General features: G+C 67.0%; 54 protein-coding genes and 4 tRNA genes (2 of these 58 cut by a window edge). 27 read left to right on the top strand and 31 right to left on the bottom strand.

The genetic code is table 11. From position 1 onward, the window contains the following. The 3 genes in view from MRAB57_RS03820 to MRAB57_RS03815 are tightly spaced (at most 55 nt apart) and all read right to left on the bottom strand, a layout consistent with a single transcriptional unit that may run on beyond the window. On the bottom strand, positions 1-533 hold the 5' portion of the coding sequence (locus MRAB57_RS03820) for an RES family NAD+ phosphorylase (protein ID WP_157900553.1). The gene continues 79 nt to the left of window position 1, outside the view; only the first 533 of its 612 coding nucleotides appear in the window; its start codon is at positions 531-533; the stop codon falls past the left edge of the window. Continuing rightward, the gene (locus MRAB57_RS28460) at positions 530-1,039 is read right to left on the bottom strand and encodes a hypothetical protein (RefSeq protein WP_077086374.1); all 510 of its coding nucleotides are present in this window, start codon (positions 1,037-1,039) and stop codon (positions 530-532) included. Before MRAB57_RS28460 ends, MRAB57_RS03820 begins: the two co-directional genes overlap by 4 nt. Positions 1,040-1,094: 55 nt before the next feature. After that, the gene (locus tag MRAB57_RS03815; RefSeq protein WP_077086373.1) at positions 1,095-1,586 is read right to left on the bottom strand and encodes a YajQ family cyclic di-GMP-binding protein; all 492 of its coding nucleotides are present in this window, start codon (positions 1,584-1,586) and stop codon (positions 1,095-1,097) included. Positions 1,587-1,655: 69 nt separating this feature from the next. Between MRAB57_RS03815 and MRAB57_RS03810 the strand changes: the two genes are divergently transcribed. From MRAB57_RS03810 to MRAB57_RS03795, 5 genes are all read left to right on the top strand, one after another. After that, a tRNA-Tyr gene (locus MRAB57_RS03810) sits at positions 1,656-1,741 on the top strand. Between the two features lie 472 nt (positions 1,742-2,213). Next, positions 2,214-2,369 carry a hypothetical protein gene (locus MRAB57_RS28455; protein WP_157900552.1) on the top strand — a complete coding sequence of 52 codons (156 nt, stop codon included), beginning with the start codon at positions 2,214-2,216 and terminating at the stop codon, positions 2,367-2,369. Between the two features lie 73 nt (positions 2,370-2,442). Then, positions 2,443-2,583 carry a DUF2563 family protein gene (locus tag MRAB57_RS29570; protein WP_425436803.1) on the top strand — a complete coding sequence of 47 codons (141 nt, stop codon included), beginning with the start codon at positions 2,443-2,445 and terminating at the stop codon, positions 2,581-2,583. Continuing rightward, a complete protein-coding gene (locus MRAB57_RS03800; RefSeq protein ID WP_077086372.1) occupies positions 2,565-4,403 on the top strand; it encodes a putative alpha/beta hydrolase in 1,839 nt (612 codons plus the stop codon). The genes MRAB57_RS29570 and MRAB57_RS03800 overlap by 19 nt, the downstream gene beginning before the upstream one ends. Before the next feature lie 140 nt (positions 4,404-4,543). Further along, positions 4,544-4,957, top strand: a complete 414-nt coding sequence (locus tag MRAB57_RS03795) for a hypothetical protein (RefSeq protein ID WP_077086371.1) — start codon at positions 4,544-4,546, stop codon at positions 4,955-4,957. A 61-nt stretch (positions 4,958-5,018) separates the two neighbouring features. Here the strand turns inward: MRAB57_RS03795 and MRAB57_RS03790 are convergent, their stop codons facing one another. Beyond that, a complete protein-coding gene (locus MRAB57_RS03790) occupies positions 5,019-5,639 on the bottom strand; it encodes an alpha-ketoglutarate-dependent dioxygenase AlkB (protein ID WP_083743290.1) in 621 nt (206 codons plus the stop codon). 97 nt (positions 5,640-5,736) lie between these two features. Between MRAB57_RS03790 and MRAB57_RS03785 the strand changes: the two genes are divergently transcribed. Together MRAB57_RS03785 and MRAB57_RS03780 are read left to right on the top strand one after the other, a co-directional pair. Further along, positions 5,737-6,774 carry an alpha/beta fold hydrolase gene (locus MRAB57_RS03785; RefSeq protein WP_077086369.1) on the top strand — a complete coding sequence of 346 codons (1,038 nt, stop codon included), beginning with the start codon at positions 5,737-5,739 and terminating at the stop codon, positions 6,772-6,774. 80 nt (positions 6,775-6,854) lie between these two features. Beyond that, a complete protein-coding gene (locus tag MRAB57_RS03780; RefSeq protein ID WP_077086368.1) occupies positions 6,855-7,535 on the top strand; it encodes a class I SAM-dependent methyltransferase in 681 nt (226 codons plus the stop codon). Positions 7,536-8,526: 991 nt separating this feature from the next. On the opposite strand, the gene MRAB57_RS03775 is transcribed toward MRAB57_RS03780, so the two are convergent. The 5 genes from MRAB57_RS03775 to MRAB57_RS03755 all read right to left on the bottom strand — a co-directional run bounded on the left by MRAB57_RS03775 (position 8,527) and on the right by MRAB57_RS03755 (position 17,876). Beyond that, complete coding sequence (locus MRAB57_RS03775; protein ID WP_077086367.1) at positions 8,527-9,861, bottom strand: hypothetical protein; 1,335 nt, start codon at positions 9,859-9,861, stop codon at positions 8,527-8,529. Positions 9,862-9,938: 77 nt separating this feature from the next. Further along, a complete protein-coding gene (locus tag MRAB57_RS03770; protein WP_077086366.1) occupies positions 9,939-13,091 on the bottom strand; it encodes an ATP-binding protein in 3,153 nt (1,050 codons plus the stop codon). A gap of 9 nt (positions 13,092-13,100) precedes the next feature. Then, positions 13,101-14,336 carry a cytochrome P450 gene (locus MRAB57_RS03765; RefSeq protein WP_077086365.1) on the bottom strand — a complete coding sequence of 412 codons (1,236 nt, stop codon included), beginning with the start codon at positions 14,334-14,336 and terminating at the stop codon, positions 13,101-13,103. 10 nt (positions 14,337-14,346) lie between these two features. After that, on the bottom strand, positions 14,347-15,597 hold the full coding sequence (locus MRAB57_RS03760; protein WP_077090371.1) for a cytochrome P450: 1,251 nt from the start codon (positions 15,595-15,597) through the stop codon (positions 14,347-14,349). A gap of 125 nt (positions 15,598-15,722) precedes the next feature. Then, the gene (locus MRAB57_RS03755; RefSeq protein ID WP_077090370.1) at positions 15,723-17,876 is read right to left on the bottom strand and encodes an FUSC family protein; all 2,154 of its coding nucleotides are present in this window, start codon (positions 17,874-17,876) and stop codon (positions 15,723-15,725) included. A 108-nt stretch (positions 17,877-17,984) separates the two neighbouring features. On the opposite strand from MRAB57_RS03755, the gene galT reads away from it, so the two are divergent. From galT to MRAB57_RS03735, 4 genes are read left to right on the top strand one after another with little or no spacing between them, the layout of a single operon-like run. Then, positions 17,985-19,067 carry a galactose-1-phosphate uridylyltransferase gene (gene galT / locus MRAB57_RS03750; RefSeq protein WP_173813890.1) on the top strand — a complete coding sequence of 361 codons (1,083 nt, stop codon included), beginning with the start codon at positions 17,985-17,987 and terminating at the stop codon, positions 19,065-19,067. After that, positions 19,064-20,155, top strand: a complete 1,092-nt coding sequence (locus MRAB57_RS03745; RefSeq protein WP_077086363.1) for a galactokinase — start codon at positions 19,064-19,066, stop codon at positions 20,153-20,155. Before galT ends, MRAB57_RS03745 begins: the two co-directional genes overlap by 4 nt. A gap of 60 nt (positions 20,156-20,215) precedes the next feature. Continuing rightward, positions 20,216-20,554 (top strand): hypothetical protein, encoded by a 339-nt coding sequence (locus MRAB57_RS03740; RefSeq protein WP_077090369.1) that lies wholly within the window; start codon positions 20,216-20,218, stop codon positions 20,552-20,554. Further along, on the top strand, positions 20,539-21,213 hold the full coding sequence (locus MRAB57_RS03735) for a PAS and ANTAR domain-containing protein (protein ID WP_077086362.1): 675 nt from the start codon (positions 20,539-20,541) through the stop codon (positions 21,211-21,213). The genes MRAB57_RS03740 and MRAB57_RS03735 overlap by 16 nt, the downstream gene beginning before the upstream one ends. Before the next feature lies 1 nt (position 21,214). On the opposite strand, the gene MRAB57_RS03730 is transcribed toward MRAB57_RS03735, so the two are convergent. Then, positions 21,215-21,700, bottom strand: a complete 486-nt coding sequence (locus tag MRAB57_RS03730; protein WP_077086361.1) for a hypothetical protein — start codon at positions 21,698-21,700, stop codon at positions 21,215-21,217. 59 nt (positions 21,701-21,759) lie between these two features. Between MRAB57_RS03730 and MRAB57_RS03725 the strand changes: the two genes are divergently transcribed. Further along, positions 21,760-24,378: a GH92 family glycosyl hydrolase gene (locus tag MRAB57_RS03725; RefSeq protein ID WP_077086360.1), complete on the top strand. Its 2,619-nt coding sequence runs from the start codon at positions 21,760-21,762 to the stop codon at positions 24,376-24,378. 8 nt (positions 24,379-24,386) lie between these two features. Here the strand turns inward: MRAB57_RS03725 and MRAB57_RS03720 are convergent, their stop codons facing one another. Further along, positions 24,387-26,774: a lysylphosphatidylglycerol synthase transmembrane domain-containing protein gene (locus tag MRAB57_RS03720; protein ID WP_077086359.1), complete on the bottom strand. Its 2,388-nt coding sequence runs from the start codon at positions 26,772-26,774 to the stop codon at positions 24,387-24,389. 167 nt (positions 26,775-26,941) lie between these two features. Here MRAB57_RS03720 and MRAB57_RS03715 point away from each other — a divergent pair, with 167 nt between their 5' ends. From MRAB57_RS03715 to MRAB57_RS03705, 3 genes are read left to right on the top strand one after another with little or no spacing between them, the layout of a single operon-like run. Continuing rightward, positions 26,942-27,889 (top strand): class I SAM-dependent methyltransferase, encoded by a 948-nt coding sequence (locus MRAB57_RS03715; RefSeq protein WP_077086358.1) that lies wholly within the window; start codon positions 26,942-26,944, stop codon positions 27,887-27,889. A 32-nt stretch (positions 27,890-27,921) separates the two neighbouring features. Continuing rightward, positions 27,922-28,437 (top strand): nitroreductase family protein, encoded by a 516-nt coding sequence (locus tag MRAB57_RS03710; protein ID WP_077086357.1) that lies wholly within the window; start codon positions 27,922-27,924, stop codon positions 28,435-28,437. A gap of 8 nt (positions 28,438-28,445) precedes the next feature. Beyond that, positions 28,446-29,195, top strand: coding sequence for a class I SAM-dependent methyltransferase (locus MRAB57_RS03705; protein ID WP_077090368.1), 750 nt, complete (start codon positions 28,446-28,448; stop codon positions 29,193-29,195). Positions 29,196-29,198: 3 nt separating this feature from the next. Here MRAB57_RS03705 and MRAB57_RS03700 read toward each other — a convergent pair whose 3' ends face one another. From MRAB57_RS03700 to MRAB57_RS03690, 3 genes are read right to left on the bottom strand one after another with little or no spacing between them, the layout of a single operon-like run. Next, positions 29,199-30,491, bottom strand: a complete 1,293-nt coding sequence (locus MRAB57_RS03700) for a cytochrome P450 (protein WP_077086356.1) — start codon at positions 30,489-30,491, stop codon at positions 29,199-29,201. Further along, positions 30,488-31,879, bottom strand: a complete 1,392-nt coding sequence (locus tag MRAB57_RS03695; protein WP_077086355.1) for an NAD(P)/FAD-dependent oxidoreductase — start codon at positions 31,877-31,879, stop codon at positions 30,488-30,490. The genes MRAB57_RS03700 and MRAB57_RS03695 overlap by 4 nt, the downstream gene beginning before the upstream one ends. A gap of 9 nt (positions 31,880-31,888) precedes the next feature. Then, on the bottom strand, positions 31,889-32,089 hold the full coding sequence (locus tag MRAB57_RS03690) for a ferredoxin (RefSeq protein WP_077086354.1): 201 nt from the start codon (positions 32,087-32,089) through the stop codon (positions 31,889-31,891). A 93-nt stretch (positions 32,090-32,182) separates the two neighbouring features. Between MRAB57_RS03690 and MRAB57_RS03685 the strand changes: the two genes are divergently transcribed. After that, on the top strand, positions 32,183-33,178 hold the full coding sequence (locus tag MRAB57_RS03685; RefSeq protein WP_077086353.1) for a patatin-like phospholipase family protein: 996 nt from the start codon (positions 32,183-32,185) through the stop codon (positions 33,176-33,178). Positions 33,179-33,300: 122 nt separating this feature from the next. Here MRAB57_RS03685 and MRAB57_RS03680 read toward each other — a convergent pair whose 3' ends face one another. From MRAB57_RS03680 to MRAB57_RS03660, 5 genes are all read right to left on the bottom strand, one after another. Then, positions 33,301-33,780 carry a hypothetical protein gene (locus tag MRAB57_RS03680; protein ID WP_077086352.1) on the bottom strand — a complete coding sequence of 160 codons (480 nt, stop codon included), beginning with the start codon at positions 33,778-33,780 and terminating at the stop codon, positions 33,301-33,303. Next, positions 33,777-36,221: a molybdopterin oxidoreductase family protein gene (locus MRAB57_RS03675; RefSeq protein WP_077086351.1), complete on the bottom strand. Its 2,445-nt coding sequence runs from the start codon at positions 36,219-36,221 to the stop codon at positions 33,777-33,779. Before MRAB57_RS03675 ends, MRAB57_RS03680 begins: the two co-directional genes overlap by 4 nt. Before the next feature lie 40 nt (positions 36,222-36,261). Then, positions 36,262-36,957, bottom strand: a complete 696-nt coding sequence (locus MRAB57_RS03670; protein WP_077086350.1) for a crotonase/enoyl-CoA hydratase family protein — start codon at positions 36,955-36,957, stop codon at positions 36,262-36,264. A gap of 80 nt (positions 36,958-37,037) precedes the next feature. Further along, positions 37,038-37,871 carry a hypothetical protein gene (locus MRAB57_RS03665; protein ID WP_077086349.1) on the bottom strand — a complete coding sequence of 278 codons (834 nt, stop codon included), beginning with the start codon at positions 37,869-37,871 and terminating at the stop codon, positions 37,038-37,040. 93 nt (positions 37,872-37,964) lie between these two features. Beyond that, complete coding sequence (locus tag MRAB57_RS03660) at positions 37,965-38,687, bottom strand: MBL fold metallo-hydrolase (protein WP_077086348.1); 723 nt, start codon at positions 38,685-38,687, stop codon at positions 37,965-37,967. A 220-nt stretch (positions 38,688-38,907) separates the two neighbouring features. Here MRAB57_RS03660 and MRAB57_RS03655 point away from each other — a divergent pair. The 11 genes from MRAB57_RS03655 to rplA all read left to right on the top strand — a co-directional run bounded on the left by MRAB57_RS03655 (position 38,908) and on the right by rplA (position 43,635). Further along, positions 38,908-38,980, top strand: a tRNA-Thr gene (locus MRAB57_RS03655). Positions 38,981-39,014: 34 nt separating this feature from the next. Next, positions 39,015-39,088: transfer RNA gene (locus tag MRAB57_RS03650), tRNA-Met, on the top strand. A 45-nt stretch (positions 39,089-39,133) separates the two neighbouring features. Continuing rightward, a complete protein-coding gene (gene rpmG, locus MRAB57_RS03645; protein WP_003898538.1) occupies positions 39,134-39,301 on the top strand; it encodes a 50S ribosomal protein L33 in 168 nt (55 codons plus the stop codon). Positions 39,302-39,359: 58 nt separating this feature from the next. Next, positions 39,360-39,839 (top strand): (3R)-hydroxyacyl-ACP dehydratase subunit HadA, encoded by a 480-nt coding sequence (gene hadA, locus MRAB57_RS03640; protein ID WP_077086347.1) that lies wholly within the window; start codon positions 39,360-39,362, stop codon positions 39,837-39,839. Continuing rightward, entirely contained in the window at positions 39,826-40,254 is a 429-nt protein-coding gene (gene hadB / locus MRAB57_RS03635; RefSeq protein WP_077086346.1) for a (3R)-hydroxyacyl-ACP dehydratase subunit HadB, read from the top strand. Before hadA ends, hadB begins: the two co-directional genes overlap by 14 nt. 3 nt (positions 40,255-40,257) lie before the next feature. Continuing rightward, on the top strand, positions 40,258-40,758 hold the full coding sequence (gene hadC, locus MRAB57_RS03630) for a (3R)-hydroxyacyl-ACP dehydratase subunit HadC (protein WP_077086345.1): 501 nt from the start codon (positions 40,258-40,260) through the stop codon (positions 40,756-40,758). Positions 40,759-40,905: 147 nt separating this feature from the next. Further along, a tRNA-Trp gene (locus tag MRAB57_RS03625) sits at positions 40,906-40,978 on the top strand. Between the two features lie 143 nt (positions 40,979-41,121). Further along, positions 41,122-41,565, top strand: a complete 444-nt coding sequence (gene secE / locus MRAB57_RS03620) for a preprotein translocase subunit SecE (RefSeq protein ID WP_077086344.1) — start codon at positions 41,122-41,124, stop codon at positions 41,563-41,565. A gap of 32 nt (positions 41,566-41,597) precedes the next feature. Beyond that, a complete protein-coding gene (nusG, locus tag MRAB57_RS03615; protein ID WP_077086343.1) occupies positions 41,598-42,395 on the top strand; it encodes a transcription termination/antitermination protein NusG in 798 nt (265 codons plus the stop codon). A gap of 28 nt (positions 42,396-42,423) precedes the next feature. Next, the gene (gene rplK, locus MRAB57_RS03610) at positions 42,424-42,852 is read left to right on the top strand and encodes a 50S ribosomal protein L11 (protein WP_077086342.1); all 429 of its coding nucleotides are present in this window, start codon (positions 42,424-42,426) and stop codon (positions 42,850-42,852) included. Between the two features lie 75 nt (positions 42,853-42,927). After that, positions 42,928-43,635, top strand: coding sequence for a 50S ribosomal protein L1 (gene rplA, locus MRAB57_RS03605; RefSeq protein WP_077086341.1), 708 nt, complete (start codon positions 42,928-42,930; stop codon positions 43,633-43,635). Between the two features lie 43 nt (positions 43,636-43,678). Here rplA and MRAB57_RS03600 read toward each other — a convergent pair whose 3' ends face one another. The 12 genes from MRAB57_RS03600 to MRAB57_RS03545 form a co-directional block, all read right to left on the bottom strand. Next, positions 43,679-45,301, bottom strand: coding sequence for a diflavin oxidoreductase (locus tag MRAB57_RS03600; RefSeq protein ID WP_077086340.1), 1,623 nt, complete (start codon positions 45,299-45,301; stop codon positions 43,679-43,681). Positions 45,302-45,419: 118 nt separating this feature from the next. Continuing rightward, positions 45,420-46,652, bottom strand: a complete 1,233-nt coding sequence (locus MRAB57_RS03595) for an RNA polymerase sigma factor (RefSeq protein WP_077086339.1) — start codon at positions 46,650-46,652, stop codon at positions 45,420-45,422. 7 nt (positions 46,653-46,659) lie between these two features. After that, the gene (locus tag MRAB57_RS03590) at positions 46,660-47,358 is read right to left on the bottom strand and encodes a YciI family protein (protein ID WP_077090367.1); all 699 of its coding nucleotides are present in this window, start codon (positions 47,356-47,358) and stop codon (positions 46,660-46,662) included. 92 nt (positions 47,359-47,450) lie between these two features. Then, the gene (gene mmaA4 / locus MRAB57_RS03585; RefSeq protein ID WP_077086337.1) at positions 47,451-48,347 is read right to left on the bottom strand and encodes a hydroxymycolate synthase MmaA4; all 897 of its coding nucleotides are present in this window, start codon (positions 48,345-48,347) and stop codon (positions 47,451-47,453) included. Positions 48,348-48,415: 68 nt separating this feature from the next. Then, positions 48,416-49,291 carry a cyclopropane mycolic acid synthase family methyltransferase gene (locus MRAB57_RS03580; protein WP_077086336.1) on the bottom strand — a complete coding sequence of 292 codons (876 nt, stop codon included), beginning with the start codon at positions 49,289-49,291 and terminating at the stop codon, positions 48,416-48,418. A 157-nt stretch (positions 49,292-49,448) separates the two neighbouring features. Further along, positions 49,449-50,930 carry a flavin-containing monooxygenase gene (locus MRAB57_RS03575; RefSeq protein ID WP_077086334.1) on the bottom strand — a complete coding sequence of 494 codons (1,482 nt, stop codon included), beginning with the start codon at positions 50,928-50,930 and terminating at the stop codon, positions 49,449-49,451. A gap of 167 nt (positions 50,931-51,097) precedes the next feature. Further along, positions 51,098-51,961: a cyclopropane mycolic acid synthase family methyltransferase gene (locus MRAB57_RS03570; RefSeq protein WP_077086333.1), complete on the bottom strand. Its 864-nt coding sequence runs from the start codon at positions 51,959-51,961 to the stop codon at positions 51,098-51,100. Positions 51,962-52,028: 67 nt separating this feature from the next. Further along, complete coding sequence (locus tag MRAB57_RS03565) at positions 52,029-52,889, bottom strand: cyclopropane mycolic acid synthase family methyltransferase (protein WP_077090366.1); 861 nt, start codon at positions 52,887-52,889, stop codon at positions 52,029-52,031. Positions 52,890-52,986: 97 nt separating this feature from the next. Beyond that, on the bottom strand, positions 52,987-53,898 hold the full coding sequence (locus MRAB57_RS03560) for an alpha/beta fold hydrolase (protein ID WP_077086332.1): 912 nt from the start codon (positions 53,896-53,898) through the stop codon (positions 52,987-52,989). Then, complete coding sequence (locus MRAB57_RS03555) at positions 53,898-55,244, bottom strand: ABC1 kinase family protein (protein WP_077086331.1); 1,347 nt, start codon at positions 55,242-55,244, stop codon at positions 53,898-53,900. Before MRAB57_RS03555 ends, MRAB57_RS03560 begins: the two co-directional genes overlap by 1 nt. Before the next feature lie 83 nt (positions 55,245-55,327). Then, entirely contained in the window at positions 55,328-55,894 is a 567-nt protein-coding gene (locus MRAB57_RS03550; RefSeq protein ID WP_077086330.1) for a DinB family protein, read from the bottom strand. Between the two features lie 72 nt (positions 55,895-55,966). Beyond that, a protein-coding gene (locus MRAB57_RS03545; protein WP_077086329.1) for an adenylate/guanylate cyclase domain-containing protein crosses the window boundary here: on the bottom strand, positions 55,967-57,179 show its 3' portion. It continues 869 nt past the right edge of the window; only the last 1,213 of its 2,082 coding nucleotides appear in the window; its start codon lies off the right edge, out of view — the gene reads right to left on this strand; it ends in the stop codon at positions 55,967-55,969.

Below are 57,179 nucleotides of genomic sequence, written 5' to 3'. Positions count from 1 at the left end.
ATGCGCGCGTGGGAGGGGTCCTGGGTGAAGGCGTCCGCACACCGGTCGCCGAAGAAGACGTATGCCTTGGTGTCGTTGCATTGCCGCGACATCCATACCAGTCCGTCCAGCCCGGCGTCGTGGGCCGCGGCCGCCCATCCCACGGTGCTGGCGTAGCCGGACGCCGGGCCCGCGGTGAGCTCGGCGGCGGTCGCCTTGAGGCGGCGCAGGCCGGTGCCGTGCAGCACGCCGACGCGCAGCTGCCGTGTCACCTCGAGCCGGATCAGCACCTTGGTCGCGTATTGGTCGTAGGGGAGCACGCCGCCGGTGGCCGGGATGTCGTGCAGCAGCGTCTCGGCGATGGCGGCGTCCTCGCTCTCCGCGGCATACATCACCGGCACGACGGGTTTGCCGAAGAAGCCGAAGCGGGTGCGGCCGCCGTGCCCGGGGTTGAAGTCGGTGGCGGTGCGGGCGGCCGACAGGACGCGGTAGAGCAGGTGTCCCGCCGGCAGCGTGGCGGTGGCCGGGTCGAAGGGGTTTGGCGGCCGGCTCACCACGAGACGGACATGGCCTCCGTTGCCACCGCGACGACGCGGTCCGGATCCTTGGCGAGGTGATCGACGGGCCGGTCGCCGTCCAGGTAGGTGGTCGGCCCGCACAGCCACTGCACCAAGCCCGGTTCCGACCAGCCGTTGTCGTCGGCGACCTCGAGCAGCCGTCCGATGACGGGCAGCGGTTTCCCGTCCGGCCCGAACTGGAAGCCGGGGTAGGCCAGGTAGTTGCCCTGGCGGACGGCGGCCAGCGTCTTGTTGCGCCGCGCGGTGGTCGCCAGGTTGCGCGGGGCGCTGGACCGCGACCCCATCCGCTTGCCCGCCTCGGTGCTGGTCAGCATGCCGAACTCGGCCTCGATGCGGGCATACAGGTTCAGCTCGGCCTGCACGGCTCGCGCGACGGCGGGCTCGGTGTACACCGTGACCGACGACAGGGCGGCGCCTACCGCGTGCGCGCTGTCGCGCAGCCGCTGGTTGGCGGCGTCCAGCTCGGCGACCGTGGGTGTCATGCCAGCCCCTCTACGTGCGGTTCATGCAACTCCAGGCTACCGCACGAACTGCACGCTAGCGGTAGTTGACGAACTGCAGCGCCACTTCCAGGTCGGCGCCGCGCAGCAGGGCCTGCACGGCCTGTAGGTCGTCACGCTTCTTGCTGCTGACCCGGATCTCGTCGCCCTGGATCTGGGCCTTGACGCCCTTGGGCCCGTCGTCGCGGATGATTTTGGTGATCTTTTTGGCGTTCTCGCTGTCGATGCCCTGCTTGAGGGTGCCGGTGACCTTGAACGTCTTGCCGGACGGCTGCGGCTCGCCGGCGTCAAAGGCCTTCATCGAGATGTCGCGGCGGATCAGTTTCTCCTTGAAGACGTCGATCGCGGCCTTGATGCGCTCCTCGGTGGACGAGGTCAGCTCGACGGATTCCTCGCCCTTCCACGCGATCGTGGTGTCGGTGCCGCGGAAGTCGAAGCGGGTGGACAGCTCCTTGGCCGCCTGGTTGAGCGCGTTGTCGACCTCTTGCCGGTCGAACTTGCTGACGATGTCGAACGATGAGTCCGCCATGCGATGGCCCTTCCTGGTTGGTGCTAGCCGTTTGTGATCTGTCTACCGGTTCGTTGTAACCTGCTAGGCGGCAGGTTGCCCGAGTGGCCAATGGGAGCGGACTGTAAATCCGTCGGCTTACGCCTACACTGGTTCGAATCCAGTACCTGCCACCACAGTTCAGCGGCTATTTCGGGCCGCTGCAGCAGGTTTGAACGTCCCTGCCGGCGTCGAGTCATCAGGGAACAAGTGGCCGTACTTGTCCAGGGTGAGCACCGCCGACTTATGCACCACCGTGACGTGATGGCCAGCGAGGCACCAGTGTGCCGCAGATCGTGAAGGCGAAGCCCGTCGATACCACCGCCGCCGCCTTCGTAAAGGTAGTGATGGCGGGGGGGTAGTTGCGTCGCAAAGTATTCGGACGGCGTGAAATTCCAGCCGCTCTTTTCTTCCTGTACTGATTCGCGGCGTTGAACAATTGTTGTACGGACTCCGCACCTTGTGCGTCGCATCTTCTAAGTATTTGGTCCACGCTGGCTCCGACGACAACGAAAAGGCCGACAGGCCCGAGAACTGGAAAGCCAAGGCCGGTGCGGGCAGTTCTAGGATAAAAGACCTGTTCATCGATTGATTCGGCGGCGCAGGCATGTGCTGCAGCGTGCATTTACGGCGCAATTAATTTTGGGCAAACTGGGCATCGATTTGGCTCTCATTTTAACGCGTCGTACTGCACTGAAGACGCCGGTGAATGTCGCCTACGCTTTCGACTCGGCCACGCAGAACGCCGAGTTCAACGTGAATTGACGCCCATGTCCGCGGCGGTAGGCTAACGGTCGGCACGGGAGGGCGGCGATGTTTGTTGATCCTGGATTGCTTTGTGCACGGGGCAACCAGCTGTCCCGCCACGCCAATCGTCGCCCTTGGCAGCAAGGCCCATCGGGCCGCTTCGGAGTTCACCGACATGGATGAGCGCAACGCCGCGAGACTGCGGACCGTGCGGTGCAACTCAAGTACATAAGCGTCCCGGCGCTGATCGGTGAAGCCGGTGGTGACCCATGGGCCGTAAACCAGAGCCTGCAGGCTGGCCGACCGGCACAGATTTCTGGTCTGGCGGAGGCATTCCATGCTGCGGGCCGGTGTACTACCGAATCGAACAACGCCTTCGAGCAAGCCCGTCAGCGCTTTGAGGCGTCATGGAATCGGCAAGATAGCGGTGAACATCCGGTCAACGACTCCGCGGAAGTGCAAGAGGTGACGAAGTCCCTTGGGGCGCAGTCGCTGCAGCTGCCCAAGATCGGGGTCGATCTGGAAAATATCGCCGCTGCCCTGGCCGAAGCGCAGCGCACCGGCGCCACGGTGATCTCGACCCTGGAAGGCCAACTGCAGCAGCTCGACAACGAGATTGGTCAGGCGGTCGAGTTGGAGAAACAAGGCCATCTCACGGCTGCCGATCAATCCGCGCTCAATGCTCTCATCGATGCCCTGGAACAGGACGCGGTCGACGACACCAAATCGGCGCTGGGTCAGCTTGAGTCGCTGCGTGACGGCTACTCGGATTTCCTGCAGAAGTCTCTGGCCACGCTGCGTGGCGACGGATACGACCCCAAGGCAATCAAGTCGATGGACGCCGAGGGCAAGCCCGAGCAGATCCAAATCCCCCCGCCCGCCACCAAACCCCAAGATGTGAAGAGGTGGTGGGATTCCCTTAGCCAACAGCAACGGGATCAGTTGCTCGCCCAGCACCCGCCCGAGCTGGGAAACCTCAACGGCATCGACACAATCTCACGCGACAAGGTCAACCAGGCCGTCATGAACGATGACATCAACCGCGTCGAAAGTGCTGCCGCCCGCGGCCACGTCCCCGTTGATCAGGTCACCCAACACCCCGAGCTATACGGCCTCACGCCCTCGGCCATCACCCGCTACAACAACGCTGAGCAGACAAAGAACGGCCTCAGCACCGATTCTGACGGCGGGAAGAACCCCGTCTTTCTGCAAACCTATGACCCGGAAGCCTTCGACGGCCGAGGCCGGGAAGCCATCGCGATCAACAATCCCGACAAGGCCAACAACACGACCGTGGTCGTGCCGGGGACAGGAAGCAGCGTCCGCGATGGCTACCTGACCAACCGTGCCGGGCTGAATGTCTTCAACGAAGCCCAGCGCGCCGACCCGGGCAAGACGAACTCGGTATTGGTCTGGATGGGATATCACGCTCCCGACAGCCCGTTCGACCCCCAGATCGGGCAACCAACGCTCGCCAGGAACGGCAGCGGTTTGCTAGCCGCAGACGTCAACGCCCTTGGCGTGACGCACGACCCAGGCTCGTCTCACGTGACGGTGATCGGGCATTCCTACGGCTCGACGACAGTGGCCGACGCTGCAGCCGGATCCGGAATGCACGCCAACGATGTGGTGCTCGTCGGGTGCCCGGGAACAGACCTTGCCCACAGCGCCGCTGACTTCCACCTGGCCGAAGGCGGACACGTGTACGTCGGCGCCGCCTCGACAGACCCGGTCACCCATTTCGGCGGCATTCAGGGCCACGTACCTTTCACCGGAGTCACTATCGGACTGGGTGACGACCCTGCCATCGAGGGCTACGGTTCGACCCGCTTCAAAGCGGAAGCGCCGGGTCTGACCTTCCCGCTAAAGGATCACAGCAGCTACTTCACGCCGGGCAACGAATCGCTGTTCAGCATCGGCGACATCGCCTCCGGTCACGGTGATGCGCTCGCCCACGACAACATGACCGCAGCACACCGCGGCGCCTATTGGCTCCCTGATCAATTCGATCCCGAGAGTCTTCGCCGCCCAACAAGGGAGCACTACCATTGAACCGATCGAGGAATATGTTCAGACGCATCGCTACCGTCATCCGGCGCCGAGCGGTTGTCTGCGTCCTGGCAGGCGCGGTCGCTATCGCACTTCAATCTTGCAGCACGGTAAAGAATTTGAGCGAAGGGGTGCATGACCCGATGACTCCCGACCAGTCCAAAGCGCAAGTCATCAGCGCCGCACGCGATGTCGTGACCACGCTGGCCCTCAAAGGCGCATCCGCCAACTTCTCCCGAGACTCCTGCAACGACCAGGGAGAGGCGCCTTTCCGCGGCAGAGTCGTCATCGCCTACGACCACGCGCCGACCCTCGAAGCTTCCCAAGCCGAGGTTCAACAAATGATCGCGATGCTCAAGCAACACGGCTGGGGAGCTCCCGGCGATTTCCGCACCCACGCCCCCGCCGTCAGTAAACAAGGTGTCACGGCAGTTTTCGACGTCTATTCACCGGTCCAGAACTCCGGAGGATCAATCAGCCTGTATGGAGAGTGCCGCGACGTGACGACCAAACAGAACACGGTTCCCGAGCAAGTACCCGCCGACCAATTGTCTTGATTTCGAAAGACTTTCACTGGCCTGGCCCACACTGATTGTCTCGTCACCGTGCTTCCGGCAACTAGGACTGGGTGACGCTGGAGAAGTTCAGGCTCATCCGCGGCCCCAACGGAGTTTTCTGCTTGGGCACGCAATGCTGCCAGTCGCGCTGACAGCGACCCCGCATGACGATCAGGTCGCCGCCCGCCGGAGTGAACACGGTGCTCGGGCCGCCCCCGCTCGGGCGAACGAGGAAGCGCCGTGGGGCGCCGAGGCTCAGCACGGGCACGATCGCCGTCGGTGCCTGGTGCGCCGGCCGGTCGGCGAGCCAGCCGGTGCCGTCCCGGTGATCTCGATACCAGTTCATCCAGATCCGGTCGTAGGGCACCTCGAATTGCTCACCGAGCGTGGCGGCCAGCTCCGCAAGCAGGGCCGGTGCAACGGCCAGGTCCACGTATTCGCCGGTCAGCCTGGGCTCGTCGACCATGCTGTCGAACATCCAGCGCCGGCGCTGTTCCCACACATCCAGGGTGGCCAGCTCGTCCAGCAGCCGCCAATGGCCGGTGAGCAGGCCGGGCACATGAGTGATCCACGAATGCTCGTCGAGCTGGTGCTCCGTAGCGGCCCCGAAGGCCGCGAGATCGATTGCCGGAGCTTGGTTTTCGTCGTCGTCGAATAGTGTCGGCTGATGAAGATGAGTCACCGATACCTCCTCAGCCCTGCGCACACGCAACCTAATCAACCTCGACGGTCGGCAAAATAATCCGGCACAGCTCTTCAGGTCGCCGTAGGCTCAGGCGATGCTGGACAAGTCCGCGATCCAGTTCCTTCCCCTCGGCGCGCGGCGCATCGCGTACGAGGTGCGCGGGGACGGTCCACCGCTGGTGGCTCCAGCGTGGTGGGTGAGCCACCTCGAACTCGACTGGCAGGACGCGGGCTTCCGGCGCTTCTGGCAAGGCGTCGCGCAGGGCCACACGCTGATCCGCTACGACCGCCTCGGCGTCGGCATGTCCGACCGCACGGTGCGCGAAGCGGATCTCACCCTCGACGGCGAAGTCGCGACGCTGCGCGCGCTGCTGGACGAACTCGGCCTGCGGCGCGTGACGCTGTTCGGCGGCTCGTCGGGCAGCTGCACCGCAATCGCTTTTGCCGCAATGCATCCCGAGCGCGTCGACCGCCTGGTGCTGTACGGGTCGTACGCCGACGGCGCGGCGATCACCGCCCCTGAGGTTGCCGAGGCGATCCTCGCGGCGGTCCGCGCGCACTGGGGCCTCGGTGCGCGCATGCTCAGCAACATGTTTCTCGGCGGCGCCGACGCCGCGTCGCTGGATCGCTTCGCGCGGTTTCAGCGCGAGGCGGCGACGGCCGAGACCGCCGCGGACCTGCTGGCCCTGGTGTATCGCCTCGACGTGCGCGAGTATCTGGCCCGCGTCGAGGTCCCGACGCTGGTCGTGCATCGTCGCGACGACCGCGCCATCCCGTACCGGCTCGGGCGCGAGGTCGCCGCCGGAATCCCGGGTGCGACGTTCGTCCCGTTGCCCGGCAGCGCGCACTTCCCCTGGCACGACGACGTCGACTCCGTCGCCCGCGCCTGCTGCCAAACGCCCGCGGCGCCGCAGCCGCACGATGCGGGCGACGAGCCGCCGGTGCTGCTGTCCGACCGCGAGCGCGAGATCCTCGCCTGCGTTGCGCGCGGCCTGTCCGATCGCGAGATCGCCGAGCAGCTGGTGCTGAGCCCGCACACCGTGCACCGCCACGTCGCGAACATTCGCACCAAGCTGGGCCGCACCACGCGGACGGCCGCCGTCGCCGAGGCCGCGCGGCTGGGCCTGCTGTGAGATAGCCCGATCCGGCCATTTGTCGAAGATGGCCGCGCCGGGGGATGCGCGCGGCGCGCGGCCGCCCGTAGCTTCGCGGCATGACGGACACCGACATCGCCAACGCCGAATTACCGGTCAGCCCGCCGTCCCCGGCGTGGCTGCGGGTGATGGCCCTGGTTTACGACCCGTTCCTCTGGTTCGGCGAACTCGCGGGCATGCGCGGTCGGCGCGGCATGCTGGTGGCGGGCGCGTACGGCCGCGTCGTCGAGATCGGCGCCGGCACCGGACTGAACATCGCGCACTATTCCGATCGGGTCGCCGAGCTCGTGCTCGCCGAACCCGTGCCGTCGATGCGCCGGCGCCTCGCGCGCCGCCTGCGGCGGCACGGCCGAACCGCGCGAATCGTCGACGCGCCCGCCGAGCGCCTGCCGTTCGCCGACGCGTCCGTGGACACCGTCGTGTCCACGCTCGTGCTGTGCACCGTCGATCACCCCGAACGCGCGCTGCGCGAGATCGCCCGGATCCTGCGACCCGACGGACAGTTGCTGTTCATCGAGCACGTCCGCGCGAACTCGCGGTTCCTCGCCGCGCTGCAGGACCGACTGCTGCACCCGTGGCGTCACTTCGGCGGCGGCTGCCGCTGCAACCGCCCGACCGGGGAACTGATGCGTGCCTGCGGGTTTACCGTCACGGCCGACGAGGCCGTCTGGCGCGGCATGCCGTCGATCGTGCATCCGCTCCTGGTGGGGCGGGCGTCCCCGGCGATGGCGATTAGCTAGAACCGGGGGCGGGTACACCGACGGGCGCCGCACGGCGGCGCGGCCTGTGTCCCGCATGCGCGGCATCCCGGACTCTATTTGCTTGGCGGTCAACACAGTTCGCTTTTTTTGCGGTCCGTGAATTTGGCGTTCCCGTCGGCCGCTATGACTCAAGCGGCCGATGCGGGAGCGCCCGATGCGTAGCGTGGCCGGCACGCTACGCAGGCCTACATCGTGATGGCGAACAGCGAAAAGACCGGCGAGCATCCCGACGCCGCAACGGCGGTAAACGCGAGGATGGCCGCGACACTGATTTTCCTGGTAACGCCCGACATAAATGCACTCCATATCGTCCACAGTGACAACCCGGCTCGAGGGGGAACCGGTGGGTGGCGTCGGGAGGGACCAAGAGCTGGCCGCTCCCGACTCCGAACTACTACTAGGGATGAAGGCGCCCACCGTTCGCATCCAGACCCGATTCGGCCGGGGCAGATAACCCGCGAAGAGTGGAGTTTCCTCTACTCCCGGCACGCGCGATTCGCGCAGTTAGCGGGACCCTGTAACGCTGCGGCCCCGCCGTCCGAAGTTAGAACGAGAACATCGAAAAGACAGGTGAACAACCGGTCGCAGTGAACGCGGTGAAGGCGAGAACTGCGGCGATAGTGAGCTTGGTGATGATGCCCGACATAGACGAACTCCATTCGTTCCGATGACGCCCGGCTCAGGTGAAGCCGGGAGATGGCGCCAGGAGGTACGAGAAAACCTCTCCCAACGCCCGAACAAAAAGAGGATGAAGGCGCCCACCGTCGCATCCAGACCCGATTCGGCCGGAGCCAGATTAACCCACCGGCTGAGCACGCATGCTCAAAACCGGAAGATAGGTAAAAGTTCGCCAACCAATACGGTCGGTAGGCATTAATCGGTTAATCAATACGTAGCGTCTCTACGGTTCGGCGCTCATGTGCTACGGCTCTAGGAGCGCTGACCCCACTGCCGTCTGCATCGACGACGGCTAGAACCAGGGGCCCGGATAGTGCCCATCCTGGTCTTGCACCAACACGATCTCCTTGCACTGGCCGCCCGACTGCGGGGCGGTCTCGCCGCGGCACACCAGCGTCCACCCGGATATCCGGGAGAACGGCCGCACCGCCCAGTTCGTCGCGACCGGCTCGGTCGCGGGCAGGGCGAGGACGGCGAACGTCCCTCCCGCGTTGGTGAGGTAGACGTGGTCGCCGAAGAACGCCAGTTTGGCGATCGACGCCTTCTTCGCATCGTCCCGGTTCTTCAGCAGGTCCCACTGCCGGCTCCGCAGGTTCCACACTCCGAAGCCGAACTGCGAATCGCCCGAATTGAGGGCATCGACGAACAGCTTCCCGTCCGACAAGGTCGCGGACAGCCCGCCGCCCGAAACCCGTTCTGAGTCACCGAGTTTGATCAGCGCCTTGGCGTTGAGGTCGAAGAACGACGTCGAGACTTCCTTCGGATCGTGCGGGTCCCGGCGGGTGATCTTCACCAGCTTGTCCGGCCCGTCGGACAATTCGCTGTCGACCGTCCAGATGTCGTTGTCTTGATAGATCGGCTCGCCAGTCGGGCGCCGTAGCTCGGCCCCCGACGTCTTGCCGGCCTCGGTGTTGCGCTGGAAGGACAGCACGTCCAGCCAGACGCGGCCGGGCTGCGGGTCGTTCCAGCTCGCCGAAAGGTCGGCGGCCGACAGGATGACGGTGCGGGGCGGCGATGCCGCGTGCCCGTCGCTGAACGCGTTCAGCCAGGCGACGCCCGAGGAGGTGGCGGCCAGCCCCCACTGGATCGCGTCCGCCAATTTCAGGTCGGGTGTCGGTGGCTGCAATTCCTTGGTGGCCAGCTGCTGGCCGGACTTGAAGTCGAACGCGTAGGCCGTCGCCTTGGTCGCCTGCGGCGCCGGCGTGAGGGTCGTGATGACGTAGACGACTTTGAGGTCGTCGACGGTGCCCGATAGCGCGCACACGCCGCCGGTGACGGTTTCGCCGGCGGGAACCGCGGGCAGGGGCGGCGCCACGTATTGGCCCGTCTTGGTGTCGAAGACTTTGGGCCGGATGTCGTCGAGCGCCGTCTTAGTGAGGGAGAACTTGTCCGGGCAGCCGAAGTAGGCGGTCCCGCCGTAGGTCTTCCAGTCCTTCTCCAGCGGGCCCGTCACAGATGGGGCGGGCGCAGCGGTGCTCGTCGCGGGTTTCGACGTTGCCGTGGTCGTCGAACTGGCCGCGGGCGGGGACACGGTCTCCGAGCACGAGGCGACGGCCAGGCAGAGGGCCGACGCAACGACGACAGCCCTGCCACCTCGGCTTTTTCCGCGGCGGTTGACTCCGCCCATGACCAGACCCCCGTTTACCTCGTGCAACCCACGAGCGTAAGGCCGGTTTGCTGCCTCCGCGACTCCTACGGCCTTCGTCACATCGCGGCGGCCAGCGCCACGTGGCCCGCGAAGCCGAGGTCGGCGGCCTTGCGCCGGTAGCGCTCGCGCAGGTCCCGGTAGGCGGTGTCTTCCTTGCGGGCGCGGGCGAGCAGGGCGCGCATTCGAAGCGACCACACCTCGTGCAGGGTCACCCCGAGATCGGACGTCGTGCTCGTCCACTTCTCGACGACCGCGGCCGCCTCGTCGATGTCGCGGGCCAGGCGGCGGGTCAGCAGGACGTCGACGAGGGCCGCGGTGGCCGGCATGTTCCACATGACGGAGCCCGCGGCGGTGAGATGGTCGACGGCGTGCCGGGCCTCGTCGAGGGCCTCGTCGATGTCACCCCGTCGCGCCTTCTCCCGTGCCGCGTACGCCGCGACGATAGGCAAGACCCCGGAATACGAACGCTGCCAAACGCCTTCGCGGTCGCACACCGACGTCAGCAGTTGCATACCGGCGTCCCGGTCGGCGCCGCCGTTGTGGATCAGGACGATGCCGCGGGCGCTGCGGGCAAGGTCGAGCCCAAGGTGATCACCCGTCTGCTCGGCCAGGGCCAGGGTGTCCGCGGTGTCCCGCAGCATCGCCGCATCGGGACGGGCCACCCCGTAGATCAACGGCGTCAGGTGCGCATACCAGCTCACCCCGGAGAACGAGAAGGCGTCCAGGGTGCGGGCGTGCGTCATGGCCTGGTCGAAATCGGCCTGCCATCCGGGCATCCCCAGGCAGCTGCGGGCCAGGCCCCGGATCGCGATCGCCGTCGGTACCGGAACGGCGAAAATCAGCTTGCCCTGGCCGAGGTCGCCTTCGGCGAGATCGATGACGCGCCGGGCAAACCGCAGGACCGCGGTGACGTCGCCGGCTTCATGCTTGGCGGCGAGCACCGCCGACGACAGCGAGACCGTCAGCGCCGGATCGCCGACCTTGTCGAGCAAGGCGGCCAGCTCCGTGGCGAGATCGGCCGCATCCCATACTCGCGAGCTCATGAAACGCGCCTGAGCCAGCCCGGCCATGCCGATGGCCAGCGAGCGCTGATCGCCCGCTGCGTCGCACAGGTCGCGCAACTCGGCGAAGTCGTCGTCGTTGCCGGCGCCGCCGACACGAAATTCCGTTCCGCACAACAAGGTTCGGGGGGCGATGCGCATGGACAGGCGGTCGCGATCGGTCTCGGGCATCCGGTCGGCCATCTGTTTCGCGCGATGCCAGCGGGCGCGGGCCGCGGTGACGTCGCGGTTGCGCGACCAGGTGGCCGCGCGCATGTGCCACTTGAAGGCCCCGCGCAGCTCCGAGGCGGCCTCCAGGTGCTCGGCGATCAGGGCGGCGTTGTCGTCCTCGGATTCCTGGTTCTGCTCGATCGCCTCGGCCAGGCGCCGGTGCAATTGGGCGCGATCGGATTTCAGCTGCGATTCGTAGGCGACCGCGCGGATCAGCGGGTGGCGGAAGGCGTATTCGGCGTGCGGGCCGAACCGCAACTGATCGACGAGCTCGGTCTCGACGAGTGCGGACAGATCGATGTCGCCGCCCAGCGCGGCGAGCATGTCGGCGTCGAAGCGCAACCCGATCACCGCGGCCGCGTTGAGCGTGCGCTTGGCCGTGGCGTCGAGCCGGTCGATGCGCGCACCGATCGTGGCCTGCAGGGTGGGTGGCACCTGCACGTCCGTGAGTTCTGTGCGCGTTTGGTATCCGCCGCGGCGGCCATGCAGCACACCGCGCTCGGCCAGATCGCGCACGATCTCCTCGGCGAAAAAGGGATTGCCGGCGGCACGGGCCGTCACCTGCGCGGCGACCTCGGTCACCGACCCGTCGGCGCCCAGCAGCTCGGCGGTGAGCGCCGAGGCCTGCGCGCCGCTGAGCGGACGCAGCGCCACCACCTGCGCGCCGGGCAGCCGCCCGAGCGCGCCCCGGTATTCGGGCCGGTAGGTGATCAGCACCAGCGACGGCGTATGTGGCAGCACCGCAAGCAGATTGGCCAGCATCGATTCGCTGGACTCGTCGATCCAGTGGGCGTCTTCGACGACGTAGACCGCGGGTGTGCCGCGGGCCTGCGACGCGGAGTTGATCAGGCTGATCAACCGTCGCCGGCGCGCGTCGGGCGCGACCTCGGGCAGTGGCACCCCGGGATCGCGAATGCCGAGCAGGTCGTCGAGCAGCAGCAGATCCGCGGGCGCGGCGCCCCCGAAGCGCTCGCGTATCCGGGCGCGCGCGATATCGGTTGCCTGCTGGTCGATTTCGAGCGCGGCGCGCAGCAGCTGCGCCAGCGTCCGGAACGGGATGTCGCAGGTGTGCGACTCGCAGTAGGTGCTGAACACCGGGACGCCCCGAGCCGCCGCGAGGGCCGCGGTTTCGCGGGCCAGCCGGCTCTTGCCGATGCCGGCCGGGCCGGTGACGTTGACGATGCATCCCGCACCGTGGATCGCCTCGTCGAGGATGCCACCGAGCGTGTTGAGCTCCCAGGTGCGGCCGACCAGGGCAGTGTCGCTGGGGCGAGCGCTGCGCTGATCGCCCCGCGCCAACAACGGCCGGGCGGGCAGCGGCGCGTCAAAACCCTTGACCCGCACCAGTTCCACGGTGCCGAGCACGACGGAGTCTTCCACCAGGCGGGCCGTCGACTCGCTGAGCATGACGCCCCCGGGTGGGGCGGCGGACTCCATCCGCTGCGCCATGCCGACCTGTTCGCCGACGGCGGTGTAGCTTGCCGTGGAACCGATTTCACCCGCGATCACCTGGCCCGAGTTCAACCCGACGCGCAGCCGCAACTCGAGGCCGTCGCGGTCGGCGACCTGGGCCGCGAGCTCGTCCGTCTGCGCCTGAATGTCGAGCGCTGCCAGGCAGGCCCGCAGGGCGTGGTCCTCCAAAGCCCGCGGCGCGCCGAACACAGCCATGATGCCGTCGCCGGTGAACTTGTCCAGCGTGCCGCCGTAGTGGGTGACCACGTCGCCGGACAGATCGAGCAGCGCGGCCATGATCTCGCGCAGCCGTTCGGATCCGACCGCGGCCGCGATCTGCATGGACCCCGCCACGTCGGCGAACAGCACCGTCACTTGCTTGTACTCGGCCGGCGCTGACGACGTGATCGGTGATCCGCACGCGTGACAGAAGCGGGCGTCACCCGTCAGCGCCGCGGTGCCACAGGCCCCGCACGTTGCTGACACGACCCGATACTAGCGGGCCGTTTCGAAGGCGATGGGCAGGCTCTTCGGTCCGCTCAGCGTCACCATCGGCTTCCACGGCACCGGTCCGTCGATGCGTGGGCTCACCAAGCGCTGGGTGAGGACATTGAGTGCCTCGGCGAGCTCGCGCCTGGCCAGGTTGGCGCCCAGGCAGTAGTGGACTCCGCCGCCGAAGGTCAAAATCGCCGGCGCGCCCTCGCGGGTGATGTCGACACGGTCGGGGTCGTCGTAGACGGCCGGATCACGGTTGGCCGCAAGGGTATTCATCAGCACCGGGGTGCCCGCGGGAAAGAGGTATCCGTCGATCTCGGCGTCTTCGGTCACCATCCGAAGGGTGCCGCACACGATCGGCGAATGGCGCATCGTCTCCTCGACGGCGCGCATCGCCAGCTCGGGCTGCTCGCGCAGGAGCTCCCACTGGTCCGGATGTTCGCACAACACCTGCACCGTGGCGGCCACCTGGTTGCGCGTGGTGTCGGTGCCCGCCAGCAGCAGCCCGCCGGCGAGCATGCGCAGCTCGGCCGTGTTCAGGCGGTCGCCGCCGTCCTCGGCGCGGATCAGGTCGGACAGCAGGTCGTCGGTCAGGCTGTGCCGTCGCCGGGCCACCATCTCGTCGACGTACTCGTCGAGCTCCCACCACGCGCGCATCACGTCGGCCTCGACGTCGCGGACGTCGACGGTGAAGCTGAACGCCTTGAAGACCTCGTCGGCCCACGACGAAAACCGCTGCCAGTCCTCGCGGGGAGCGCCGAGCAGCGCGCAGATGATCGGGACCGGGTAGGGGCGCGCGATGTCGGTGACGACGTCGCAGCGGCCCGCGTCGGCGACGCGGTCGACCAGACCGTCCATCACGTCGGCCATCGTGTCGTGCAGGCGCAGGGTCGCCCGCGGTGTGAAGGCCTTGGAGGTCAGGCTGCGCAGCCGGTGGTGCGCGTCGCCCTCCAGGCACAGCAGGCTGTTGACCACCTTGTCCCACAACGGGCCTTCGGTGATGCCCTGGACGAGCAGGTTCAGGCCGGGCGGAATCTGGAAGCGGCTATCCCGCAGCATCGACCGGACCAAGTGATAGGACAGCACCTCGGGTCCGTATGGTCCCAGCGCGATGGGGGCCTGCTGCTGCGCGGCCCGCAGGCGGGGATAGATCTCGGCCGGTGTCTCCTCGGCCTCGTAGGCGATCGCCGGCAGATCGGCGTCGAAAACACTTGCGGGAGCGGTACCTACGGTCATGAAGGCCTTTCTAGTGGGCCACCGGGCAGCCGCCGGTATAGTCGACCTGCCAGTGTTTGATGCCGTTGATGAAGGCGGACCGCAGCCGCTCGGGCTCGCCGGCGGAATGCAGATCCGGCGTCTGGTCGGCGATCGCGTTGAACATCAGGTCGATCGTCATGCGGGCCAGGTTGGCGCCGATGCAGTAGTGCGCGCCGGTGCCGCCGAAGCCGACGTGCGGGTTGGGGTCGCGCAGGATGTCGAACGTGTGCGGGTCGTCGAAGACCTCTTCGTCGAAGTTGGCCGAGCGATAGAACAACACCACCCGCTGGCCCCGCTTGATGCGCACGCCACCAAGTTCGGTGTCCGCCAAGGCGGTTCGCTGAAACGCGGTGATCGGGGTGGCCCAGCGGATGATCTCGTCGGCCGCGGTCTTGGGCCGCTGCGCCTTGAACAGCTCCCACTGATCCGGGTGGTCGGTGAAGGCCATCATCCCCTGGGTGATCGAGTTGCGCGTCGTCTCGTTGCCCGCGACCGCGAGGGTGACGACGAACATGCCGAACTCGGCCTCCGACAGCCGCTGCCCGTCGGCGTCGCCCTGAATCAGCGTGGAGACGATGTCGTCACCCGGCTCCTCGGTCTTGCGGGCCGCCAATTGCATGGCGTACCACATCAATTCGCCCGCCGACGTCAGCGCGTCGTTATCGGCGAACTCCGGGTCGTCGCTGCCGATCATGTTGTTGGTCCAGTCGAACAGCTTCGCGTAGTCCTCCAGTGGCACGCCGAGCAGACGGGCGATGGCCTGCAGCGGCAATTCGCAGGCCACCTGGCGGACGAAATCGCCATTCTGTTCGCCCGCGGCGTGGGTGGTGATGTGCCGGGCGCGCTCGGCGAGGTCGTCGCGCAGTCGCTCGACCGCGCGCGGCGTGAAGGCGCGCGACACGATCTTGCGTAGCCGGCTGTGTTCGGGGTCGTCCATCATGATCATCGACGTGCGGCCCGCCTCGATCTGGCCCGCCGCCAAGTCTGCCCGGTAGCGCGGCACGATGGACTTCGTCGCCGACGAGAAGACGTCGCTGCGCAGCGAAACATCGCGGATGTCGCGGTGTTTGGTCACCACCCAGTAGCCGCCATCGCCGAACCCGCCCTGATCGAGCGGCTGCTCGTTCCACCAGACGGGGGCCACCCGACGCAGCTCGGCGAACTCCTGGACCGGAAGTCGGTGGGCGTAGATGTCGGGATCGGTGAAGTCGAACCCCGGCGGAAGATTCGGAGCGCTGATGGAGCCTCCTCGTCGACGTTGAGGTGGAGGTGCTGAACAGATGGTAGCTCCGATGCACGCCTGGGCATACACATTGAAGGAAATGTCCGAGCGGCCAGTCGCGGACCAAATCTGTTACGCCGCCGTCAGCTCGCGGTCGGGGCCTCGACTTGCAGGCGGTCGAGGGCGCCGAGATTGATCGCCCCGGTGACGACGGACCGCTCGATCTGGCGCAGCGCGTGCACGGCGCTGAGGAACCGCCGGATGTCGGGGTCCGGTTCGCCCTCGCCTGCGTGATTGCGGGCCCGGCACTCGGCGGCGTCGAGGTCGTCGGTCGCGCAGTACACGGTCATGTCGCTGGCGCCGTCGACCATCGCGATCAACGTGTCGATGTTGCGCCGGGTCTGCGCGGCGGCCGACGTGAAGGCATCCGAGAGGGCTTCCGCCCCAACGGGGTCCCGGTACCGCTCGCTGTTGCGGGCCAGGCTTCGCCCATACCGGTCGCACGCGGTGAAGATCCGCAGGCCGCGCCGGATGCTGCGGCGACCCGCCAGGCCGGCGACCCCGGCCAGCAGCGGCTTGGCGGAGACGCGGAACTGTTGCAGGTTGCGGTCGAGTTGGCGCGCCTGCTCGGTCGGGCTCACCGTCTCGTCGCCACCGAACATCGTCGCGGTGGAGATCTCGATCAGGTCGGACAGGCTGTTCAAGAAGGCCCTGGTGTCCCTGCGGATGGTGGTCTGGGTCGTCGTCGGCAAAACCAGGATCGCCACGGCGATTCCGATCACGGCCCCGATCGCGGTCTCTTCGATCCGCAGCATCAGCACGCCGAACGAGAACTGACCGAGCAGGCCGTACAGCAACGCCAGCATCGTGGTGATCCAGAACGTCATCAGGCTGTAGGTGACCGTCATGAAGTAGAAGGCGCAGAACAGGCAGACGAAAATCGCCACCAGCGAGGCCGTCTTGTCGCCGCCGAACAACGTGGCCACCAGCACGCCGGCCGGCACGCCCAGCATCGTGCCGAGCAGCCGCTGCCACCCCTTGGTGAGGGTCTCGCCCCAGGAGTTGGTACCCGCGAAAACCACGAACGCGGCGATCACCGCCCAGTACCAACGGGCCGGCGCCAGCAGCTCGCCGGTCACGATGGCCAGCGACGCGGCGACGCTCGCCTGGATGGCCTGCCGGGTGGTCTGCCGCAGGCCCTGCTGCGGTGGCTCATCGTCGGGCGGCGGCGGGGTATCGGCGGCCTCGGGCGCCCGCCCGGTCGCGGCGCCCTCGACGATCGCCCGCACCTCGGCGGTCGCGGTGGCCGCGTTGCTGATCGCCAGCGCGAGGCGGCGCACCGCGGCGTTGCCCTCGGCGTCGCCCGCGGCAGGGTCGGGCGCCTCGAGTAGGCGCTGGGCCTGGTCGGCCGCCTCTCGAAGGCCGCCGTCCTCCGGAAAGCGGATCGCTCGCGACAGCATGGCGAGCGCGATGGTCAACTCGTCGCGGGCGGCCACCGGGATCTCCGCGGTGAGCGCCACCGCCCGCCGGCCCGCGGTGGCCACCCATTCGATCGCGAGTTCGGCGTCGAACAGCCACGGCGCCAGTTGTTCGGCGGTGACCCCGCGGTACAGCATCGCCGGGTTGGCCTTGTCCTCGATCTGGCCCTGCACCATCAGGGCGGTCTCGTTGAGCCGGATGGTGCGGGCCCGCATCCGGCGGCGCCGCCGCTCGTCGAGGCGGCCGGTGCGCACCGCGTCCGCGGTGGTGTCGACGACGATGGCCATCCGAGCGCGCAGGGCCCGAATAGTGGAGCGCAGCACCGTTTCTGGGCGGTCGGGCAGCACGTAGGTGGTCATCACGAATGTGCACACCGTGCCCACCGCGACGGCCACGATCAGCCAGGGCAACTCCTTCACGTTGGCCCGCAGATACAGCGTGAAGAAGTAGGACATGAACGCGACCATGCCCAGCGCCTGACCGCGGGCCCCGAACCGGCGGATGTAGACCGCCCCGAACACCACGGCCACGAAGACGACGTCGGCGGCGATGTTGTGCGGAGCCAGCAGCGTGGCCAGCGTGATCGACAGCGCCCCGGGCAGGGGCAGCAGCGCCATGGTGATCCGCTGCTGGCGGGGATCCGGCTCGTTCACCGAGCGGGACGCGATCATGGTGATGACGACCCCTAGCAGCGCGACCGTCAGCGGCTGTCCCGTCGCCTTGGTCAGCAGGAACATCACCACCAGCGAGCAACCCAGCGCGGCCGTCGTCCGGGTCGCCATACGCAGCCGCAACAGACCCGGGTCGGAGCCGATCAACCAGGTTCGGCCCTTGTCGTACAACGCGGCGATGGCTGACCCCCTTAAAGTCGGACACCACATGGTTACCCGAACTGCCGAGCGCGGGCCAAGCTAGTGTTCGACATCGTGACAGCGCCGACCCGGGCGAAGCTGGCCGATGGCCGTGACCTGCTGTTCTTCGCGTTGCCGGGGCACGATCCCGCGCCGGTCGCCGACCGCAGGCCGCTGCCGGAGCGCGACCCCGACCAGTCGGAGCTGCGGTTTGACCGGTCGACCGGGCAGTGGGTGATCGTCGCCGCGCGCCGCCAGGACCGCACCTACAAGCCGCCCACCGACCAGTGCCCACTGTGTCCGGGACCGACCGGGCTGACCAGCGAGGTGCCGGCACCGGATTACGACGTCGTCGTGTTCGAGAACCGATTCCCCAGCCTCGCCGGTGCCGGCCGGCCGGCGGTCGTGCCGGACGGGGACGGCTTCGTGTCCGCGCCCGGGCATGGCCGCACCGAGGTGATCTGCTTTTCCAGCGACCACACCGGGTCGTTCGCGGAGTTGCGACCGGCGCACGCCCGGCTGGTGGTCGAGGCATGGCGGCACCGCACCGCCGACCTGATGGGCGTGCCGGGCGTCGAGCAGGTCTTCTGCTTTGAAAACCGGGGCGAAGAGATCGGCGTGACGCTGGCCCATCCGCACGGCCAGATCTACGGCTATCCCTACCTGACGCCGCGCACCGCCGCGATGCTGGGCCAGGCGCGCGAACACCGAATCCACTACGGCGACAATCTCTTTGCGATGCTGCTCGCGCGCGAGATCGACGACGGAAGTCGCATCGTCGCGCGCAACGAGCTGTTCACGGCGTTCGTGCCGTTCGCGGCGCGCTGGCCGGTCGAGGTGCACATCTATCCGAACAGGTTCGTGCGCAACCTCATTGAGCTCGACGACGACGAGCTGGATGCGTTCGCGCGGCTCTACCTCGACGTGTTGGGCCGGTTCGATCGGATGTATTCGGGCCCGCTGCCCTACATTTCGGCGCTGCATCAGTTCGCCGACACCGAGGCGCAGGCCGAGGGCTACTTCCACGTCGAGCTGATGTCGATCCGGCGCGGCGCCACCAAGCTCAAGTACCTGGCGGCCTCGGAATCGGCGATGGACGCCTTCATCAGCGACGTCACGCCCGAAAGCGTCGCCCAGCGGCTGGCCGCACTCGCGTGACAGTCCGCTACGCCGCGCCGGGACGGATCAACCTGATCGGCGAGCACACCGACTACAACCTCGGGTTCGCGCTGCCGATCGCGCTCCCGCAGCGCACGGTAGTGACTTTCGTTCCCGATGACACCGACGCGATCACCGTGAGCAGCGATCGCGCGGAAACCGCGGTCGCCATCCCGCTTTCCACCACGCCGGGCGAGGTATCCGACTGGGCCGCCTATGTGGCCGGCGTGATGTGGGCGCTGAAGCAGGCCGGATATCCGGTGCCCGGCGGCGCGATGTCGATCACCAGCGACGTGGAAATGGGATCGGGCCTGTCGTCGTCGGCCGCGCTGGAATGCGCGGCGCTAGGCGCGATCACGTCGGCCGCGGGGACCCGCATCGACGCCACAGAGCAGGCGCGGCTGGCCCAGCGCGCCGAGAACGAATATGTCGGCGCGCCAACGGGTTTGCTCGATCAGCTGTCCGCACTGTGCGGACAGCCGTCGACAGCGCTGCTGATCGACTTCCGCGACGTCAGCGTCGAACCGGTGGCCTTCGACCCGGATGCGCGCGGCGTCGCGCTGCTGTTGATCGACTCGCGGGCGCGGCATCGCCACGCCGGCGGCGAGTATGCCGCCCGGCGCGCGTCGTGCGAGCGGGCGTCCGCCGAGCTGGGAGCGACGTCGCTGCGCGAACTCCAGGATCGCGGACCGTGGGTGCTGGACGGTGTCAAAGATCCGGTCGACACCCGCCGGGCGCGGCACGTGCTGACCGAGAACCGTCGCGTGCTCGACTTCGTCGCGGCGCTGCACGAGTCCGATTTCACCGCGGCCGGCCGGATCATGACCGAGTCGCATGCGTCCATGCGCGGCGACTTCGAGATCACCACCGGCCACATCGACCTGCTCGCCGACGCCGCCGTGGGCGCGGGTGCGCTCGGCGCGCGGATGACCGGCGGCGGGTTCGGGGGCTGCGTCATCGCGCTGGTGCCCGCCGACCGGGCCGACCCGGTGGGCGAGGCGGTGCGAACCGCGGCGTCCGACGCCGGATTCGAGCGGCCGGTGGTCACCCGTACCCACGCGGCCGCGGGCGCCGGGCCCGCCACCTGAGCGAACTCCCAGGCGTTACCCTCTTCGGCGTAACGCCTGTACAGCTGTAACGTAATGGCTATGGGGGCTTCCTCGTGCGCCGTCTGCCACGCCGGTTTCTTCGGGCGCACCGACGCGGTCTACTGCTCCTCGGCGTGCCGGCAGAAGGCACACCGCGCCCGAACCGCCCGCCGCATCGCCGTGCTGCGCGAGCGGTCGCGACCGGTCCCGGCAACGGCTCAGACTCAGGTAGAGGTGAGCAGTTCGCTGCGGGCCGCGGCCAGCTCCATGCGGCACTCCCGGGAGCAAATTGATCGCGCCCATGCGCTGTGCCAGATGTCCCAAGAACGCCTGCAGGAGCGTGCAGCGCGCCAGCACGAGGTAGCCGTTACCCGGGGGGTGCCGTGGCCTGGGAACTAGACGGGCAGTCCGTCGCGGTCGAGCAGGCCCTGGCCGGCGGCGCGCCACAGTCCGTGGGCTGGTTTCGGTTCTACTTCGAAGACCAGCGTTGGGAATGGTCCGACCAGGTGCAGCGCATGCACGGCTACACGCCGGGCACGGTGGCGCCGACCACCGAATTGGTGATTGCGCACAAGCATCCCGACGATCGCGACCACGTGACCGCGAACATCAACGACATCCTCAATCGCCGCCGCGCGTTCAGCACGCGACACCGCATCGTCGACACCCGGGGCGCCGTTCGGCACGTCGTCGTGGTGGGCGATCAACTGTGCGACGACCGCGGCGAGGTTATCGGCACCCACGGCTTCTACGTCGACATCACACCACTACGAGCCCGCGATTCCGAGGACGCGATTACCGCGCGGGTCAACGAGATCGCCGAGCGCCGCGGCGTGATCGACCAAACCAAGGGCATGCTGATGCTGGTCTACGGCATCGACGAGGACGCCGCGTTCCGGCTGCTCAAGTCGCTGTCGCAGGTGCACAACATGAAGCTGGCCGTCGTCGCCGAACAGATCGCCAAGGACTTCTCGGAACTCAGCCGGGAGAGCATCGTGTCCCGCTCGTCGTTTGACGCGCTGCTGCTCAGCGTGCACGAGCGGGCGCCCGGCGCCTGACCTACTGGGCCGGGGTGAACCGGACGGCACCCAAATGCATGCGGTCGACGGCCTCGGCGAACTCGTCGAGCGTCGGGATGCGCTGATCGCGGAATTTCAGTCCGATCAACACCTGTGCGCGCCGCAGGCCGTAGGACGTCGCACACCTCAGGTATAGATCCGAGACGGTGGCGCGGTCGCTGATCAGCTCGCCGCGCATCGGCGTTTCCTTGCCGTCGAAGACGACTTTGGCGGGGGCGCCGCCGCGAAAGTTCTGCTTCCATACCGCGCCTGTCAAAGCGTAGAGGTCGTTGTCGATGACGTGGGCGCTCACCGGAATTGTGAACTGGCGCCCCGTCTTTCGGCCGGTGAAACTCAATACCATCAACTGCTTGCGGGACGGGCCGGCGAGCGGGGTGCGCAGCAAGAAGCCCAGTATCGGGTTGATCATCTTGAGCAGGGCTGACGGCGGATGCCCGGCGTCGACCGCGTACGACTGTTCTGCCATGCGACCACCGTACGACCAATCGGGCATGTCCGCGCGGGCGTTCGGTGTTGAATCATCCTGTGCGGTCACGCAAGGTTCTCATCGCGGTGGTGGTGGTGGCGGCGGTCCTCCTGACGGTCCTTGCCGCGGTGCCGCCCGCCGCGTACGACGGCGTGCCCCGCTTCGTCGCCGATCCGGCGGCCTACGTCAACACCCTGATTGGTACCGGCACCGGCGGCGAGACGGTGGGGGAGATCAACGGCTTCCCCGGCGCCACCGTGCCATTCGGGATGGTGCAATATTCGCCGGACACCGTGGGCAACTACGCCGGCTATAGCTACGGCAACCCACGCTCGACCGGGTTCAGCATGACCCACGCCTCGGTGGGCTGCGCCGCCTTCGGCGACATCTCGATGCTGCCGACGACCCGCCCAGTCGGCGCGGAGCCGTGGAACGCCTGGGAGCGCATCGCCCACGACGACACGGAGCACGGCGTCCCGGGCTACTACGCGGCGCGGTTCCCCGACACCGGAGTGACGTCCGAGCTGACCGCCACCACCCGCACGGGCGTCGGCCGGTTCAGCTATCCGCACAACGGTCGCCCGGCCATGTTCCATGTCCGCTCCGGCGCGTCGCTGGCGGGCAACTCCCGCGCGGCCCTGCAGATCGGCGAGGACAACACCACCATCACCGGGTGGGCGGGCAGCGGCAGCTTTTGCGACAAGAAGAACACCTACACGGTGTACTTCGCGATGAAATTCAGCCAGCCGTTCTCCGCGTTCGGCACCTGGGACGGCTACGCCGTGTATCCCGGTGTGCGCGGCGCGGCTTCGCCGTCCAGCGGCGGGTATCTGCAGTTCCCCGCGGGGTCGACGATCGAGGTGCGCACGGCGCTGTCCTACGTCAGCATCGACGCCGCGCGGGCGAACCTGGCGGCCGAGGGCGGGGCGAGCTTCCAAGACGTCCGCGGCGCCGCGCGCTCGGAATGGAAAGCCGCGCTTGCCCGCATCTCGGTGGCCGGGAGAAACGCCGGGGACATCACGACGTTCTATACCTCCCTGTATCGATCGTTGTTGCACCCCAACACATTCAACGACGTGGACGGGCGGTACATCGGATTCGACAACGTCATTCATCAAGTGCCCCAGGGCCATACACAGTACGCGAATTTCTCCGACTGGGATATCTATCGATGTCTGGCCCCCCTGCAGGCGCTGCTTTTCCCGGAGCGTGCCAGCGATATGGCCCAATCGCTGGTGAATGACGCCGAGCAGAGCGGCGCGCTGCCGCGCTGGGCGCTCGCCAATGTCGCGACCAGTGAGATGAGCGGCGATAGCGTGGTACCGCTGATCGTCAACCTTTACACCTATGGGGCAACAGATTTCGATGTCAAGAAGGCGCTGCACTACATGGTTGAGGGGGCGACGAAGGGCGGCCTGGGGCTGGACGGCTACGTGGAGCGGCCGGGCATCGCGACGTACCAGCGCCTGGGCTATGCCCCGAACACGCCGGAATTCGGCACCGCCGATGCCTCGATCACACTGGAATGGTCCGTCGACGACTTCGCCATTTCGCGATTCGCCGATGCGCTCGGCGATACGGCGACGGCCGCCGAATTCCAGAATCGTGCCCAATACTGGCAGAACCTCTTCAATCCGACCACGGGGTACATCTCGCCGCGCAGCCCGTACGGATTGTTCAGGGACGGGCCGGGTTTCTTCCGGTCGCCGGGCTTCGGGCAGAACGGATACGACGAGGGCAACGCCGAGCAGTACGTCTGGTGGGTGCCGCAGAACGTCGCCGGGCTGGTGACGGCCCTGGGGGGTCGCCAGGCGGTGGCCGCGCGGCTGGACGAGTTCACCAAGCAGCTCAACGTGGGTCCCGACGAGCCCTACCTGTGGGCCGGCAACGAGCCGGACTTCGCGGTGCCCTGGCTGTACAACTATGTCGGCCAGCCGTGGAAGGCGCAGCACACCGTCGACCGGGTGCGCGGGCTGTTCGGTCCCACGCCCGACGGCGCGCCCGGCAACGACGACCTCGGCGCGATGGGCAGCTGGTACGTGTGGGCGGCTCTGGGCCTGTACCCGACGACCCCGGGAGTGCCGGTGCTGGCGCTGAGCACACCGATCTTCGATCGCGTCGTAATCACCCTTCCCGCAGGCAAATCCATCCGGATGTTCGCGCCGGGCGCGTCGGGCCCGCAGCCGCTGCGGTATATCAGCGGCCTGCGCATCGACGGCCAGGCCACCGGCCGCACGTGGCTGCCGGAGTCGATCATCCGGAACGGCGCCGACCTCACGTTTTCGCTCGCCGCCTACCCCGACAAGGATTGGGGCACCGCTGAATCCGACGCGCCGCCGTCGTTCGGGGCGCGCAGTTCCGCGGTGACCGTGAACATCGCGGACCCGGTCGTTTCGGCCGCGCCGGGCAGCACCGCGGTCACCGTCGACGCGCAACGGATGATCGATGGCGCCGGCGGCTACACCGTCACCGGCACGTCCGACGACCCCGGGATCACCGTGGCGCCGGTGTCCGGCCAGTTCGGCAGCGACGGAGCGGCTGCCATCCCGGTCGTGATCGCCGTGGCGCCCTCGGTTCCCGCGGGCTACTACCTGGCCTACCTGACCACCACGGTCGGCGAGAGCGCCCGAAAGTCGACAATCCTTGTGAGCGTGGGGGATAGCTCCGGCGATTCCTGACCGCCCGGTCAGACCATCTCGTTCTCGGTGAGCCACCGCATCACCGGCCAGCCGACGAACACGGGCAGCCAGCAGGTGAGCACACGGTACAGCAGCACCGACGGCACGCCGATGGCCGCGGGCACGCCGAAGGCCGCGAGCCCACCGATGAGCGCCGCTTCCACGGCCCCGACGCCACCGGGTGTCGGCGCGGCCGAGGCGAGCGTGCCGCCGACCATCGTCACCACCGTGCAGGTGACGAATGTGGCGCCACCGCCGAACGCCTCGATGCTGGCCCAAAGTGCCAGCGCCGCACCGAGAGTCGTCCCCGTGCAGCCGAGTATGATCAAGCCGAGGCGCTTGGGCTCGCGGGCAACCTCGAGCAGGTCGCCGGCCAGCTCCTTGATCTTCGGGCGCAGATCCGTTGCCAGCCAGCGCCGCAGCGTGGGCACGAACAGAAAGGTGCCGACGATGCCCAGCGCCACACCGGCGATCAGATAGAGCACCGTGGCGTCCGGAACGAAATGCGACAGGTTCATCGACACGCCCGCGACGGCGCTGAACAAGATCAGCAGCGCGAGGTGCATGATCACCTGCACGGATTGCTGCAGCGCCACGGCGGTGGTGGCGCGCATCGCCGACAACCCGCCGCCCTTCTGTAAGTACCGGGTGCTCAGCGCCAGCCCGCCGACGCCTGCTGGTGTGGTGGTCGCGGCAAAGGTGTTGGCCACCTGGGCAATTGACAGCCTCCAGAAGTTCACCGTCTCGTCGGCGGAGGCCCACAGCGCGGCGGCCGCGCCCACGTAGGTCGACGCCGAGATCGTCAAGCCCAGCAGCGCCCACCACCAGTTCGCGGTCCGCAGCTCGGAGAAGAACGTCGGGACCGTGCTGATGAAGGGGTAGGCGACGTAGACCAGGGCGCCGAGCAGGACCAGCTGAATCAGCTGGCCGCGGGTGAACCGGGTGATGGGTTCGGACTTGATCTGATCGGCACCCGTTTGGCGCTTGACCTCGGCGCGCAGATTGGAGATCACCCCGCTCGGATCGGCGACGGATTTCCGGATCCGTTTGGGCACAGCGGATTTCGTGAGCCGCCGCGACGCGGCCAGGATGACGTCCTTGCCGAACGCGTCGATCGCGGCGCTCACCGCGGATTTCGCGTCGTACAGCCCCGACGTCGTCACCAGGAGCTGCGCGATGTCCGACTGCAGTTGCGCGCCGGTGGCGCCGTATTCGGCGCTGCCGAACCCGCCGAACAGCACCTCGTCGCCGTCGACGGTGATCTCGTTGCCACGCAGGTCGCCGTGCGAGATCTGGTCGCCGTGCAGGGTATGCAGCGCCTCCCACACCTTCGCGATCGGCGTGGTCGCCGCACATTCCTCCAGCGGGGTCCCGCGAACGGGCTTGTGCGCGTAGAGCGTCCACCCGCGGTCCAGCGCCGCGAACGCGATCGTCTCGGTGTTGGCGACGCCCGCGTCGCCGATGGCGATGGCCATCAGTGCGCGGTGCTCCACCGCGCGGCGCATCGAGGCCTGCAGCGGCGCGGTCTCGGTGTCGCGCAGCCGCAGCTTGCGCCACAGCTCGCGCAGGGCACCACCACTGCGTTGATGCGGCCCGTACAGCTCGATCTGCCCGGGGCCCGCATCGGCGCCGGAAGCGTCGGGGCCGGTCGAAAGGACCAGCGCCCCGGGCCCGGCGGGGCGGATGACCGTGAGCCGCGATACGACGAATCCGCGCCTGGCCATCGCCCGAACCGCGTCTTCCAGCGGGACCTCGAGGGCGGGGGTGCCGACGACCAGAACCACTAACGCGCCGACGAACCACCCCACCGCCAGGCCCACCAGCGAGCGGGCGGGGACGATGGCGCTGATGGCCAGGTGAATCGGCACGAACGCCAGCAGCAGGGCCCACCACCAGCGACGCCACCGCGCGGGCAGCCACGGCCCGGACACCGTCAGCACCGCCGCCAGCATCGCGATCCACCGCGGATCGTCGAGGAATTGGGCCGGCAGCGTGCTGAGCCGGTCCGTGACATCGAAGTGCCATCGGAATGCGGCGATGCGGTTGCTGCTGATCGACAGCGGCAACACCGCGAGTATTCCGGCCGCGGCATAGGCGCCCAGCGTTTTCCACTGCCGGCCGGCGATCAGGCCGATCAGGATCATGAACGGCAGCGCCAGGATGGCGAAGCCGTACACCAGGTACACCACGTCGGATTGCGTCGGCGTCAGCACACCGACGACCTCGGAGATGGACTTTTCCAGCGCCACCCAGCGGGTGCGGGTGATCACGGTGCTGGTGATGACGGTCGCCAGGAACGCCGTGGCCAGCAGCAGTCGCAGGATGTCGTTGGTCCGCCGCGTCACGGGCTGCAGCAAGCTGCCGGTGACGCTGATGTCGCGCCCGTCAACTCGCATGTCCAGGTCCTTTTCGATCCCGCGGATCGTGCCGCCGTACGCGGCCCGTAGAAAACTTAACCGGATACCTGCGGGCCAGCGCGAATGAACCTCACAGACAGCTTGTTCACATACGACGCGCGTAGGGTCGTTACCTAGGCGTACTAGCGAAGTGAAAGGGCGGCAGCGTGGCGAGAACCGACAACGACAGCTGGGAAATCACCGAGAGTGTGGGGGCCACCGCCCTGGGCGTCGCGGCGTCCCGGGCCGCCGAAACCGAGAGCGAAAATCCGCTGATCCGAGATCCCTTCGCGCGGGTCTTCCTGGACGCCGCCGGCGACGGGGTGTGGAACTGGTTCTCCGCCCCGAAGCTGCCCCCGGAGCTGCTGGAGTCCGAGCCGGATCTGGCGCTGCAGCAGAAGTCGATGGTCAACTACATGGCGTCGCGGACCGCATTTTTCGACTCGTTTTTCCTCGACGCGACGACCGCGGGCGCCCGGCAGGCGGTCATCCTGGCGGCGGGCCTGGATTCCCGGTCGTGGCGGTTGCCGTGGCCGGACGGGACGACGGTCTACGAGCTCGACCAGCCCCGGGTGTTGGACTTCAAGGCGGCCACCCTCGCCGAGCACGGCGCGCAGCCCGCGTGCAACCGGGTCGCGGTGCCGGTGTACCTGCGCCACGACTGGCCCGCGGCCTTGCGGCAGGCGGGTTTTGACCCCGGCGCGCCCAGCGCGTGGTCGGCCGAGGGGCTGATGCCCTACCTGCCGGCCGCATCGCAAGAGCTGCTGTTCGAGCGGGTTCAGGCGCTCACCGCCATCGGCAGCCGGGTGGCCGTCGAGGCGCTGGGGCCGAACTTCCTCGACCCCGAGTTCCGCGCCAAGAGGCGTGCCCGGATGGACCGCGTCCGCGCCCTGCTGGCCGACACCGACCCGCAGCGGGAGGTCCCCAGCACCGACGAGCTGTGGTATTTCGAGGAGCGCGAGGACGTCGGTGACTGGTTCGGCCGCCACGGCTGGGACGTGACGGTCACCCCGTCCCTCGAGCTGATGGCCGGGTACGGCCGCAAGGCCCCCGAGCAGGCCGCCGACCAGGTTCCGGGAAACCTGTTCGTCGCCGCGCAGCGGACCAAGGCTTAACGAAACACCCTGCGGCACAAGAGAGGTGGCACATGGAAACCTGGGACGCAATCTGTGCGCGGCGCAACGTGCGCGAGTACAAGCCCGACCCGGTATCCCAGGACGATCTGAACCGGATCGCCGAGGCGGGCTGGCGGGCGCCGTCGGCGAAGAATCGCCAGCCGTGGGACTTCGTCGTCGTCACCGACAAGGCGCAGCTAAAGGAGCTGTCCACGGTGTGGCGGGGCGCCGGGCACATCGCGAAGGCGCCGGCGGCCATCGCGCTGGTGGTGCCGGTGCCACCGGATGAACGCCGGCTGGTGACCGACAACTACGACGTCGGGCAGGCGACGATGGCGATGATGCTCGCCGCCACCGACCTTGGCATCGGTACCGGGCATTCGTCGGTGGGCGAGCAGGACAAGGCGCGCGCGATCCTGGGCGTGCCCGACGACTATCTGGTGGCGTTCCTGCTCGGCGTCGGGTATCCCGCCGATCGGCCGCTGAAGGTGATCCGCAAACCGAACCGGCGGCCGTTCGACGAGGTCGTCCATCAGGGACGTTGGTGAGCGTCCTGATGCGCGAGCACCAGGGTGACTACGGGTACGACGGGTCTTTCCACACCATCTCGGCCGGGGCGCAGGTCGCCGGGGTCGGGGTCTCGTCGGCGGCGCTGTTCGCCGGCGCCGGCGTCGCGCTGGCGAGGCGAAATCGGCTGGCCGCGGCCATCGCTGCGGCATCAGCCGTGGAAATCCTCGGTACGGCGGCGTCCTACATCTACGCCACGAGGTCGGGGAAGTTCTGGGTGTGGGCGTCGATCCTCGACGAGCTGGGGCTGCGCGGCGACGAGACGCTGCTCGACCTCGGCTGCGGGCGCGGCGCGGTCCTGCTAGCCGCGGCCAAGCGGTTGCCGAAAGGCCGGGCGATCGGCGTCGATCTGTGGCGCGCCGACCAGACCGACAACTCCCAGCAGGCCACGCTGATCAACGCCTCGCTGGAAAACGTCGCCGACCGCATCGAGTTGCACACCGCCGACATGACGGCGCTGCCGCTGCCCGACCGGAGCGTCGACGTGATCGTCAGCAACCTGGCCATCCACAACATCCCCGAGCGCGCCGGTCGCAGGGTGGCGCTGGACGAGGCGGTTCGGGTGCTGCGGCCCGGCGGCCGGCTCGCCATCGCCGACCTGTGGGAGACCCGCCAGCATGCCGAGCGGCTGCGTGGACTCGGCTGGCAGCAGGTTCGGCGGCGCAACCTCGGCTGGCGGATGTGGTACGGGGGCCCGTGGTTTGCCACCCGCCTGGTCACCGCGACCAAGCCGGGCTGATCCCTACGGCTCGATCTCGTCGTAGTCTACGAGCAGATGCTGTGGCCCGCGGAACACCTGGCTGATGCGGTAGGGCGGCGGATCCTGTACCAGCCGTGGGTTTTTCACCCGGCGCAGGAACGCCTCGAACGCGGTGTTGACCTCGAGGCGGGCCAGCGGACCGCCGAAGCAGACGTGGATGCCGCGGCCCCAGCCCACGTGCTCGTTGTCGGCGCGCTGCGGGTCGAACTTGTTCGGCTCGGCGAAGCGCCGGGGATCGCGGTTGGCCGCGCCGTACATGAGATAGATGGGTGCGCCCCTGGGGATGGTGGTGCCGGCGATCTCGATGTCGGCCAGCGCCGACCGGGTCGGGAAGAACTGCACCGACGATTGCAGCCGCAGCACCTCCTCGATGGCGCCGGGGATCAATTCCGGTTTGTCGCAGAGCAATTGGATGGACCACGGGTTGCGCAGCACGGTCAGCACACAATGCGCGATCAGGTTGACCGTCGAGTCGTGGCCGGCGAAGAACAGCAGGATGGTGTTGTTGACGATCGCGCTCGGCGACATCCGACCGTCAGGGCCGTTGTCGTGGACCAGCTGCGAAATCATCCCGGGCCCAGGTGATTTCACGGCCTTTTCGACCAGCCCGACGATGTACTCGTTGAGCTCGGCGTCGGCGGCTTCGCCCTTGGCGCGCCGGGCCCGGCCCTCCTCGGTGTGGATGTCGGGGCCGAGATCGAAGACGCCGGCGGTGATGTCGGCGAGCCACGCGTGAAACTTGGGCTCGTCTTCGATGGGCACGCCCATGATCCGGCAGATGACGTTGACCGGCAGCGGGTAGGCGAACTCGTTGACCACGTCGATGCGGTTCTGGCCCTTGGGTTTTTCCGAGGCCGTGTCGAGCATCTCGTTGACGATCTGCTGGCACAGCGGTTCCTGGCCGGGGATCACGTCAGGCGAATCCGGCGGGCCGAAGAAGTGCATGCACTGACGGCGCGCCCGGTCGTGCTCGGGCGGATCCTGCGCGATGAAGCTCGGCTCCTTGCCGTAGGCGCCGGCGATTTCGGGGGCCAGCTCGACCGTCGACTCGCCGGAGAACCGGCGGCCCATGCCGGCCGGCGGGCGGCTCTTGCGCAGGTCGGAACTCACCCGCGGGTCGTGCGCCAGCGCCATGAGTTCCTCGTATCCGGTGACGGCGTAGATGCCGCCCGACACCCGCGCCACCGGCGTGTTGCGGAGCTCGTCGAAGAACGGGTACGGATTCGCGCGGTTCTCGAACCGCATCGCCGCGTCGAAGGCTTCCTCGGGAGTCATAGGCGCCGCTCCTGTTGTCGGGCACGGAATTCCGCGCGCCGCTCGCTGGGGTCGTGTCCGGTCAGCACCACGTCCGGGGTCTCGGTCGGCACGCCCCGCGCGGGGAAGTCAGCGGGCAGCACGCGCATGTTCTCCGGGAAGTCGAAGCCGGGCGGATGCGGCGGGAACGGTCCCGAGCGCTCGATCTGGTCGCGGTAGTAGTCGATCCACTTCGCGTGGTTGAAGGTGACCGCGCCGACGATGCGGCCGTGCCGGCCGTAGGCAGCCGCGAAGCGGCGCTGCGTGACCGAGCCCTGGGTGAAGACGATCTCGTCGCCGAACGACGGCACGCCAACGGATTTGATGTTGACGCCGAATTGGGCCGACCAGAACTGCGGGACCAGCAGGTGCGCCCAGCGGTCCACCTCGTCGCAGACCATGTTGTGTGCGGCCACCCGCGCACCCAGCACGGCGTTGTCCCAATGTTCCATCGCCAGGAACTCGTAGTCGTAGAGGACGTGCGGGGCCCGGGCGATGTCGCCCGCGACGAAGACGTTGTTGGTGACGACGCCGTTGATGTCGAACGCGCGGCAGCCGGCGTCGCACCCGACGCCCCAGAACCCGGCTGCCAGCCCGGCGCCCTCGAGCCACTCGACATTGCGCACCGACCCCAGCGACGTCACCACCACGTCGACGTCGAGTGTGCTGCCGTCGGAGAGCCGCGCGCGCCGCACTCGCCCGGCCGCGTCGCCCTCCAGCGCGAGCACCGAGACGCCGGTGCGCAGATCCACCCCGGCGTCGCGTTGCATCTCGGCGGCGATCTCGCCGATCACCCCGCCCAGCGGACCGCACAGCGGCGCCGGGCCGCGCTCGGTGACAGTGACCTCCAGCCCGAGTTCGCGGCACACCGACGCGACCTCCGAGCCGATGAACCCGGAACCGATGATCAGCACCCGGCGCGGGCGGCCGGCCAATGCGGCCTGCAGCCGCGCGGCGTCGGCGGTGGTGCGCACGGTGAACACGCCCTGCAGCGCGGCTTCGTCCGGGTTGGGCCATCGCCGCGACCGCACCCCGGTGGCGATCAGCAGGCGGTCGCCGGGCACCTCGCTGCCGTCGGCCAGGCACACCAATCGGTTGGCCCGGTCCAGCGCGGTCGCGGCGACCCCGAGCCGCCACTGCGCATCCACCGCGCGCAGCCGGGGCAGCTTCGTGTGATCCGCCGCCACCCAACCCTTGAGGACCTGCTTGGACAGGGGAGGGCGGTCATACGGCTCGCCCGGCTCGTCGCCGATGATGGTGAGCTGTCCGCGAAATCCCTCGTCCCGCAAGGCTTCCGCGGCACGCAGGCCGGCCAGCGAGGCGCCGACGATCACGATGCGGCCCGTGTCCTTGAAGCCGTCGGAGACCACGGGGACCCGCTACTCGCCGCCGAGCTTGTCGACGATGATCGCCTGCACCGGGCAGGCCGCCGCCGCGCGCAATACCCGCAGGCGCTGCTCGTCATCCGGGTTGGGGTCGTAGCTCAGGGCCTCTTCGCCGTTGAGCTTGAGCACCTCCGGCGCCAGCGGCACGCAGTGGGCGTAGCCCAGGCAGCGGTTCAGGTCGACGACGATGCGCATAGCGACCCCGATCCTCGAAACTGAAGATCCGACGTTGGGAGCGTACCTCTAGATGGCCTGCCGTATCGGACTCGCGGAGGGCATGCTGGGGCGATGAGCAAACCTGTCGATCTCGTGCTCTCCGGCGGCGGAGTCAAGTTCATCGGCCTGGTGGGTGCGATCGTGGCGCTGATGGACGCCGGGTATTCGATCCGAAGGGTGTCCGGCGTTTCGGCCGGCTCGATCGTCGCGGCGGTGTTGGCGGCCGGGACCACCGAGAACCGGCTGACGGGTGAGGAGGTCAAGGAGCTCGCCTTTTCGGTGCCGCTGCACAAGTGGCGCGACGCGGGACCGGTGCCCCTGCTCAGTGCCGCATGGGGACTTGTCCGCGATACCAGCATTTTTCGCGGCGACGTCGCCTACGACTGGATCCGCGGCGAGCTGAAGAACCTGGGCGTGAGCACCTTTGGCGATCTGATCCTCGACGAGGACTATCTACCCGAGGGGCGGCGCTCCAAGCTGGTGGTGACCGTCGCCGACCTGACCGCCGCGCAGCTGGTGCGGTTGCCGTGGGACTACCGGCGGCTCTACGGCCTGGATCCCGACGAGCAGCCGGTCGCCGAGGCCGTGCGCGCGTCGATGGCGATCCCGTTCTTCTACCGCCCGGTCAAGCTGAAGAGCCGCAGCGGGGAGACGGCCACCCTCGTCGACGGCGGGGTGCTGTCGAACTTCCCGATCGACACCTTCGACCGGCCGGACGGAAAATCGCCGCGCTGGCCCACATTTGGGGTCACGGTGTTGCCGCGCCTCACCGAGGGACTCGGGGCGGTGATGCCCGCGCTGAAGCCCCTGCGCTTCTTCGAACAGACGGCATTGCTGGAGAGCCTGGTCACCACGATGCTGACGGGCCACGACCAGACCCATTTGAATCAGCCGTGGGTCGCGTCCCGCGCGATCGCGGTCGAATCGACGAACGTGGGCGTGCTCGATTTCGACATTTCGCGGGGCCGCCTGGAAGAGCTCTACGACAAGGGCTACGAGGCGGCGCAGGACTTCCTGGCGACGTGGGACTGGAAGACGTATCTCAAGCGTTTCCGCTGGACAGGGTGACTTATCGGGGCCGTCCAAAGGTGAAGTGACGACGTGCCGGCGGCGTGCCACACTTCGCAGTGGAGGAGGCGACAAAGGGGGTGAGGCGGTTGCCCGGGCAACCGCGTCGCCTTCTCCGAAGGTCAGTTCATCAGCACTTGGGGTGAGAGCTCCTTGAGCATCCCGTTGGCCCAGCGCATCTGGCGCAGCGTCTGCGGATGGCAGCGCGACGTCAGGTCCAGCAGTTCCTGATCCTTGGCGGCCTGAGCGCCCTGTCCTAACAGCTCCCAGTCCAGAGACACCCCGGCGGCCAGCCGATGGATCCGCCGCAGGTCGGCGAGCAGCATCAGCGAGGGTTCGGGCCGGTGCCGCAGCATGTCGCTCATCCGCGACTGCAGGAAACCGGTGCGCGCGCTCGTGCGCGGTTCGGCGGACAGGCGCAGACCGTAGTGGCGACCGTGCTTGGCCAGCTCGCGCACGTGCTGCTGCGACCAGCCGGCCATGTCCGTGGCCAGGTGACTGACGTCTTGATCGCTGTGGTGGCGCGCGGCCACCACGTGGAATTCGTGGGCCAGCTTGCGTTCGGAGCGGTGCAGCTCGCGGATCGCCATTCTGAGCTTCACGGCCGGCCCCCGGCGGTCACGACTTCGGTGACGGCAGCGGCCGCGCCGCCCACGGTGCCGCGTACCCGCCCGTTCACCGGCGCCGACGCGGTCGTGGTCGGCGCCGACTCGACGCCGTTGCCGTTGCGCCTGCTGCGCTGCAGCCGGGCGGCCGCAGTTTTGTAGATCGGCTGCTTGGACACCGGATCCCAATCGGTGAGCGTCAGCTCGTTGCCGGCCCGGCGATGGGATCTGTCGTCGGTGTCCCAGTAGCCGTAATGGAACGGCACGAACAGCACACCGTCGCGGATGCCGCAGATGCGGACGGGGCAGGTGATGCTGCCGCGCGGCGTGCTGATGTCGACCAGGTCGCCCTCGCCGATGCCAAGGCGGCGCGCGTCGCCCTGCGAGACCTCCACCCATACGTCGGGTGCGGCGTCCTGAAGTTGCTGCGCCCGAGCCGTTTTCGTCCTGGTATGGAAGTGGTAGACGGTGCGGCCGGTGATCAGCGCGAAGGGGTACTTGGAGCTGGGTCGCTCATGGGGCGGAACATATTCGGCCGCCTTGATGATGGCCTTGCCGTCGGGGTTCATCGACCGGTATTCGTCGGGCTGCAGCGGCGCCCCGGTGATCAGGTCCTTGCCGTACGCCTCGCAGTACTCCGGGTGAGCCCAGAACTTCGCATCGGTGTAAAGGCGCTCGGTTCCGTCGGGATACTCTGCGTTGCAGGGCCATTGGATGCCGCTGCCGCCGCGCAGCTTGTCGTAGGTCAGGCCCGTGTAATCACACGGCCGGCCTGCGCTGCATTCCTTCCACGCCTCGAACGCCGATTCCGCGTCGGTCCACGGAGGAAACGGCTGGCCGTCCTTGTCGCGAAAGTCCATGCGGCGCGCGTAGTCCAGGAAGATGTCGAGATCGGGCCGCGCGGAACCCGGTGGCGCGATTGCCTTTTCGGACAGGTGCACGGTGCGGTCGACGTTGGTGAACGCCCCGGTTTTTTCGGCCCAGGCCGCGGCGGGCAGGACGACGTCGGCCAGCGCGGCGGTCTCGGTCATGAAGATGTCCTGCACCACCAGGAACAGCCGCTCCTGGGCGAGGATGTCGCGGATGCGCGCCAGCTCGGGCAGTGACACCGCGGGGTTGGTCGCGGTGACCCACAACATCCGCAGCGTCCCCTCCTCGGCGAACCGGAACATCTGCATGGCGTGTGTCGGCGGGGCGTAGTGCGGAATTTGCAGCGGCTCCAGGTTCCACAATTCGGCGAGCTCGTCGATGTGGTTGTCGTTGGACCAATTCCGGAAACCGGCCAGGTCGCCGTCCGCCCCGCACTCGCGGGTGTTCTCCGCGGTCGGCTGTCCATTCATCTGCAACACGCCGCAGCCGGGTTTGCCGAGCATCCCGCGCAGCAGGTGAATGTTGTTGACCTGCACGGCCGCCGCGGTGGCCTGGTGCGATTGGTAGAAGCCCTGCAGCACGGTGGACAGCAACCGCTCGGCGGTGCCGATGAGTCGCGCGGCACTCCGGACATCGTCGGCATCGACGCCGCAGATCTCGGCGACCCGCTCCGGCGGGAACTCTTCGACCCGGCTGCGTAGCTCGTCGAAACCCACTGTGTGAGAGTCGATGTAGTCCTGATCAATCCAGCCGTGGGCGATGATCTCGTGCAGCAGGCCGTTCATCAAAGCCACGTTCGTACCCGGCACCGGCGCCAGGTGCACGGTGGCCTCCCGAGCGACCGGTGTGAGCCGGGGGTCGACGCAGACGATCGCGGGAGGCGCATCGCCGGCCAGCCGGTCCAACATCCGCGCCCACAGCACCGTTTGTGTTTCGGCAACGTTGTGGCCGAACAGGGCGATCACGTCGGCATGGTCGACGTCGGTGTACGAGCCCGGCTGGCCGTCGCAACCGAACGATTCCTTCAGCGCCTCGGCCGCGGTCGCCGTGCACAACCGGGTGTTGCCGTCGACATGGTTCGTGCCGATCGCGCCGTGCGCGATGGCCCCCTGCGTGTAGTACTCCTCGAGGAACAGCTGCCCGGAGGTGTAGAACCCAATCGAGCTGGGACCGAAGGTGTCGAGCAAATCTTTGCTGCGGGACACGATCCGGCCCATCGCGGTGTCCCAGTCGCACGGCCGCAGTTCGCCTTCGACCCGGATCATCGGGGTGGTGAGCCGGTCTCGGGAAGCGTTGGCCTGCCAGCCGAATAGATCCTTGGGATCGAGCCGGCCGTGGTTGACCCGGTCAACCGCGCGGCCACGCACTCCCACGATCCGGCCGTCCTTGACGGCGATGTCCAGGCCGTCGCCATTGGAATGCAGCACCGCCGCCGACTGCACCCACCGGTCCACCGACTCGGGCGCGACTCCGTCGGCCAGGTAGGTGTCGACCCGCTCGGGCCATCGCGTGCTCGGCCCGTAGGGAGTCCGTGTTCCCCAGGGATTGGCGATGCGGTCAATCGGCACGCCGGTGACGTACCCGGCCGATGGTCGCCGAAACGATTGGCTACAGCCCGAACTCGGCCTCGATGCCGTCGATTCCGGCACGAAGCCCCTTCAACGCGTCGGCACGGGCGCGAAGCTTGGTTGCCACATGCGCGTGCTGGTGCAGCCCGGCGAATTCCCGGGCGGCTTCTTCGGCCCGGCTCAGCACCATCTCGGGCAACACGATCTCGTCGACGAAGCCGGAGGCGACGGCGGTCTCGCCGAAGAACGACTTGGCCAATCCGGTGGCCTGCTGGTACGCCGACTGCGTCAGCCGCAGCTTCAGGATCTCCAGGGCGGCATAGGGGATGGTCATCCCGATCGCCACTTCGTTGGCCTGAATGTTGTAGGCATGCGCGGCCACCCGGTGGTCGCCCGAGGACAGCAGGAACGCCCCCATCGCGATGGCGTGACCGGTGCAGGCCATCACCACCGGCTTCGGGTAGGACAGCAACCGGTAGGCCAACTCGAAACCGCCCCTGAGCATGTCGATGGCGGGCTGCACCTCACCGGAGGTGAGGATCTTCAGGTCGAACCCGCCGCTGAACACCCGCTCGTTGCCCGCGATCACCAGCGCCCCGACGTTGTCGCGGTCGGCCTGGTCGATCGCGTCATTGAGCGCCTGCTGCATCGTGGGGCCCAGCGCGTTGACTTTGCCGTCGTCCATCCGGATCAGCGCGATGGAATCCTCGTGGCTGTAGTTGACCGGGCCGCTCATGGGCACTCCTTTGGAAACGGGCGAAACGATTGAATCAGGTTGACCCCGGCCGAATTTACGCGCCGGCGATCAACCGTTCGTCACGCGGGCTGGCCGGGATGCTGGTTCAGATCGTCTTCGGCGTTGCTCCAGCGCAGCCGGACATCGGTGGGTGCGTCCAGCTGCCGGGTGCGCCACCTGTCCTGAGTTTCGGCCACCGCCTTGTTGATTCGTTCGATCTCGCTGCGGAACACCTCGGGACGGGTTTCCTTGCTGGCGTAGTGGAAGTAGGTCAGCAGGCCGCGCAGTAGCTCCAGCTTCTGCTTCTCCCGCTTCGCCAGGTCGTGCGTTGTCATCAACTCGATGCGCTGCACGGGTGGCAGGGCATCCCAGTCCAGCACCACCTCGGTCTGCAGCGCCGGCCTGCCGCGCTCCCAGAACCGCCAGCCGCGGGGCGCTTCCGGGCGGTCGTAGTAGTTCACCGTGCCGGTGAAGCGGGACTCGATGCCGGTCCCGATTTCCTTGCGGTCGAGCGCCGAATCCCACACCATCCGCCACTCCTGGCCCGGCGCGAGCACCGGCAATTCGCGGGGGAGTTGTAGTTCGGCGACGTCGGCGTAGCCGTCGGTGGAATTTTCGTATTCGGCAACCGTCGGCGGATTCGCAAATGCGAATTGCACGTTGTACGCCGCGGTCCGGCCGAAATTCTTGACCACCAACTCGATCACATGCCAATCCGCGGCATGGGGCTCCATCAGCATGCCGACGTGGGGCCTCGTCTGTTCGGTCGCGGCCCGGCGATTGCGGTTGATCTGGTGATTCGTGAAAACCAGCGTGATGATGGCGAGCGCGATTGCCGCCCACGCGGCCCACGCTATCCAGGTGCCGGACCCGACATCGGTAACTTCGTGCCAGCTACTCTGGACCCACCCCATTGAATCAATCCTCCCGCTTATCTCACAGCGATCTTCGTGCACATTTTGCTGACTGCGGAATAACAATGGCGCAAACGTTGAAACGCCGCTGAGTCAGCCGCCCATCAACATTCGCCACTGGTCAAGGTTAGCGGCTCGATACACGTAATTGGAACGCTTGACCTCCGATAGCGATGCGCTCGGATCCTCGGAATACCAATGGCCGGGAAACACCGTCGGGTCCCCCGGAAGGGTGGCAAGGTGCTGCAGGCTCCGGTACATCTCGTCGGAATCGCCGCCCGGGAAATCGGTGCGCCCGCAGCCGTCCAGGAACAGCGTGTCGCCGGCGACCAGCCGGCCATCGAGCAGAAAGCACTGGCTGCCGGGCGTGTGTCCCGGAGTGTGCAGCAGCTCGATTTCGATATCGCCGATGCTGACCTTGTCGTGATTTTCGTGCGTGGTGAGGTCGCCCGTGCTGACCCCGGTGACCCTCGAAACCCAAAGCGCCTCATGGGTATTCACGTGGACCGGCACGCTGACCCGCTCCAGCAGGTCGGCCAGCCCGTTGAGTGCGAAGCCCATCATCTCGCCGCCCACATGGTCGGGGTGGTGATGGGTCACCAGCACGCCGGACAGGCGCATGCCGTCAGCCTCCAGGGCGTCCACGAGTTCGCCCGCGGCGTACGCCGGGTCGACCACCACGCAATCCTTGGTCTCCCGGTCGCCGATCAGGTAGGCGAAATTGCGCATCTGCGTCGCCATCATGTCGCCGGCGGCGAAATCGCGACCGGAGAGCAGTTGGCGGAAGTAGAGCCGGTCCGCTGACGAATCTGACACGTCGACCAGACTATGACCCGCCCGGGCGACCTCACAGTTCGGGCATGACGAGCGACGCGAAAACGGCCGTCTGGCCGACGTCCTCAGCGCGTGGGAACCTCTCTGCAATGAGGAGACCGTCTGATCCGTCGCCGCTGCGATCGGTGTGGTTTGGTGCCGTTGCGCGCCAGCCTGTACCCTCTTTTAGGCCCGAGCTGTGACTGGTTACGACGGGTGAAAGGCCCCCTTAGCTCAGTCGGTAGAGCGTTTCCATGGTAAGGAAAAGGTCAACGGTTCGATTCCGTTAGGGGGCTCGGCGGACGCCGAGCAGGCTGGCGGAGCACCAGAGGCGATGTAGCTCAGTCGGTTAGAGCGAACGACTCATAATCGTTAGGTCGCCGGTTCGAGTCCGGCCATCGCTACAACTGAAACAACGCGACGTATACGACAGATTTGAGAGAACGGTCATGGCTTCCAGTACCGATGTGCGGCCCAAGATCACCTTGGCATGCGAGGTGTGCAAGCACCGCAACTACATCACCAAGAAAAACCGACGCAACGACCCCGACCGGCTGGAGCTGAAGAAATTCTGCCCCAACTGCGGCAAGCACCAGGCGCATCGCGAGACACGCTAACTACCTGCGATCGTTCAGCCCCCCCTAAACGCAGAGTGAGCAGGTAGGTTCGAGAGCCGTGTCGTTGTCCACAGACCTAGTCGGGATGCACTACCGCTACCCCGACTACTACGTGGTGGAGCGGGAGAAGATCCGCGAGTACGCGGTGGCCGTCCAGAACGACGAAACCTTTTTCTTCGAGGAAGCCGCCGCCGCCGAGCTCGGCTATCCGGGTCTGCTGGGCCCGCTGACATTCATCTGCGTATTCGGGTACAAGGCACAGGCGGCGTTCTTCAAGCACGCGAACATCGCGGTCGAGGACTCCCAGATCGTGCAGGTCGACCAGGTGCTTATCTTCAAAAAGCCGATCGTGGCGGGGGACAAGCTGCATTGCGATGTGACCGTCGATTCGATGCGTGAATCGCACGGCACGCAGATCATCGTCACGAAGAACGTCATCACCAACGAAGCCGGTGAGGTCGTTCAAGAGACCTATACGACCCTGGCGGGCCGTGCCGGCGAGGATGGAGAAAAGGGATTTTCTGATGGCGTTGCGTGAGTTCAGTTCTGTGAAGGTGGGGGACCAGCTCCCGGAGCGGGTCTATCCGTTGACCCGCCAGGATTTGGTCAACTACGCGGGAGTCTCGGGCGACTTGAACCCGATCCATTGGGACGACGAGATCGCCCAGGTCGTCGGGTTGGACACCGCGATCGCGCACGGCATGCTGACCATGGGCATCGGCGGGGGTTACGTCACCTCGTGGGTCGGCGACCCGGGCGCGGTCACCGAGTACAACGTGCGGTTCACCGCCGTGGTGCCGGTACCCAACGACGGCAAGGGCGCCGAGCTCATCTTCACCGGCCGGGTGAAATCGGTGGAACCGGAGAGCAAGACGGTGACCATCGCCATCTCGGCCACCACGGGTGGCAAGAAGATCTTTGGTCGCGCAGTCGCGTCGGCAAAGCTGGCGTAGCCCATGGCGCTCAAAAACGATATTCGCGGGATGAGCTGGGTGTACCCGGACTACTTCGAGATCGGACGCGAGCAGGTGCGCGCCTTCGCGCGGGCATCGAAGTGCGAGCATCCCGCGCACTTCGACGAGGCGGCCGCCGCCGAACTGGGTTACCAAGGCATTGTGGCGCCGCTGACGTACGTGTCGATCCTCGCGAAAATCATCCAGGACGACTTCTTCCGCAACGTCGACCTGGGCATGGAGACCATGCAGATCGTCCAGGTCGACCAGCAGTTCGTCTACCACAAGCCCCTTCTTGTCGGTGACAGACTGTTCGGCCGCATGACCGTCGAGTCCGTGAACGAGCGCTTCGGCGCCGACATCGTCGTCACGAAGAACACGTGCACGGACCAAAACGGCGAGGTCGTTCTGAGCGCCTCTACCACCCTGATGGGACACGAGGGTGACGACTCCATCCAGCTCAGATGGGACAAGGAAACCGGGCAGATCGTCAGAACCGCGTAATTAGTATCTGACTCCTGCACCGATGTACACTCGGACCTCGGGGTTTTCCCATTACAGCGCGCTGTCCGGTTCGGCCATCACCGAACGGGGAGCGCGCGCGTCATGTAGGCCCCGGTAGGTAAGCGCAGGTTGGCCTGCCAACCGCGAAGGGGCGTAGCTCAACTGGCAGAGCAGCGGTCTCCAAAACCGCAGGTTGCAGGTTCAAGTCCTGTCGCCCCTGCAGAAGCGCACGTCCGACGACGATGCAGGCCCCAACCGGCCTGACGAGAAGGCGGACAATGATTACGTGCCATGCTGGACACTGAGGTGCCCGACAGCCCGGCACGGATCGCGGGATAAAGCTAGCGAACAAAGGAGCGTGCGGTGAGCGACGAAGGCGATGTTGCCAACGACGCCGCAAGCGACGGCGGCGACGCCGAGGAAAGCCGCGAGAGCGGTGGTCGTACTGCCGTGGTGACGCGGCCGCAGCGCCCGACGGGCAAGCGGTCTCGGCAGCGCACGGCAGAGGCCGACGACGACGCGTCGGACGACGTGGAGTCCGCCAAGGAGGACAGGGCCAAGAAGGCCCCGACGGCCAAGCGGGCCAAGAAGCCGAAGAAAGCCGGCGACCGTCGGGCGAACCCGTTCGCATTCGTCTTCAACTACATCAAGCAAGTCGTTGCAGAGATGCGGAAGGTGATTTGGCCGAACCGCAAACAGATGCTCACCTACACCTCGGTGGTGCTGGCCTTCCTGGCCTTCATGGTGGCGCTGGTCGGGCTCGCCGATCTGGGCCTGACCAAGCTGGTCCTGTTGGTGTTCGGCTGAGCTTGTGCAAGTAACAGAGAGGACTGAAAACCGTGACTACCTTCGACGGTGAACCGTCCGCGGGTGAGGCGGTCGACGTGGAGGAGGCCGCCGAGGCGGCCGATACCTCAGCAGCGCCCGAGTCGGCCGAAGCCGCCGCAGAGCCGGCCGATGCAGCTGCAGAGCCGACTGAGGCAGCCGCAGAGCCGGCCGAGGAGGCCGAGGAGGAAGACCCCGCCGCCGCGCTGAAGGCCGACCTGCGCAGCAGGCCCGGCGACTGGTACGTCATCCACTCCTATGCGGGATACGAGAACAAGGTCAAGGCCAACCTCGAAACCCGTGTGCAGAACCTGGACGTCGGTGACTACATCTTCCAGGTGGAAGTGCCCACCGAAGAGGTCACCGAGATCAAGAACGGCCAGCGCAAGCTGGTCAATCGCAAGGTGCTGCCCGGTTACATCCTGGTGCGCATGGACTTGACCGACGACTCCTGGTCCGCGGTGCGCAACACCCCGGGCGTCACCGGATTCGTCGGCGCGACCTCGCGCCCGTCCGCGCTTGCGCTCGACGACGTGGTGAAGTTCCTGCTGCCGCCCGCGGCGGCGAAGAAGCCGGCCAAGGGCGCGGCCACCAGCGCGGCCGCCGCCGAAACGGGTGGCGTCGAGCGTCCGGTTATCGACGTCGAGTACGAGGTCGGCGAATCGGTGACGGTCATGGACGGACCGTTCGCCACGCTGCCCGCCACGATCAACGAGATCAACGCCGAGCAGCAGAAGCTCAAGGTGCTGGTGTCGATCTTCGGCCGTGAAACGCCGGTCGAACTGACCTTTACTCAAGTCTCCAAGATTTAGAAAACCCAGGAAGGAACGCACAAATCTCATGGCCCCGAAGAAGAAAGTCGTTGGGCTGATCAAGCTTCAGATCCAGGCGGGGCAGGCCAACCCTGCGCCGCCGGTCGGGCCCGCGCTCGGCCAGCACGGCGTCAACATCATGGAGTTCTGCAAGGCGTACAACGCCGCGACGGAGTCCCAGCGCGGTCAGGTGATCCCGGTGGAGATCACCGTCTACGAGGACCGCAGCTTCACCTTCGCACTCAAGACGCCGCCCGCGGCCAAGCTGCTGCTCAAGGCCGCCGGCGTTGGCAAGGGTTCGGCCGAACCGCACAAGACCAAGGTCGCCAAGGTCACGTGGGATCAGGTCAAGGAGATCGCCGAGACCAAGAAGTCTGACCTCAACGCCAACGACATCGACGCTGCCGCCAAGATCATCGCCGGAACCGCCCGGTCGATGGGCATCACCGTCGAATAGGTACGAATAACCCCAAACCGTGGGAGGGCCAGCTTCGGCCCGCTAACCACGACCCAACACAGATTGGATTAGCAAGTGAGCAAGAACAGCAAGGCATACCGCGCCGCCTCCGAAAAGGTGGACCGCGACAACCTCTACACCCCGCTGGAGGCGGCCAAGCTCGCCAAGGAGACGTCGTCGACCAAGCAGGACGCGACCGTCGAGGTGGCGATCCGGCTGGGCATCGACCCGCGCAAGGCCGACCAGATGGTCCGCGGCACGGTCAACCTGCCGCATGGCACCGGTAAGACCGCCCGCGTCGTGGTGTTCGCCGTCGGCGACAAGGCCGAGCAGGCCACCGCGGCCGGTGCCGACGTCGTCGGCAGTGACGACCTGATCGAGAAGATCCAGGGCGGCTGGCTGGAATTCGACGCCGCGATCGCGACCCCGGACCAGATGGCCAAGGTCGGTCGTATCGCCCGCGTGCTGGGCCCGCGCGGCCTGATGCCGAACCCCAAGACCGGCACCGTCACGCCCGACGTCGCCAAGGCCGTCTCGGACATCAAGGGCGGCAAGATCAACTTCCGCATCGACAAGCAGGCCAACCTGCACTTCGTGATCGGCAAGGCGTCGTTCGACGAGAAGAGCCTCGCGGAGAACTACGGCGCCGCGCTCGACGAGGTGCTGCGGCTCAAGCCGTCGTCGTCGAAGGGTCGCTACCTGAAGAAGATCACCGTGTCGACGACCACGGGCCCGGGCATTCCGGTGGACCCGTCCGTCACGCGGAACTTCGCGGAGGCGTAATCCGCCGGGGGTGCCGTGCTGCGGCGACCCGATCAACCGGCGGCTAGTAGACGTCGCGCACGTAGCGGTGGCTCTTGATGAGTTCGTTGACGTACGCGTGCGCGGCATCCGCATCCATCCCGCCGCGCTCGGCCACCAGGCCGCGCAGGGTGCCATCTACGTCCTTGGCCATGCGCTCGGCGTCGCCGCACACATACACGTGCGCGCCGGCCTCGAGCCAGTCGAACAGCTCCTTCGACCGCTCCCAGATGCGATGCTGCACATACTGTTTCGGGTCGGCGTCGCGGGAGAACGCTAGATCGAGTCGCGTCAGCGCACCCGAACCGAGGAAGCCTTCGAGTTCGTCGGCGTAGAGGAAGCTGCCGGCCCGGCGCCGCTCGCCGAAAAACAGCCATGATCGTCCCGGCGCCGTGGTGGCCTGGCGTTCCTGCAGGAAGCCCCGGAACGGCGCGATGCCGGTCCCCGGGCCGATCATGATGATCGGCACGTCGTCGGCGGGCAGCCGGAAAGAATGGTTGGGCCGCAGGTGCACCCGCACCGCATCGCCGCGGTCCGCCAAAAATGTCGAGGCGACCCCGCCGTGCGAACGGTCGGCGGAGCTGTAGCGCACCGTCGCCACCGTCAGGTGGACGTGGTCGGGGTGCACCAGCGGGCTCGAGGCGATCGAGTAGTCGCGAAACTGCAGCGGTCGCAGGGTGTCGACGACCTCGTCCACGGTCAGCTCGCCGAGCCTGATCAGGTCGAGCACGTCCTTGCCGTACAGCCACGAACCGGGCGCGGCGACGGCCTCGGCGGTGAGCGCGGCGGCCGCGTCCGAGTCGCGCGTGCGCGTCGCCGCCAGCGCCCGCAGCGCCCGCGACGGCGCGCGGATCTCCAGCCGATGCGCGAGCAGGACGCCGAGCGGTTCGTCATGGTCCAGGACGGCATGATCGGGGCCGACACCGAGTTCGGTCAGGATCGCGTCGATCAGGGCGGGGTCGTTGCTGGCATGTACGGCGATGGAATCGCCTGCGCTGTAAGAGATTTCAGCGCCCGTGAGGTCTACCTCGTAGTGGCGAACCTCCTTGTCGGAGCCGGCCGCGGTGAGGATGCGGTTGACGACGATGCGGGCGTCGAACGGGAGATTGCGGTCGCGGCTCGGCGGGTCGGCGTCCGCCGGCGACGTGACGGGCGCGGTCGCGACAACCGTCGGGGAGGGTTTGACGTGCTCGGCCACCACCTTGACGACATCGGTGGTCCAGGCCGCGGCCGCCTGGGTGTAGAGGCCGTCCACGTCGACGCGGTCGGTCAGCCGGGTGGCGCCCAGCGCCTCGAGGCGTTCGTCCAGGAGCCGGCCGGCGTTGCAGAACAGGTCGTAGCTGCTATCGCCGAGGGAGAGCACCGCGAACTTCAAATGCTCGAGGCGATCGGCCGATTCGGCGCTGATCGCCTCCCAGAACACCAGGGCGTTGTCGGGAAATTCGCCCTCGCCGAATGTCGAGGTGACCACCACGAGGTGGGTCGCCGCCTGCAGCTCGGCGAGTTCGACCTGGTTGAGTTCGATCGCCTCGGCCGCAACGCCGAGGGCCTCCTGGCAGGCCTCGGCGAACGTCATCGCGGCGTCTTCGGCGTTGCCCATATCGCTGCCGAAGCCCACGATCAGCGAGAAGTCGGAGTGGGCGGTCATGCTGCTCCCCTCGTCGCGAGACCTCGTCCAATCGACCGAATAATATGGTAAGGCTAACCTAACATACGTGAGCCGGGAGGATGATCCTTCGGCGGTCGAACGGGCGTCCCGGGGTGGGCTATGCGCCGGCGGTGCATTCGTCGATGCGACGCCGCAGGAACGCGCGGCCGGGTTCGGAACCGCCTGCGTCCAACGCTATTTGGTACCAGGCGGCGGCGTCGGCGGGGGGCCCCGCCCGCCGCAGCAGGTCCGCGCGCACGGTGGCGACCAGATTGGAGCGGGCCAACCGCGGGTCACTCGCCACGGTGTCCAGGGCCGCCAGGCCGACCTCCGGGCCGTCGCGCAGGCCCAGCGCCAGCGCGCGGTTGGCGCGCGCCACCGGCGACTTGGTCAGCCCGACCAGCCGGTCGTAGGCCGCACAGATGGTGACCCAGTCGGTCTGCTCCCAGGTCGGCGCGGTCGCGTGCAGCGCGGCGATCACCGCTTGGGGCAGGTAGGGGCCCGGCGACCCCTGCGCCCGGCGCAGCCGGTCCAGCCCGCGGGCTATGCGGCCCCGGTCCCACTTGCCGCGGTCCTGCTCCTCGAGCGGCACCAGCATCCCCGCGTCATCCATCCGCGTCGCCCGTCGCGAATCATGCAGCAGCATCAACGCCGCCAGGGCATGCGCTTCTCGCTCGTCGGGCATCAGCGCGCACAACTCGACGGCCAGCCGAATTCCCTCGTCGCACAGTTCATCACGGATCGCCGACGGGCCCGCCGTCGACCAATAGCCCTCGGTGAAGACCGAGTAGATGCAGCCGAGCACGTGCGGCGTCCGCTCCGCCAACAGCTCGGCGGGGGGCACCCGCAGCGGGATGTTGGCGTGCCGAATCTTGTTCTTGGCGCGCGTGATTCGCTGGCCGATGGCCGCGTCCGCCTGCAGCAGCGCGCGGGCGATCTCGGCGACGGTCAAGCCGGACACCAGCCGCAGTGTGAGCGCCAGTTGCGACGGCCGGTCCAGCGCGGGATGCGCGCAGGTGAACATCATCCGCAGTTCGTCATCGCGCACCGGGTGCGGGTCGGAACGGTCGGTGCGTGCCCTGATGTCGTCCAGATAGCTTTTCAAGGCAGCCAATTCCTTTCCGGGACGGACACTTTCGCGGCGCAGCCGATCGCGGGCGCGGTTACGGGCGACGGTCATCAGCCACCCACCGGGGTTGTCGGGTATGCCGTCGCCCGGCCAGCTGCGCAGCGCCTCGGCGCAGGCCTCCTGGACGGCGTCCTCGGCGACGGTGAGGTCGCCCGACCACCGCGCGAGCGCGGCGACGGTGGGGCCCCATTCCCGACGGAAGACGCCGTCCAGGTTGGTCATCGGGTCGTTAGAGCGCCGAGACTCCGGCCAGCTGGCGAACCTGCACCGTCGAGGCGGGGATCATCGATGCGATCTTGATGGCCTCGTCGCGATCCGCCGCACCGAGCAGATAGATCCCGGTGGCGATCTCGGCGCCTTCGACATACGGCCCGTCGGTGATCAGGACCTCGCCGTCGCGCACCCGCAGGGTCGTCGCCGTGGTCCGGTCGTGCAGCGCGGCGCCGCCGACGATGTGATCGCCTGCGGCCGCGTGCAGCTCCGCGTGCTTCGCGGCGACGGCTTCCCATTCCGGCGTGCCCGGCGTGTGGGCGGTGGCGGGCGGCTCCAGCAGCAGCGCGAGCCAGTCGTTGCCGGTCAGCTTGCGGGACAGCTCAATTGAGTGGACCGCGGGCCACACTTCGACCGCGCCGAACGTGGCGAGCGGGATGTCGCGGGCCAGCGCCAGCGCCTCGTCGAGGTTTTCCGCCTCGAACACGTAGTAGCCGCAGGCCACCTCGGCGGCCTCGGCGAAGGGGCCGTCGGTGACCATCGGCGCATCCGGGCCGCCGGTGATCACTGCGGCGGTGGCGGCCGGTGCCAGCGCGTCGCCGGACTTGATCGCCGGTCCGGCCTTGGCGTGGAAGCTCTCCCATGCGGCCATCGAGGCGGCCGCATCGTCGGGCGTGCGGTCTTGTTCCTTACTGATCAACAACGCGAAGTACTGCATGTTCGTCACCTCCGGTCGTGAGCGAAGCCTCGCGCTCCACTCTCTACCCATTCGACGAACGGCGCAGCCCTAATCCGACACGGGCGTGCAGACTACTTCGAGGCGCCCGGCTTGAGGTAGGTGACGAGGCTGACGTCGAGCATCTCGTCGCTGAAGTAGTGCTCACAGCCGCGCAGGTACTTCATGTAGCGGTCGTAGACCTCTTCAGAGGTGACCTCGATGGCCTTGTCCCGGTTCGACTCGAGCGTGTCGCCCCAGATGTGCAGCGTCTTGATGTAGTGCGGACGCAGCGAAAGCGGTTCGGGCACAGTGAAACCCGCCTTCTCGCCGTGCTCCACCATCATGCCCGTGGTCGGCAACCGGCCGCCCGGGAAGATTTCGGTGACGATGAACTTGATGAACCGCGCCGTTTCGAACGTCAGCTTCTTGCCGCGAGCGGCCATGTCGAACGGGTGGTAGCTGACGCTGCTCTGGACGGTCATCCGACCGTCCTCGGGCATGATGTTGAACGTCCGCTTGAAGAAGTCGTCGTAGTTCTCGTGCCCGAAATGCTCGAATGCCTCGATCGACACGATGCGGTCGACGGGCTCGGTGAAGTCCTCCCAGTTCTGCAGCCGCACCTGACGAGTGCGATCGGTGTCGACGCCGGCCAGCAGCTGCTCGGCCCGGGCGTGCTGGTTCTTGGACAGCGTCAGGCCGATGACGTTGACGTCGTACTTCTCAACGGCGCGCTTCATGGTGGTGCCCCACCCGCACCCGATGTCCAGCAGCGTCATGCCCGGCTTGAGGTCCAGCTGGTCCAGGTTGAGGTCGATCTTGGCGTACTGGGCCTCTTCGAGGGTCAGGTCCGGCGGCTCGAAGTAGGCGCAGCTGTAGATCCGCGACGGGTCCTGGAACAGGCCGAAGAAGTCGTCGGAGACGTCGTAATGCGCCTGGATGTCTTCGGAGCGTGTCCGGATCTTCGTCGAACTGCTCGGTTGCTCACTCATCGTTGACTTGCTCCCCTGAACTGACTGCTGAAAACACCCTAAAGCACCCTACTTCCCCCGACGAAACCTTACTTTTCCAGGGTGAACTGATTGCAGTCGACATACCCCACCCGGAAGCCCTTCGCGCAGCCGGCGAGGAACTTCATGTACCGCTCGTACACCTCTTCTGACTGGATCTCGATGGCTTCGTCTTTGTGTGCCTCGAGGGCTTCGGACCACAGGTCGAGGGTCCTGACGAAGTCGGGCTGCAGCGACTGGATGCGGGTCACGTTGAAACCCGCCTTGGCGCTGTGCTCCTCGACCCTTTCGATCATCGGCACCCGCCCGCCCGGAAAGATCTCGGTGACGAGGAACCTGATGAAGCGGGCCATCTCCATCGTCACCGGTATGCCGCGCTCGATCGCTTGCTTTCCGTGCAGCCCGGTGATCGAGTGCAGCAGCATCACCCCGTCGATGGGCATTGCGGTGTAGGCGAATTTGAAGAAGTCGTCGTAGCGGTGGTAGCCGAAGTGCTCCAGCGCCTCGATGACCACAATGCGGTCGGCCGTATCGGTGAAGTCCGCCCAGTCGCTCAGCAGCACCCGTCGTGAGCGAGCCGATTCGATACCGTCGAGCACCTGCTGGCAATAGGCGTGCTGGTTCTTGGACAGCGTCAGCCCGATGACGTTGACGTCGTACCTCTCGACGGCGCGCTTCATCACCGAGCCCCAGCCACAACCGACATCGAGCAGGGTCATCCCCGGCTCTAGCTTGAGCTTGTCCAGCGACAGATCGATCTTCGCGAGCTGCGCTTCCTGCAGCGTCATGCCCTCGCGCGGAAAGTAGGCGCAGCTGTACGTCCGGCTGGGGTCCACGAACAATGCGAAGAACTCGTTGGACAGGTCGTAATGGGCTCGGACGTCGTCGACGTTGGTTTTCGTGATCTGGGCTGAACTGCTGGACATAATGTCCCCCCGCTAGGTTTGGCACCCTCGCAAGGCAACCATCCCGGCGACCCTACACCGGTCCCGGCTCATCTCCCGTATTTGAGAGCGAGCCCCGCCGTTTTTCTCGATCGGAGACCGGCGGCTATCAGTTGCTGTGCGCCGGCCACTCATCCGGTCAGCGAAACCGGTAATCGCTCAATGGGAATCGTGACCCCTCCCGGATCGCGTTGCGCGTCGACGTGGGCCGCAGCAGCGTCGCCTCGCCGTCGGGGTTGAAGTAGTAAGACCGCGAGTTGGTGCACTCGCCAAGGGTGAAGAGAGACTTCTCGAGGAGCTTGCCCACCCGCTCCTTGAACAGCGCATTCGCTTCCTCGGTCACCTCGAATTCGGTTGCTCCGGTGCGCCGAAGTTCTCCGAACAGTCGGTCTATGTGCCGCATCTGGTACTCGATGCTGTTGAAGTAGGAAAAGCCGGAGAAGTGGTAGGGACCGCACATGGCGATGTAGTTCGGGAAGTACGGAATCGATACGCCCTGGTACGCCTGAAACGTGTTCTCGCGCCACCACTTTCCCAGGTTGCGGCCCTTGCGCCCGATCACTTCGATGGCGGGGAAGTTGGCGTCCCAGAGATCGAAACCGGTGGCCAGCACCAGGGTGTCGATGACGGTCTTGTGCCCGTCGGCGGTGACGATGCCGTCGGGCTCGATCCGTTGGATGCTGTTGGTCTCCAGATGCACATGCGGCTTGGTCAGGGTGGGGTAATAGTTGCTGGACCACGTGGGCCGCTTACAGCCGAAGTCGTAGTCGGGAGTGAGTTTGCGACGCAGTTCCTTGTCGCGGATCGCGATGAAGCGGTTGATCTTGGCGAGGTCGGCCATGGCGATGTCGAGGCGCCGGAGCCCTTTGTGGTGCAGCGCGGTGGCCAACGCCAGCTCGAAAAGGGCGTCGGTCATCAGGCGGAAGAACCGCTGCACCAGGGGTACCTGGGCGAAGATCCATTGCAGCCAGACTGGGATCTTCATGTCGATCTTGGGGATCACATGTGTCGCGGTGCGTTGGTACACGGTCAGGTCGGCCGCCTTGGCGGCCAGTTCGGGGATCAACTGCACGGCGGTCGCACCGGTGCCGATGATTCCGACGCGATGCCCGCTGAGGTCGTGGCTGTGATCCCACGCCATGGTGTAGATGACTTTGCCCGCGAAGCTCTCGAGCCCGGGGATGTCCGGTGCCTTCGGTTGTGACAGCAAGCCGGTCGCGGTGATCAGGAAGCGTGTCTTGAGGCTTTCGCCGTCCGCCAGCGTCACCTGCCACAACCGCTCGTCCTCGTCCCAGCGGGCGCACTCGACCGTCGAGTTGAACCGCATGTAGCGGTGCACGTCGTACTTGTTGGCGACGTTGTCGGCATACCGCTGCAGCTCGGCGCCCGGCGGGAACAGCCGCGACCAGTGCGGATTGGGCTCAAACCAGTACGAATAGGTGGTGGCCGGAATGTCGACGGCCAGCCCGGGGTAGCTGTTGACGTGCCAGGTCCCACCCAGGTCGGCCTCGCGATCGAGAATGACGATCTTTTCGTATCCGAGCCGCTTGAGCTGGATGGCAGCGCCGATGCCACCGAAACCCGCACCTACGATGACGACGTCGAGAGTGTCCATGTCCATGTCCGTACTAGGCGTACTTTCGCGGCGGCTGACCCACTGGCACTCCGGCTGCCCCCACGGCGAATTCGATCAGTTGGCATTTTAGTAAAAACGTCGCCGCGCCGCCCGTCATGGCATGGGCACGGCATGTCGGGCTCGGTCGCGATCCCGAATCAGACGCAGCTGCGCTACTTCTCCAGCGTGAACTGGTTGACGTCGATATATCCGATCCGGAACGCGTTCGCGCAGCCCGTCAGGTACTTCATGTAGCGCTCGTAGACCTCTTCGGATTGGATCGCGATGGCCTCGTCCTTGTTTGCCTCGAGGGCCGCGGCCCACAGGTCCAGGGTCCTGGCGTAATGCGGCTGCAGCGACTGGCGCCGAGTCAGCCGGAAGCCGACCGCCGCCGAGCGCTGGCCGACCATCTCGATCGACGGCAGCCGCCCGCCCGGGAAGATCTCGGTGACGATGAACTTGATGAACCGTGCCATGTCGAACGTGAGCGGGATGCCGCGCTGGATGCACTGCGTCCCTGTCAGCCCGGTGATCGTGTGCAGCAACATCACGCCGTCGGCCGGCAGCACGTGAGAGGCCATCGTGAAGAAGTCGTCGTAGCGATCGTGGCCGAAATGCTCGAAGGCGCCGATCGACACGATCCGGTCGACGGGCTGGTCGAACTGCTCCCAGCCATTCAGCAGAACCTGCTTGCTGCGCGGGCTGTCCACCTCGTCGAACGACTTCTGCACGTGCGCGGCCTGATTCTTCGACAACGTCAGGCCCACGACGTTCACGTCGTACTTCTCGATGGCGCGCCGCATGGTGGCGCCCCAGCCGCAGCCGACGTCGAGCAGCGTCATGCCGGGCTGCAGGCCCAGCTTGCCCAGCGCGAGGTCGATCTTGGCGAGCTGCGCCTCTTCCAGCGTCATGTCGTCGCGCTCGAAATACGCGCAACTGTAGGTCTGGGTCGGATCGAGGAAGAGCCGGAAGAACTCGTCGGAGAGGTCGTAGTGCGCCTGCACGTCGGCGAAGTGGGGCGTCAGCTTCTTGGCCACGGGCGATACTGCCTTCCTCGCCGCATCACCGCGCCGCGACCGCGGCTCGCGGTCCGGGACACGGTGATTACTTCGTCAGGGTGAATTGTGCGACGTCGGACAGGCCCTTGCGGAACAGGCCCGCGCAGCCGATCAAGTAACGCATGTAGCGGTCGTAGACCTCTTCGGACTGGATTTCAATAGCGCGGTCGCGATTGGCCTCCAGATTGGCCGCCCAGGTGTCCAGCGTCCGCGGGTAATGCGACTGGAGCGATTGAACGTTCTCGATCGAGAACCCGCTGGCCTGTGAATAATCCCGGATATCGGGCTCGCCACACATCCCGCCGCCGGGGAAGATTTCCTTCGCAAGGAACTGAAAGAACCGCAGATCGCTCATGGTCACCGTGATGCCGTGCTCGCGCCAGTACGTCTGCGGTTGGGTGAATATGGAGTGCAGCAACATCCGGCCGTCGTCGGGAAGGATCTCGTAGGCGCGGTCGAAGAACACGGGATAGCGTTCCTTTTTGAACGCGTCGAAGGCCTCGAAGCTGACGATGCGGTCGACCTTCTCGTCGAATTCCTCCCAGCCCTGCAGCCGTGCCTCAGCGCGGCGGTTCGTGGGAACCTTGGCCAGCCTGGCTTTGCTGAGCTCATAGTGATTGCGGCTGAGCGTGATACCGATGACGTTGACGTCATACTTCTGCAGCGCCCGAACCACCGCGCCGCCCCACCCGCATCCGACGTCGAGCAGCGTCATCCCGGGCTCGAGATTCAGCTTCTGGAAGGCCAGATCCAATTTGGCGAGCTGCGCCTCTTCCAGCGTCATGTCGTCGCGCTCGAAGTACGCGCAGGTGTAGACCATGTTGGGGTCCAAGAAGAGCGCAAAGAACTCGTCTGAGATGTCGTAGGTCGCCTGCGACTCTTCGAAATACGGTCTCAACTCGGCCACCACAAGATCCTCCCAGAAATAACGCTACAACCCCGTCAGACCCCGCGGGAAATGTGCGACTTGATTGCTGATGCCAAAGCCGTCCGCTCGACTCTGGTCAGCCGGCTGCGGCGAAATTGCCTGTCAATACGCCGACCACCCGGTCCCAAACCTGCTCTGGCAGATCATGACCCATCCCGTCGAATAACACCAATCGTGCGCCGTCGATTGCGCGCGCGATCGCGCGGCCCCCGAACGGACGCATCAGCTTGTCCGCGCGGCCGTGGATCACGACCGTCGGCGCGGCGATGCGCCGGTCGTGGTGCGTCAGGCTGCCGCTGGCCAGGATCGCGGCGAACTGGCGGGCGATGCCCTGCGGGTAGTAGTTGCGGTCGTAGCCCTCGGCGGCCTCGGCGCGGACCTGCTCTTCGGGGATGCGGTAGCCCGGGCTGCCGATGATCCGGCTGACCCGCACCGCGTTGTCCAGGATGACGTCGCGCGGCGAGTCCGGTGGCGGACCGATCAGCAGCGATAGCAACGCACGGGGAGCCGGCGGCGGCAGGAGGGCCGAATTGTTGCTCGAGAAAAGGATTCCCAGCGATTTGGTGCGCTCGATGAACTGCCCGGCAAAGGCCTGCGCGATCATGCCGCCCATCGACGCCCCGACGATGTGGGCGGCCTCGATGTTGAGGTGATCCAGCACGGCCGCGGCGTCGCCGGCCATGTCCTCGAGCGTGTAGGCGGCCCGGCTGGGCAGCCCGACGAAGGACCGGAGCAGCCGGATCACCAGCGGCTGCCCGGAGCTGCGGCGCTCGCTCTTGCTGGACAGCCCGATGTCCCGGTTGTCGAAACGGATCACGCGAAAGCCCTGGTTGACCAGCTTCTCGCAGAACTCGGTCCGCCACAGCAACAGCTGGGCGCCCAGCCCCATGATCAGCAGCACCGGCGGGTCGCCGGCGTCGCCCATGTCCTCGTAGTAGAGCTTCAGGTCGCCGGACCCGGATGTCGCGTAGCCGGTGCGGATCTGCACTAGGTCTCCAGGTCGGTGTCGTGCTCGCGGCTGACCTCGACCATGAAGTTCGCGAAGTAACCGGTCAATTGCGGGTCGGACATCATCTGCCACTTCGGCGCCAGCAGCTTCATGTACCGCTCTACGTAGAGGAACTGCTTGCCGATCAGCACCAGCTCTCGGGGCAGCTTCACGTCGTAGGCGTCGGCCAGCGTCGACAGCTGCCTGCCGAGGTCGGCGTACGACATATCGCCCAGCGTCGACATGGTCAGGGGGGTGGCGAAGCGCTCCAGGTCCTTGGCGGCCTCGGCCTCGGGCTTCACGGTGCCGACGGCGCCCATCAGGACGACGATCTTGCCTGCCGCGGCGTGGTCCTTCTTCACCAGCAGCGCGTAGACGAGTTCGCGCAGCAGCCAGCGGGTGCGCGGGTCGATGCGGCCCATGATCCCGAAGTCGAAGAACACAATGCGGCCCTGGTCGTCGACGTACAGGTTGCCCGCGTGCAGATCGCCGTGGAACAGCCCGTGCCGCAGCCCGCCCTCGAACAAGCTGAACAGCAGCGCCTTCACCAGTTCGGTGCCGTCGAACCCGGCCTTGCGGATGGCGGCGAGGTCGTCGATGCGGATGCCGTGCACCCGCTCCATCGTCAGCACCCGGTCGCTGGTGAAATCCCAGAACACCTGCGGCACCCGAATGTTCTTGCCGAGCGGTGACGGGTGCAGGTGCGTTACCCACGCCTCCATGGACTGCGCCTCGAGCCGGAAGTTCAGCTCCTCGGCCAGGTTGCCGGAGAAGTCGGCGACCACGTCTTGCGCCGACAGCCGGCGGCCCAGCTTGGCCAGCTCGACGGCCTGGGCGAACCGCTTCAGGATCTGCAGGTCCGCGGCGACCCGGCGGCGGATGCCCGGGCGCTGGATCTTGACGACGACGTCCTCGCCGGTGTGCAGGGTGGCGTAGTGCACCTGCGCGATGGACGCCGAGGCGAACGGCTCTTCGTCCCACTTGGCGAACAGCTCGGACGGCTCACCGCCGAGCTCCTCGGCCAACAGCTTGTGCACCTCGTTGGAGTCGGCGGGGGGCACCCGGTCGAGCAGGCCGCGGAACTCACGCGACAGCGACTCGCCGAACGCGCCGGGACTGGACGCGATGATCTGCCCGAACTTGACGTACGTCGGCCCCAGCTCGGCAAACGTCTGCGGGAGCTGCTTGATGACCTTTTGGTTCAGCGGGCCCTTGCCCGGCAGTTTGGCGACGACGCGAGCGGCCGTACGGGTTACCTGCCAACCAGTCACGGCCATGCGGGCCGCTTCGACCGGCAACGGGACCCGGTCGAGCTTGGCTACCTCGCGGTGCTTGGTAGAACTCATCCCAGCAGTCTGCCAAACCCGCGGTGCCAACTCCCAATTCCTGTGAGCCCGCTCGCAGGCTCTTTATCCGCCTTCCTGCGATTTCATGCCTTTTTCCATGGGGTGACCCAGCCTTCGATGTCCCAGCCCTCCAGCCCGGCGAGCAGGTCGTACATCGTCGCTCCGTCGATGGTTTCCCGGACGATGTCCGCGTGCCCCGCGTGGCGGGCCAACTCGTTGATGACGTGCAGGATCACCCAGCGCACCGACCAGGCGTCCAGGTCTTTGGGGAACCACGGAACGTCGTGCGGGACGGGCACCGCCGCGTCGAGGTCGACGGTCTCCACCAGCCGCAGCGACTCCGCGTTCTGTTCCGCGAAATCCCGCAGCAGCCCGTCCAGCGTCTCGTCGGGCCGCATTATGTGCTGGTCCGCAAACGCGCCGGCGTCGAACGGCCGGGGATCTTTGGGCGCCGGGTCCGGCGCGGCCGCGACCCGGCTCATCCAGCTGTGCTGCATGCGGGTGACGTGCTTGACGAGCCCGCCGATCGACAGCGCGCTGGCCGACGGGGAGGACCGGGCCTGCTCGTCGGTGAGGCCGTACGACACGGCGAAGTAGGCGCTCTGGTGAAAGGCCAGGTACTCGCGCAGGGCGCTGCGCTCGTCGGCCACGGGCGGTGCGAGTGCGGGCATGGGGAAATCGTAGGACCGGGGTCTGACATCCGACCTCGGTCCACGTCGTCGCTAGGGCCGTAGCTCGTGCAGCACACAGAACCGGACCGGGTAGCGCTTGCCCTTGACCTTCACCCAGCCGCCGCTGCTCACCCGGGCGGCAGCACCGAGCGTCGCCGAGGTGGTGGGGCCCAGCACCACTTGGCCTGGCTGAGCCACACTTTGTAGTCGCGAGGCCAGGTTTGTGGTGTCCCCGATTGCGGTGAAGTGGCGCATTTCCGCGGCACCGATGTTGCCCACCAGCGCGGGCCCCGTGTTGATGCCGACCCGGAAGCGCGGCCAGTCAGGGTGTCCGGCGGCGGCTTCTTCGGCCGCGACGTGCAGCGCGAGCCCGGCGCGCGCGGCCCGCAATGCGTGATCGGGCTGGTGCACGGGAGCACCCCAGATCGCCATCACCGCGTCGCCCAGAAACTGCGTGACGGTGCCGCCCGTCTCCAGGATGACCGGGACGGTCGCGCCGTAGTAGGTGTTGAGCATGGTGACCACGCGGTCCGGAGAGGTGGTTTCCGCAAACGCGGTGAAGCCATGCAGGTCGGCTATCAACACGGTCACATCGGTAATCGCGCCCCCCAGCCCCGCCTGGTCCGGGTCGGCGAGCAGCGTCGTGGCCACCGCGGGCGACATGTAGCTGCGGAAGAGGCCGTCCAGGTTTTGGTAAAGCCGGGCGTTCTCTAACGCGATCGAGGACTGAGTGGCGAAAGAGCGCAGCAGCGCGACGTCGGCATCGGCGAAGGCGCCGCCCCGCCTTCGAGCCTCGATCACGCCCGTGACCTGGCCCTTGACTATCAGGGGCAGATCGAGGGCACCGTCCTCGTTCGGTCGTCTGGCGTCCGCGGGTCCCTCGTGCGCGCAGGCCGCTCCATTCGAGAAGCTGAGCTCACCGGCGCGCACGAGGCCAAGTCGAAATTCGTCGCCGGGAAAGGCGTCGCCGATGGCCGCCATCACCCGTCTGAGTAAGACGTCCTCGTCCTGGATGACGCTGGACTCCCCGCCGACCGCGACCAACGTGCCAAGCTTGCGGACTTGCTCCCGCTCCGCGCCGAGCGCCTCGGCGCCGCGTTTGAGGACGGCCACCTGCTGGTCGGACAGTTCGAACTGGTCGGCGAGCCGGGCCGCGACGGCGTCCGGCTGCACCTGCTCACCACGCTCGCGGCGCTCCAGCACGTCGACCATCGCCTCTAACGCCGCGGAGTAATCGCGGCGCAATTCGGCGATGGTCTGTTGG

The organism is Mycobacterium rhizamassiliense (genome assembly GCF_900157375.1).
GTDB lineage: Bacteria > Actinomycetota > Actinomycetes > Mycobacteriales > Mycobacteriaceae > Mycobacterium > Mycobacterium rhizamassiliense.
This window is presented reverse-complemented; position numbering and strand designations above follow the sequence as displayed.

Excerpts from the sequence above, each read along its gene's own strand:
- mmaA4 (WP_077086337.1), bottom strand. The coding sequence starts at position 48,347 with ATGAGTGAGCAACCGAGCAGTTCGACGAAGATCCGGACACGCTCCGAA.
- MRAB57_RS03765 (WP_077086365.1), bottom strand. The coding sequence starts at position 14,336 with ATGACCGTAGGTACCGCTCCCGCAAGTGTTTTCGACGCCGATCTGCCG.
- MRAB57_RS03690 (WP_077086354.1), bottom strand. The coding sequence starts at position 32,089 with ATGCGCATCGTCGTCGACCTGAACCGCTGCCTGGGCTACGCCCACTGC.
- hadC (WP_077086345.1), top strand. The coding sequence starts at position 40,258 with ATGGCGCTCAAAAACGATATTCGCGGGATGAGCTGGGTGTACCCGGAC.
- MRAB57_RS28460 (WP_077086374.1), bottom strand. The coding sequence starts at position 1,039 with ATGACACCCACGGTCGCCGAGCTGGACGCCGCCAACCAGCGGCTGCGC.
- MRAB57_RS03595 (WP_077086339.1), bottom strand. The coding sequence starts at position 46,652 with ATGACCAACCTGGACGGCGTCTTCCGTCGGGAATGGGGCCCCACCGTC.
- MRAB57_RS03580 (WP_077086336.1), bottom strand. The coding sequence starts at position 49,291 with ATGTCCAGCAGTTCAGCCCAGATCACGAAAACCAACGTCGACGACGTC.
- MRAB57_RS03780 (WP_077086368.1), top strand. The coding sequence starts at position 6,855 with ATGACGGACACCGACATCGCCAACGCCGAATTACCGGTCAGCCCGCCG.
- MRAB57_RS03815 (WP_077086373.1), bottom strand. The coding sequence starts at position 1,586 with ATGGCGGACTCATCGTTCGACATCGTCAGCAAGTTCGACCGGCAAGAG.
- MRAB57_RS03600 (WP_077086340.1), bottom strand. The coding sequence starts at position 45,301 with ATGACCGCCCACTCCGACTTCTCGCTGATCGTGGGCTTCGGCAGCGAT.
- MRAB57_RS03555 (WP_077086331.1), bottom strand. The coding sequence starts at position 55,244 with ATGAGTTCTACCAAGCACCGCGAGGTAGCCAAGCTCGACCGGGTCCCG.
- rpmG (WP_003898538.1), top strand. The coding sequence starts at position 39,134 with ATGGCTTCCAGTACCGATGTGCGGCCCAAGATCACCTTGGCATGCGAG.
- MRAB57_RS03795 (WP_077086371.1), top strand. The coding sequence starts at position 4,544 with ATGACTCCCGACCAGTCCAAAGCGCAAGTCATCAGCGCCGCACGCGAT.
- MRAB57_RS03705 (WP_077090368.1), top strand. The coding sequence starts at position 28,446 with ATGCGCGAGCACCAGGGTGACTACGGGTACGACGGGTCTTTCCACACC.
- MRAB57_RS03710 (WP_077086357.1), top strand. The coding sequence starts at position 27,922 with ATGGAAACCTGGGACGCAATCTGTGCGCGGCGCAACGTGCGCGAGTAC.
- MRAB57_RS03720 (WP_077086359.1), bottom strand. The coding sequence starts at position 26,774 with ATGCGAGTTGACGGGCGCGACATCAGCGTCACCGGCAGCTTGCTGCAG.
- MRAB57_RS03665 (WP_077086349.1), bottom strand. The coding sequence starts at position 37,871 with ATGGGGTGGGTCCAGAGTAGCTGGCACGAAGTTACCGATGTCGGGTCC.
- MRAB57_RS03685 (WP_077086353.1), top strand. The coding sequence starts at position 32,183 with ATGAGCAAACCTGTCGATCTCGTGCTCTCCGGCGGCGGAGTCAAGTTC.
- MRAB57_RS03700 (WP_077086356.1), bottom strand. The coding sequence starts at position 30,491 with ATGACTCCCGAGGAAGCCTTCGACGCGGCGATGCGGTTCGAGAACCGC.
- rplK (WP_077086342.1), top strand. The coding sequence starts at position 42,424 with ATGGCCCCGAAGAAGAAAGTCGTTGGGCTGATCAAGCTTCAGATCCAG.
- hadB (WP_077086346.1), top strand. The coding sequence starts at position 39,826 with ATGGCGTTGCGTGAGTTCAGTTCTGTGAAGGTGGGGGACCAGCTCCCG.
- MRAB57_RS03730 (WP_077086361.1), bottom strand. The coding sequence starts at position 21,700 with ATGGCAGAACAGTCGTACGCGGTCGACGCCGGGCATCCGCCGTCAGCC.
- MRAB57_RS03740 (WP_077090369.1), top strand. The coding sequence starts at position 20,216 with ATGGGGGCTTCCTCGTGCGCCGTCTGCCACGCCGGTTTCTTCGGGCGC.
- MRAB57_RS03670 (WP_077086350.1), bottom strand. The coding sequence starts at position 36,957 with ATGAGCGGCCCGGTCAACTACAGCCACGAGGATTCCATCGCGCTGATC.
- MRAB57_RS03575 (WP_077086334.1), bottom strand. The coding sequence starts at position 50,930 with ATGGACATGGACACTCTCGACGTCGTCATCGTAGGTGCGGGTTTCGGT.
- MRAB57_RS03775 (WP_077086367.1), bottom strand. The coding sequence starts at position 9,861 with ATGGGCGGAGTCAACCGCCGCGGAAAAAGCCGAGGTGGCAGGGCTGTC.
- MRAB57_RS03590 (WP_077090367.1), bottom strand. The coding sequence starts at position 47,358 with ATGCAGTACTTCGCGTTGTTGATCAGTAAGGAACAAGACCGCACGCCC.
- MRAB57_RS03785 (WP_077086369.1), top strand. The coding sequence starts at position 5,737 with ATGCTGGACAAGTCCGCGATCCAGTTCCTTCCCCTCGGCGCGCGGCGC.